Source organism: Rhizobium moroccans (assembly GCF_057559155.1).
In genome coordinates, this window is sequence record NZ_JBHFJG010000003.1 from 57,672 (window position 1) to 104,566 (window position 46,895).

The window sequence follows — 46,895 nt, forward strand, 5'->3', positions numbered from 1 at the left end:
CCGAATGCGGCAGAAAGGAGGGGATGCAACAGCAACTCAGCGCCGGATAGAGGCCTTATCCAAAAGTTTCTCCATTTCGTCTATCACATCCGGCGGCAAAGAGCGAATCTCGCGGGCTATGCGATTGGCAAAAGCGGTGTATTTCGGCCCCAGGCCGGCGGTATCGAGCACTATGCGGGGATGGGAGGCTTCGGCCAGGAGGAAGAGATCTTCGGCCTCGTCCCAGATGATGTTGAAATAGCCCGCGACCCGCTGAAGGAAATCGAAGCTCGGCCTTCCACGCCGGCCATGCTCCAGCGCCGAAAGATAGGCCGGCGAAACGCCGATCGCCCGAGCCATCTCGCTCTGGGTCACGCCCTTGCGGGCTCTCAACTCGCGCAATGCCTGCCCGAAAGGTGTCATGGGCGCTCCCCTCCCCTATGGCGGGCGAGGCGCACATACATTGCCCCCTCACCGCCGTGATGGCGCGCCGCCGGCTCATAGGAGGAGATGAGGAAGCGGAATTCCGGCTTGGAGAACCATAACGGCACCGCACGGCGAAGCGCGCCCTCGCTGCCGAGCGAACTGCCCTTGCCGGTGATGACAAGCACATGCCGCAGCCCCCGTTCATGGGCGCGGAAGAGAAAATCGAGAAGCAGATCGTGCGCTTCGCCTTGGAAAAGGCCGTGCAGGTCGATGCGAGCCTCGATCGGCAGATGGCCCTTGGCAAGCTTCTTCTTCACCGGTCTTTCTAGCGGATGGTGGGTGCCGGCCGAGCGTTTCGGCCGCGGAACCGGCGGCGCAAGAGCCTGCTCTTCGGGAGGATGCGCGAGCTTCGGCCTGACGGCCTCCGCCGCGGCGCGTTCTGCTGCCAGTTCCTCCTCAAATTCGAGGATTTCCTTCATGCGGCCCGGCAGGGCATGCGTGCTCTTCGCAACCTTGCCCCAGAGAATCCGCTCTTCCGGATCCAATTTGCGACCGCTCTTCATGCGCCGAACCTGACTGCCGCCACTCTCGGGACAAGAATATAAAAATCCGCCTCGTTGCGCACCGTGCCGGCAGCCTCGCCGGCGGCGTCGCCCGAGCCGGTGAATATATCGCCGCGAGCGGGCCCGACGATCGCCGAGCCGGTATCGAGCGCAAGCATGAGCCGCGCAAAGGGCTTGCCGGCATCGAGATGGGTCAGTGTTTCCGAGCGGATGAAAAAGGGAAAACCGAAAGTGTGTATCGACCGGTCCACCGCCAGCGACCGGCCCGGTATCAACGGCACCTTGGCCGCGGCGACCGGCCCAAGCGCCGGATCGTCGACTTCCGCTTCCCGGAAGAAGATATAGGACCGGTTATGCCAGAGGACCTCATCGACCTTAGCCGGATTCTCCGCCAGCCAGGCTCGAATGCTCTGCATGGAAACGGTGGCGGCATCGATCTCGCCGCGATCGATCAGCAGGCGTCCGATCGGCGAAAAGGGATGGCCAGCCTTGGCCGCATAGGTGACCCGGCATGAGCGGCCATCAGGATATTTCAGCCGTGCCGCGCCCTGGATGTGCACGAAGAAGACATCGACCTTCGATTTCGCCCAGGCGATTTCCAGTCCCCGCCCCTCTAGAAAACCACGATCGATCGCCTCGCGATCCGGATAGGGCGTGACGATGCCGTTCTCCTGCCGCCCGAAGGCGTAGGAAGGGTCCATGCCATGAGGTCGGTTGGCCTCGTCGAGGTCGACCAGATCGTCAGGGCGACGGTAGAAGGGAAATCTCCAGACCTCGTCGCGCGTCTCGCGGACTTCTATTTCCGGCTCGTAGAAACCGGTGACGAAGCCGCGGCGCGCATCCCCGCGGTTGATCAGGAACGGTGTGCAGTGCTCTTCGAAGAAGGCGCGGGCGGAGGCAGCATCATGAGGCTGGAAAACGGATGCGGCTTCCAGCAGCGGCTCGAGATCGGCGCTCGTCAAACCGAGAGAGCCGATGCGATAGGGTTTGACGGAACGGATATGTTCCAGACAGGCGCGAAGGCCGGGGAAAAGCGGCGTGGGATCGTCGTCTTGCCATCCCGCAAGATCGGAAAAGGAAACCGAATGAAGCGCGAAATCCGGCAAAGCAGCGGTCATTGCTCGGATTCGGTGGCGATCAGCTTCCAGTTAGGATCGCGCGAGCGAATGTCGCGTGCGAAGGTCCAGATATCGGTGACCTCCGCAACCGTCTCCTGGTCACCCTCGATGAGCGTGCCGGCCTTATCATAGGTCGCGGAAATGAGTTGGCTGATGATGCGCAACGTCACCTGCTCCTCGGAATCCTTGATCGTCGCATTGGTGATATCGGCCTTCTCGATGCCGACAAAGGTGGACTTCACCACCTCGCCCCTCGCTTCGCGTTCCGAAATCGCCGCGTCGAAGCCGTCATGAACTTCCTTCGACAGCAGGCCCTTCAAGGTCTTCCGGTCACCATCGGCAAAGGCCATGACGATCATTTCATAGGCCATCTTCGCGCCGTTCAGGAATTCCCTCGGCTTGAAGGAGGGATCGGCCTTGGCAATATCACGCAGCGACGCGTTGAGCGCAGTGCCGGGCTTGGCGAAGGTATCGATATCGGAGAAACGCTCCTCCTCCTCCTGGGCATCGCGACGAGGCAGCGTCACGACCTTGCCGTCATCACCGCCCGGAGCCCTTGCGACATCGCGAGGGCTGAACGGATCGAGCGGCAGATGTGTATAAGAGACAGGCCCAGCACGCTGCGTAGCTGCAGGAAGATAAGAACTGCCGCGACCAGAAAAAAGAGAGTTATAAAGTCGTTCGAGCCCATCTTCACCCGCAATTGCCGTTTAAATCTAAAGCGTGTTTTCTCATATAGTCCGCATCCGCCAATCATTCAAATGGCGATGCTGTTATGAGCCGATTACCTGGAGGAACGACCAACACATGCGTCTATTCATCGTGCCGCTCATCCTGCTTGGACTACCGCTGGCCGAAATCGCCGGGTTCGTCGTCGTCGGCCGGGCACTTGGGCTTTGGGCGACCCTCGGACTGGTGATCCTGACGGCCGTTGCGGGCGCGCTTCTGCTCAGAAGCCAGGGGCTCCACATTCTCCGGCAGCTTTCCGCCGAGAGCCGGGAGGGCCGCCTGCCTGGCGAAACCCTGGTGGATGCGGCGATGATCGTGGTGGCCGGGATCCTGCTGCTGCTTCCAGGCTTCATCACCGACATCATCGGGCTTGCATTGTTCATCCCGTTCGTGCGGCGTCTGGTCTGGTCTGCGATCGGCCGGCATATCGTCATCGTCAGCCCCTCGGGCGGAGGAAGCTACCGCCATACGCGCGAGCCTTCCGGCAAGGTCGGCCCAGGGCCCGTCGTCGATCTCGACGAAGAGGACTACACGCGTGATCCCAATTCATCCTCGCCCTGGTCCCAGCGGAAGCGGGAGGAAGAATAACACCCATGCCGCTGGCTGCGGCTGCAAGGGTTGTAAGGCCGGGGCCGAAATGCTAGAGCGCCTCAAAATTCAAAGTCGCGAGGAATCTCATGGCCAACGAAGACACCAAAGCAGCAAGCCCGTCGCTCAACATCCTTGCGCAATATACCAAGGATCTTTCCTTCGAAAATCCGGGCGCGCCGCGCTCCCTGCAGGCCCGTGACAAGGCCCCGGCGATCAACATCAATGTGAATGTGAACGCCAATCCGCTTTCGGATACGGATTTCGACGTGGTTCTGTCGCTGAATGCCGAGGCCAAGGAAGACGACAAGGTGGTCTTCGCCGTGGAACTCGTCTATGGCGGCGTCTTCCGCATTTCCGGTTTCCCGCAGGAACACATGCTGCCCGTGCTCTTCATCGAGTGCCCGCGGCTTCTCTTCCCCTTCGCGCGGCAGATCATCGCCGACGTGACGCGTAATGGCGGCTTCCCGCCGCTGCTGATCGACCCGATCGACTTCGCGCAGATGTTCGCCCGCCGCGTGGCCGAAGAACAGGCCCGCGCCAAGGTTCAGCCGCTGAACAGCTAAGCGGCGCCTTCTTTTACAGAAAGCTTCAGGAAGCCCGGACTTGAACGTCCGGGTTTTTCGTTTCCACGGTCTCGTATTTCGCCCAGATGGCTTTCTGCCCGAGGGATGCGACGAGCGCCTGATGCGCCTGGAGCTGCTCTTCGGTAAGGCGAGGGGCAAGCGGGCGGGGACGGCCGGTGGCGCCGATCACCATTTCCTCGATTTCGATCACGGTCGCCGACTGCTCGACACCCGTCAGGCCGAGCGCCGCCTGACGGCCGCCGGTCATCTCGATATAGACTTCAGCGAGAAGCTCGGAGTCGAGGAGCGCGCCGTGCTTGGTGCGGTGGGCATTGTCGATGCCGTAGCGCCGGCAGAGCGCATCGAGCGAATTCGGCCCCATCGGGTGCTTGCGGCGCGCGAGCGCCAACGTATCCACCACCCTGTCCATCGTGACCGGAGGCAGGCCGATCCGTTCGAACTCCGCATTCACGAAGCCGATATCGAAGTTGGCGTTATGGGCGATCCACTTTGCGCCATCGAAGAATTCGACGATCTTGTGGGCGACATCGGCGAATGCCGGCTTGTCCCTCAGGAACTCGTCGGTGATCCCATGTACGGCAAGCGCATCCGGATGCACCTTGCGATCGCCGGGATTGATGTAGAGATGCAGCGCATTGCCGGTCGGGAAATTGTTGATGAGCTCGATGCCGCCGATCTCGATGATGCGGTCGAACTTCGATTCCAGTCCCGTCGTTTCCGTATCGAAGATGATCTCACGCATGATCTTTCCCGCTCATTGTGCCTGACCGAAGGGCGGCGATGATTTCCTCCACCCTGGCTCTGGCCGCTTCCATGCCTTGCCCGGTATCGACCAGGAAATCGGCTCGTTTGCGCTTCTCCGCATCCGGCATCTGCCGGGAGAGAATCATGTCCAATTTTTCCTCGGTCATGTTGGGTCGCGCAAGCACTCTTTCACGCTGGATCTGTGGATCGCATGTGACGACCACGATGACGTCCACCCGCGCTTCACCCCCGGCTTCGAAGAGGAGCGGTATATCGAGCAGGACCATGTCGGAATTGAGAGCGCGGTGACGCGCGAGAAATTCCGCCTCCCGCTTTCGGACCAGCGGATGGACGATCGATTCGAGGCGGCGAAGAGCTGCCGGATCGCCGGCAAGCCGGCGGCTCAGTTCCTGCCGATCCACCACGCCTTCCTTCACCGTTCCCGGAAAAGCGTGCTCGACCGGCCCGACCGCTTCGCCGCGGTAAAGATCGTGCACCACCGCATCGGCATCGTTCACCGGAATGCCGGCTTCCGCGAACATTTTCGCAGTCGTCGATTTTCCCATGCCGATGGATCCGGTGAGGCCGATGATGATCATCCGTGTGTTTCCATGTCGGCAATGACTAGATCGCGGAGCGCCTGGTCGACTTTCGGGCGCACGCCGAACCACTTCTCGAAACCGGGAGCTGCCTGGTGCAGCAACATGCCGAGCCCATCGACGATCGCAAAGCCCTGCGCTTCCGCCTGGGTGAGAAGCGGCGTCTTCAGCGGCACATAGACGATATCCGTCACCACCGCCCCTTCCGCCAACCTCGAGAAATCGATATGCGGCACTTCCCCGCCATCCATGCCGAGGGACGTGGTGTTCACGAAAAGCCCGGCACCCGCCATGACCTCGCCGAGGGCTTCGGTGGGATGGGCACGAACCTTCGGGCCGAAGCGATCGGCCAATTCCCGGGCGCGTGCGACCGTGCGGTTCACCACATGGATCTCGCCGACGCCGCAATCGCGGATCGCCTGGATAACCGCCCGGCTCGCGCCGCCGGCGCCAAGTACGACAGCGCGGGTCGCGCGATCCCAGCCGGGATGCCGGTCATCCAGATTGGCGACGAAGCCGTGGCCATCGGTATTGGTCGCATGCAGCAGGCCTTCATCCATCCACAGCGTATTGGAAGCGCCGAGTTCTTCCGCCAGCGCATCCGGCCGATCAGCAAGCCGGTAAGCCGCCTCCTTGTGCGGGATGGTGACATTGCCGCCCCGATAGCCGGAAGCGCCGCTTTTCAGCCTTTCGATGAAGCGCGGGAAATCCTCCTCGCTCACCGCTTCGGCGCGATAATCACCCTCAAGTCCGAGCCGCTTCAGCCAATATCCATGGATAAGCGGAGAGCGCGAATGCCGGATCGGCCAGCCCGTTACGAATGCTTTAACCATGATTGTTTCACGTGAATCATCCATCGATTGCCCCGATTTCGCGGAGCTTTGCCAAAAGCAGCAGCATCGGCAGGCCCAGAATGGTGAAGTAATCGCCTTCTATCGCCGAAAAAAGCTGGATGCCTTTGCCTTCCAACTGATAGGCGCCGACGCTGGAAAACGCCTTGCTCCCGACGCTGGCGAGATAGCGATCGACGAAATCTTCCGACAGCGTCCTCACCGTGAGATCCGCGTGGGCGACATGCCGCCATACGATCTGTCCATCCCGCACCAGGGCGACCGCACTGTTCAGGCGATGCGTCTTTCCCGAGAGCGAGAGCAGGTTTTCGCGCGCCTCGGCAAGGCTCTTCGGCTTGTGATAGACCCGAGCCCCGAGCGACATGGTCTGGTCGGAGCCGATCACCAGTGCGCCGGGGACGTGCCGGCTGACATCTTCGGCCTTCGCGAGCGCGAGCGCGGCGGCAATTTCATCCGGCGATGAATCTCCGAGACCTGCCTCGATCGCGCGTTCATCGATATCGGCGGCACGGGCATCGAAAATCAGCCCGGCGTTCTCCATCAGCATGCGACGGAAGGGGCTGGAGGACGCCAGCACGATGGGCAGATTCACTATATATCCCTCCTCGAATGATCGTCTCGCTTAGCGCAGCTTCAGGCGCAGCGCAACGATGGCCGCCGCCGTCTCTTCGATCGAGCGATGGGTGACGTCGATGACCGGCCAGTTGTGGCGGGCGCATAGAGCGCGCGCATATTTCAGCTCTTCGTTGATGGCGGCGCGATCCGTATAATGCTGCCGGTCAAAGCCTTGCGTGGTTCCGAGTTCACGGTTTTCACGAACCTGGGAGATGCGATTGGTCGTCGCCACCAGACCGACGATCAGCGGGCGCGTGGCGCGGAACAGATTTTCGGGAAGCTCCATGCCCGGAACGATCGGGATATTGGCGGTCTTGATGCCCCGATTGGCGAGATAGATGCTGGTGGGTGTTTTCGACGAACGGCTGACGCCGACCAGCACCACATCCGCCTCGTCATAATCCTCCGGCATCTGGCCGTCATCGTGATCCATGGTGAAGTTGAGCGCCTCAATGCGTGCGAAATAATCTGCATTCAAGGCATGTTGCGCGCCCACCCGGCGGCGGGAAGGCGCACCGAGATAGGCCTGAAAAGTGGCCATGATCGGTTCCAGAACGTTGACGCAGGGAATGCCGAGTTCGCGGCAGCGCCCGTCGAGAAGCTCTGCGAGTTCCTGATCGACCAGGGTGTAGAGCAGGATGCCGGGCTCGCGATCCACCGCATCCAGGACCGCCAGGAGCTGCTGGCGATTTCGAATCAGAGGATAGACGTGCTCGATCGCCATGGACGCTTGAAACTGCACGGAAGCAGCCCGCCCCGCGGAGATGAGAGTCTCTCCCGTGGAGTCAGAAATGAGGTGCAGATGGAAGAAGTTTTTTTTGTTCTCCACGCTAATCCTTGCCCTTTGTTGAAAACCGGGGAGAGGTGGACGATGTTTCAGGCCGGGAGTTCAGCATGCGGGAAAACTGCCTGTTTTTCCACATTCGGCGCTCCGGTTCATGAGGAATTCGGCTTCTTGTGAGTTGCGGGGATTAACCGAGGTGGCTTTCAATTCTTCCACATATTCTCCACAGCCAAGTGCCTACTATCAGCATAGCCATCATTCTGGAATCCCGGGAGGAATCGAATTCCTCCACAGAGTGAAGAACTTGAGGAATTGTTTTTCCTCTTTCCCTGGCGATGGCGGCAGATCGTCGCGTTTTCTGTGAGCTGCGTTTAATCCTTGCTACCCACAGACTCTAAGAAATAGAAACCTATTCAAATTTCTTTTTTTAATTAGGGAGAACACATTGACCGGCGCACCCCGGAAGATCGTCGAAGTGCTGGAAGGTAAAACGGTAAACCCTCCCCCGATCTGGCTCATGAGACAGGCGGGGCGCTATCTCCCCGAATATCGCGAGACACGCGCGAAGGCCGGAGGATTCCTCGATCTCTGTTATTCTCCCGAGCTTGCCGTTGAGGTGACGCTGCAGCCGATCCGGCGGTATGGCTTCGACGCGGCAATTCTCTTTTCCGACATCCTGGTCATTCCCGATGCCTTGAAACGGAATGTCCGTTTCGTCGAAGGTGAAGGCCCGCGCATGGACCCGATCGATGAGGAAGCCATCCGGCTCTTGAGGGGTGACGGTGTCCTGGATCATCTCGCTCCGGTCATCGAGACTGTGCGGCGGCTGAGGAGGGAACTGCCGGAAGAAACCGCCCTGCTGGGCTTCTGCGGCGCACCGTGGACGGTCGCGACCTACATGATCGCCGGCCGGGGGACACCCGACCAGGCGCCTGCCCGTCTCTTCGCCTATCGCTTTCCGCAGGCTTTCGAACAGCTTCTGAGCTTGCTTGCGGAGATTTCGGCCGAATATCTGATCGAGCAGATCGATGCCGGCGCCGATGCGGTGCAGATTTTCGATTCCTGGGCGGGTGTACTGGGCGAACGGGAATTCGAGGCCTATGCGGTCAAGCCCGTGGCCCGGATGATCGAGATCGTGCGGAACCGCAGGCCGCAGGCGAAAGTCATCGCATTCGCCAAGGGCGCCGGTATGAACCTCAAGGATTATCGCCGCAAGACCGGCGCCGATGCGATCGGGCTCGACTGGTCCGTTCCGCTTTCCTTTGCCGCTGAACTTCAAAAAGACGGGCCGGTGCAGGGCAATCTCGATCCGATGCGGGTGGTTGCCGGAGGCGTTTCGCTGACCGAAGGGGTCGATGCCATACTGCAGGCGCTCGGTAACGGGCCGCTGATCTTCAATCTCGGCCACGGGATCACGCCGGAAGCCGATCCCGCTCATGTGGCGGAGCTAGTGGAGCGCGTGCGGGGGATGCGGCCGTGACCGAGATCGAGAAACAGACATCGGAAAAGGCGGGCAGCCGGGCTTCGGCGCGCGCCTTCACAGCACTTGCGGTTTTCGCGGGCATTCTGGCGGCGCTGTATTTCTGGCAGCCGGAAAATTTCTATCTCTGGGTCAAGGCCTTCCATGTGATCGCGGTGATCTCTTGGATGGCGGGCCTCTTCTACCTGCCGCGGCTTTTCATCTATCACAGCGATGCCGAGCCCGGTTCGCAGCAATCCGAGACCTTCAAGGTGATGGAGCGGCGACTGCTCAAGATCATCATGAACCCGGCGATGATGCTGACCTGGATGTTCGGGCTCTATCTCGCCTGGGATGTCTACGGATTTCGCGGCGGCTGGCTGCATGCCAAGATCGGGCTCGTCGTCCTGATGACAGTCGTGCATGTGTTCTTCAGCCGCGCGGTGCGGAATTTTGCCGCCGACGGCCCCCGTAAACCCGCGCGCCATTGGCGGCTGATGAACGAGCTGCCGACCCTGCTGATGATCGCCATCGTGATCCTGGTCGTCGTCAAACCATTCTGACAGCGTTCATCTGTTGCGGTTTGTTGAGGAAGATTTGCACCTCCCCCTCTTGCGGCGCTTTCCATGAGTCGCTATTTTCGCCCCATCTCATCTCGTGGCATGCGTGTTAATCTCATCGCTCCCGGATCATTTTCCGCGGTGGCGAATTTCCCCTACACGCCTGACTTCCCCCTTAAAATCTCAATGTGGTCCCCCTTCATGGCTGAAATGAAGCTTCAAGAACTCAAAAACAAATCGCCGACCGATTTGCTGACCTTTGCCGAATCGCTCGAGGTCGAGAACGCCAGCACGATGCGCAAGCAGGAGCTGATGTTCGCAATCCTCAAAATGCTGGCAAGCCAGGACGTCGAGATCATCGGCGAAGGCGTGGTCGAGGTCTTGCAGGACGGATTCGGTTTCTTACGTTCGGCCAATGCCAATTACCTGCCGGGTCCCGACGATATCTACATCTCTCCTTCGCAGATCCGCCGCTTCTCGCTGAAGACCGGCGATACGGTGGAAGGCCCGATCCGCGGGCCGAAGGAAGGCGAGCGCTACTTTGCCCTTCTGAAGGTCAACACGATCAATTTCGACGACCCGGAAAAGATCCGTCACAAGGTTCACTTCGACAACCTGACGCCGCTTTACCCGAACGAGCGGTTCAAGATGGAACTCGACGTTCCGACCTCCAAGGACCTTTCCGCCCGCGTCATCGACCTCGTGGCACCGCTCGGCAAGGGGCAGCGCGGGCTGATCGTGGCGCCGCCGCGCACCGGTAAGACCGTTCTCCTGCAGAACATCGCCCATTCCATCACCGCCAATCATCCGGAATGCTATCTCATCGTTCTTCTGATCGACGAGCGCCCGGAAGAAGTGACCGATATGCAGCGTTCCGTGCGCGGCGAGGTGGTCTCCTCGACCTTCGATGAGCCGGCGGTTCGGCACGTTCAGGTCGCCGAAATGGTGATCGAAAAGGCTAAGCGCCTCGTCGAGCACGGCCGCGACGTCGTCATCCTGCTCGATTCGATCACGCGCCTGGGGCGTGCCTACAACACCGTGGTGCCCTCCTCCGGCAAGGTTCTGACCGGTGGTGTGGATGCCAATGCCCTGCAGCGCCCGAAGCGCTTCTTCGGTGCCGCCCGCAATATCGAGGAAGGCGGTTCGCTGACCATCATCGCGACCGCGCTCATCGATACCGGCAGCCGCATGGACGAAGTCATCTTCGAAGAGTTCAAGGGCACCGGCAACTCGGAAATCGTGCTGGACCGCAAGGTGGCCGACAAGCGCATCTTCCCGGCCATGGATATCCTCAAATCCGGCACCCGCAAGGAAGACCTTTTGGTGCCGCGCCAGGATCTCCAGAAGATTTTCGTCCTCCGCCGCATTCTCGCACCGATGGGAACGACCGACGCGATCGAGTTCCTCATTGATAAGCTGAAGCAGACGAAGAACAATGGCGACTTCTTCGACTCGATGAATACCTGATCCTTAGCCGGATTCCGCTTTCTACGAAGCGCTCGGCCACTGGTCGGGCGCTTTTTGATTTAACGGTTCGAAAATCATGGTCAGCTCCGCCGATACGATATTCGCTCTTTCCAGCGGTAACCTACCCGCCGGCGTTGCCGTGATCCGTATAAGCGGCCCTACCGCCTTCTCAGCGGCTGAAGCGCTTGCGGGCGTGCTGCCGGCGCCGCGGCTTGCGCAGCTGAAAAAGATTCGCAACCGTAACGGACTGCTGCTCGACCAGGCGCTTGTGGTGATCTTCCCTTCTCCCAATTCGTTTACGGGTGAAGATTGCGTGGAATTCCACCTGCATGGCAGTAAAGCGGTGGTTTCCGCCGTGTTTACCGAACTCGGAGATATGGAAGGGCTTCGGATGGCCGAAGCCGGGGAATTTTCGCGGCGGGCGTTCGAAAACGGCAAGCTCGATCTCGTGGAGGCGGAAGGCCTCGGTGATCTGATCGCTGCCGAAACCGAAATGCAGAGGAGGCTTGCCGTCGAGCAGGGGTTCGGCGGCCAGTCGGCGCTTTATGCCAGTTGGGCGGAGCGCCTCACGAGGGCGCGTGCCCTTATCGAAGCCGAGCTCGATTTCGCTGATGAGGACGATGTACCGGGTTCTGTTTCCGAGCAGGTGTGGAGCGATATGACCCGCCTGCGCGATGAGATCGAGCAGCATATCGGTTCGTCGAAGTCGGGAGAGATTATCCGCGACGGGTATAAGGTGGTGATCGCCGGGCCGCCCAATGCCGGAAAATCGAGTCTTTTGAATACGCTTGCGAAGCGGGATGTGGCGATCGTCACTGAGATCGCCGGCACGACACGCGATATCCTCCATGTGGATCTTGATATGGAAGGCTATCTCGTTCGCTTCTTCGATACGGCGGGACTGCGTGAGACAGGCGATCTGGTGGAGCAGGAAGGCGTTCGCCGCGCAAAGCGCGCGATGGAGGAAGCTGATCTCGTTTTACTGGTAGAGGAGATCGATTCGTATCCGGAACAAAGCATCATACCGAAAGGAAAACAGGTTCTCCGGATCGGCAGCAAGCTCGATCGGCACAAGAGCAGCGATACTTATGATATCTGCCTTTCCGTCCATACGGGAGAAGGACTGGAGAGGCTTCGGGAGAGGATTCTGGGAAATCTCCGGAGCGTATGGGCCGGCTCGACGATGCCGAGCCGCGCCCGTCATCTCGATTTTCTCAAACAGGCTTCCAATTCGATCCAGGAAGCTCTAAATGGCAGCCAACTCGACTTAAGAGCCGAGAACCTCCGGGCTGCGGCAAGCGCATTGGGCCGCATCACCGGGCGGGTGGACGTGGAGCAATTGCTCGACGTCATCTTTTCGCAATTCTGTATCGGCAAGTGATTCACGTGAAACATGGGTGATTGCCGCGGATAGGACCGATCATGGCAACGGCTTATGATGTGATCGTTATCGGAGGTGGGCATGCGGGCTGCGAAGCAGCCAGCGCGGCCGCGCGGCTGGGCGCCAGGACGGCACTCATCACCCATAAAAAAGAGACGATCGGCGTCATGTCCTGCAACCCCGCAATCGGCGGGCTTGGCAAGGGCCATCTCGTCCGCGAGGTCGATGCGCTGGACGGGCTGATGGGGCGCGTCGCGGACGCGGCCGGCATTCAGTTCCGGCTTCTGAACCGCAAGAAGGGGCCGGCCGTGCGCGGACCCCGCACCCAGGCGGACCGGAAGCTTTATCGGATCGCCATGCAGGCCGAAATAGATGCCCAGGAAAACCTGACGGTCATCGAGGGGGATGCCTTCGATATCTCGATCGACAACGGGCGGGTGACGCAGGTTTCGCTGCAGGACGGGCGGAGCTTTGCCTGCGGAGCCGCGGTCTTGACGACGGGGACCTTCCTCCGGGGCCTGATTCACATCGGTGACAGGAAGATTCCGGCAGGCCGGGTGGGTGAAGAGCCTTCGCTCGGCCTTTCCTCAACCTTGGCCCGGTTCGGGCTCAGCCTCGGGCGGCTGAAGACCGGAACGCCCGCACGTCTGGACGGGCGGACGATCGACTGGGCTTCCATCGATCGCCAGGCGGCCGATGAAGAGCCCGTTCCATTCTCATTCATGACGGACCGCATTGCCAATCCGCAGATAGAATGTGGCGTTACGCGCACGACCGATGCGACCCACAGGATCATTTCGGACAATATCCATCGCTCGGCCATGTATTCCGGGCAGATCGAGGGAGTAGGTCCCCGCTATTGCCCGTCGATCGAAGACAAGATCGTTCGCTTCGGCGAGCGCGACGGTCATCAAGTCTTCCTGGAGCCGGAGGGGCTGGACGATCATACCGTCTATCCCAACGGTATCTCCACATCGCTTCCCGAGGACGTTCAGGAAGCTTTCATCCGAACCATACCGGGCCTCGAAAAGGTGGCGATCCAGCAGCCGGGCTACGCGATCGAATACGATCACGTCGATCCGCGCGAATTGACCCCTGCCCTGGAGGTCCGGAAGATACCGGGACTTTTCCTCGCCGGACAGATCAACGGGACGACCGGTTATGAGGAAGCGGCGGCGCAGGGATTGGTCGCGGGCATGAACGCCGCGCGAAGCACGAGCGGTGAAGGGGCATACCACTTCAGCCGAGCCGGATCCTATATCGGCGTTATGATCGATGACCTGACGTCCCGTGGGGTCACGGAACCCTATCGGATGTTCACCTCGCGGGCGGAATACCGGTTGTCCCTTCGCGCCGACAACGCGGATCAGAGGCTGACACCGCTCGGCATCCAATTGGGGATCGTGGGCACCGCCCGTCGGGAAAAATTCGATCTCTTCGAAGCCTCGATGAATGCCGGGCGAGAGACGCTCCACAACTTGAGCCTGACGCCGAACGAAGCATCCCGTCATGGATTAAAGCTCAATCAGGATGGTCAGCGCCGGTCCGGCTATGATCTTCTCGCCTATCCCGATATTAGCTTTGCGCAGCTGAATACAATCTGGCCAGAACTTAGCCGGATTCCTGGGAAAGTTAGTGAGGCACTGGAGATCGAGGCCTCCTATGCAGTTTACATGGAGCGTCAGGCTGCCGATATCGCCACCGTTCGTCGGGACGAGGCGCGTATTATCCCGCAAGCCTTTGATTTCAATGGTCTTCCTGGCTTGTCGAACGAACTCAGGCAGAAATTGACAGCCGCCGCCCCGCAAAATCTGGCGCAAGCGGCGAAGGTGGATGGGATGACCCCTGCTGCTCTCGCGCTCATTCTGGCGCTGGTGCGCAAAGCAGATATGACCTCCGATCGCGCGATACGAGTCTCCTGATGCAACTTAACGGAAAGAGTGTTTCACGTGAAACGCAGGAGCGATTGGAGCATTTTGCACGATTGTTCCAGAAATGGGCCAAGTCCATAAATCTCGTAGCTCCTTCCACCCTGGATGAACTCTGGACGCGCCATATTGCGGATAGCGCCCAGATATTTCAGCTCGCTCCCCGGCCGTTGCGATGGATGGATCTTGGCTCAGGCGGAGGTTTTCCGGGGGTCATAACGGCCATTTTCCTTGCGGAATTGCAGGATGGCTGGGTGCATCTTGTCGAAAGCAACCAGAAAAAGGCGGCGTTCCTGCGTGTTGCCTTGAACGAGACTGGTGCCCGAGGTTCTGTCCACGCGGTCAGAGTCGAAGACACCGATGTCTCCATTCCGGCCTGCGACTGCATCTCCGCGCGCGCCTTGGCGGAGCTGAACCAGCTTCTCGCTTATATTTCTCAGCGAATGATCGGTACGGAAACAAGAGCCTTTTTCCATAAAGGGCGGGATTACGCGGCTGAAGTCGAGAAAGCACGTGGTCGATGGGGGTTTGATCTGATAAAACATCCCAGCGCCGTCGAAGCGGATTCCGTGATTCTGGAGATAAGCAACCTACGGCGCAGGTAACTTCAACGTCGTCAGGTGCGGCATGTTCGAAAAAAACCGGATTATCACCATTGCCAATCAAAAGGGCGGTGTCGGTAAGACGACCACGGCCATCAATCTCGCGACCGCACTTGCGGCGATCGGGGAACGTGTGCTGATCGTTGATCTGGATCCGCAGGGAAATGCGAGTACCGGCCTTGGCATCGATCGCCGGGATCGGAAACTTTCCTCCTACGATCTTCTGATGGGCTATAGCGACGTCACCGAGACAGCATTGGAAACGGCCGTTCCGAATCTCTCCATCGTGCCCTCAACGATGGATCTTCTCGGTTTCGAATCCGAAATCGCCCAGCAACCCGATAGGGCTTTCAAACTGCGCCGCGCTTTGAATTCGGAAGCAGCGAGCAATTATTCCTATATCCTGCTGGATTGCCCGCCCTCTTTCAATCTCCTGACCATGAATGCCATGGCGGCGGCCCATTCGATCCTTGTCCCTCTGCAGTGCGAGTTCTTCGCCCTGGAAGGGTTGAGCCAACTTCTCGAAACGGTCAATCAGGTGCGGCAGACGGTCAATCCGACCCTGGATATCCAGGGAATAGTGCTGACGATGTTCGATTCGCGTAACAACCTTGCCCAGCAGGTCGTCAGCGATGTGCGGACTTATTTGGGAGAGAAGGTCTATCATACACTTATTCCGCGAAATGTTCGCGTTTCCGAAGCCCCTTCCTATGGCAAGCCGGCCATTCTCTATGATTTGAAATGCGCAGGCAGTCAGGCCTATCTTCAATTGGCTTCCGAAGTGATCCAGCGCGAGCGCAGACGCAAGGCTGCCTGATAGATAAGACGAGACGGATGAAGCACGATGAATGACGATCTTTCGAAACGGCGCCTCGGGCGCGGCCTAGCGGCGCTGATTGGGGAGATGGATCAGCCGCTTCCCGCGGACACCGGCCCGCAGCAGACGGTCAATCCCGATCGGGCTGTGCCGATCGAACATGTCTCGCGCAATCCGAAGAACCCGCGCCGGCAGTTCGACGAGAATGAGCTCCAGGATCTGGCAAGCTCGATCAGGCAGCACGGGATCGTTCAGCCCGTCGTGGTGCGCCCCAGAGGCGAGCGCTTCGAGATCATAGCCGGTGAGCGGCGCTGGCGGGCTGCCCAGCTCGCCGGGCTCATCGATATCCCTGTCATCGTGCGCGATGTGGACGACCGGACGGCGCTCGAGCTTGCGATCGTCGAGAACGTTCAGCGCTCGGATCTCAATCCGGTCGAAGAGGCGTTGGGTTACGAGCAGTTGATTGCCGAGCATGGATATACCCAGAACGATCTCGGCGAAATCATCGGCAAGAGCCGCAGCCATGTGGCCAATAGCCTGCGTCTTCTCAAGCTTCCAGCACCGGTGATGGATATGCTTTCCGCCGGCAGCCTCTCCGCCGGCCATGCGCGCGCGCTGATCACCACATCCGATCCGGTTTCGCTGGCCCGCACGATCGTCGCCAAGGGAATGTCGGTTCGCGATGCGGAGCGGCTCGCGCAGAACGATATCAAGGCGCAGAACGAACCTGCGTCCGCGGGAAGGACCGAACAGAAGGATTCCGATACGCTCGCTCTCGAGCGCACGCTTTCCGACTCGCTCGGCCTCGATGTGAAGATCAATCATCGCGGTGGGGGTGGGCAGGTGCGGATCAGCTATCGCACGCTTGAGCAGCTGGAAGAAGTCTGCCGCCTTCTGGAACGGCGTTAAGCCGCCAACATCTGAATCAGATTGGACTTTTCGGACGCTGTGAGCCCCACCGGCGGCGGGTCAGGACATCGAGCGGCTTGACTGCAAGGCCGTCGCCATCAACACCTGAAAGGCGATGTTCGGCTCCAGGCTCTGTCTCCGGCGCGATTGGAGAATGGCTGCCTGCAAGCGGGCCGTCTCGCGGGCGAGCGCTGCGGCGTTCCAATTTCTAAGCGCTTTTTCGACGATGGGCTTTCGCTTGAAATGGATATGGCGGCCGAGCGTCGCCATGACCTGGCCGCTCTGCATCTTCTTCTCATCCATCTCGCTGCGCATCAGGTCCAGCATCTGGAACTGTTTAAGGCAGGCCTGCAGAACAAGGAAAACGGGGGTCTTGGACACCAGAACCTTCTGCAACGCGTGGTGAAAGGCCGGCAGATCACCGCTGAGCACGGCGTCGACGACCTCGTCGGTGGAGATGGCGCTGGCATCACCTATAATTTCATCTACTTGAATTTCTTCAATAATCTGCATTCCGCGGCAGTAAAGCGCGAGTTTGCGGATCTCGTTTCGGGAGGCTGCCCTGTCGCCGCCCAGGAGCTCAAGGAGACGCTGGCGCGCCGGAGAACTTATCTTCAATCCTTCGGCCGCGAGTTCTGTATCGATCAGCGAGTTCAATGCGCGCGCGTCATCGGCATAGCAGGGGATGACGGCGATCGACCTTGCGGGCTCGACGATCTTGCGCAGACCGCTTCCCTTCTTGAGGTCGCCGGCCTCGATGATGAGGTTGTTCGCCGGCGGCGGACCATCGGCCAGGACTTGAACCGCATCGAGCAGCGGTTTTTCGTTCGCTGCTCCGCGAAGCCAGACCAGCTTGGCGCCGCCAAACAAGCCAAGGGAATTGACCTCATCCAGCAGGCGCCCGGGATCGCCCTGAAGATCGGAAACATCGAGCTTCAGCATGGAGAATGGATCGTCCGCCGAAACACCGGTCTTGCCGGCAATCTGAGCCGCGCGTTCCGAAACGAGCCCTCTGTCGGGCCCGTAGATAACGAAAATCTGATAGAGTTCCGCGCCCTTCTGGATGAAACGGTCGAACTCGTGGGACTTTATTTCTGCCATGTGACCGGTTGTGGCTGTGGCTCACGGGCAATAACCGCGGCAAGATCGGCGCGGACGAATTCGGCAACCTCGCGGGCAGCGCGGTCCTCGGCATCGCGAATTGCGCGCAGCTTGGCGAATTCCTGCCTGGAGATATCCATCAGGGCGGTAACCTGACGTCTGCCGGATCTCAGCACCTGGCCATCGCTGACGCGAGAAAGCGAATAGGTGGCGAACACCGTGACGCGGCCCGGCATGCCCAGCCTGTCCTCGTCGTCGAGAACGTCGATATACTGGGAGGTCACGTCAAGCTTGACGTCATAATCCGCCTTCGCCGGCTCCCCGGCGCCGCCGGAGGTCAGGAAGATCAGATGATTGCGGACAGCCTGTTCGACCCGGTTATCCGCGTGTGAGAAGGAGATCGCGGCGAGGCGCTGGGCCGTCCCGGAGGCTTCCGAATAGAGCGGGCGGACCTGGCATCCGGCAATGACGGCAAGCGCCGAGAGACCGGCCGCCACGGCAAGGGCTTTGGGAAACCTGTGAAAGAAGTCACACGACAATGTTCACGATCCTCTGTGGGACGACGATGATCTTTTTGGGCGCCCGGCCGTCAAGAGCCGCCTTCACCGCATCCAGCGCCAGAACCGCAGCTTCGACGGCACTTTGATCCGCGTCGCGGGCAATTGTCAATTCGCCGCGTTTCTTGCCGTTGATCTGGATCGGCAGCGTGACGTCGTTCTCGACCACGAGGGTTTCGTCATAGGCGGGCCATGGGGTGCGGCTGACCATTTCGGCATTGCCGAGCACGGCCCAGCATTCCTCGGCCAGATGCGGCGTCATGGGTGCAACGACCTGGACGAGGATTTCCGCGGCTTCGCGCACGGCGGCGCGATAGGTCGGATCTCCCTCACCCGAGGCCACCTTCGCCAAGGGAGCGGCAAGGGTGTTCACCAGCTCGTAGATGCGCGCCACGGCCCTGTTGAAGGAGAGCCTATCGTAATCTTCCTGAACCGCCTTCAGCGTCTTGTGCGCCGCCTGCGAAATAGGCAAGGCTTCGCCATTCTTAGCCGGATTCGGCTTAACGCCGACGAGATTCCCGGAGGCTTCCGAAATCAGACGCCAGAGGCGCTGAGTGAAACGGTGAGCGCCTTCGACGCCCGCCTCGGACCAGATGACGTCGCGATCCGGCGGCGAATCCGACAGAACGAAGAAGCGGGCTGTGTCGGCGCCGTAGGAGGCGATGATATCGTCCGGATCGACGACATTCTTCTTCGATTTCGACATCTTCTCGATCGAGCCGATCGAAATTTCCTCGCCATCGGACAGCAGGAAGGCGCGGCGCTTGCCGTCTATCTCTTCGATGCGGATCTCCGCCGGCGATACCCACTCGCCGTTCTGGCCAGTGCCGCGGCGATAGGTTTCGTGCACGACCATTCCCTGGGTGAACAGTCCCTTGAAGGGCTCCTTCACGTCCAAGTGACCTGTTTCACGCATGGCGCGGGTGAAGAAGCGCGAATAGAGCAGGTGCAGGATCGCATGCTCGATGCCGCCAATATACTGATCGACCGGCAGCCAGCGGTCAGCGACAGCCGGATCGGTGGGAGCGTCCTCACGCGGTGCCGTGAAGCGGGTGTAATACCAGCTCGAATCGACGAACGTATCCATGGTGTCGGTTTCGCGCCGCGCATCCTTGCCGCAGTTCGGGCAGGCGACGTGTCGCCAAGTGGCATGGCGGTCGAGCGGGTTGCCCGGCTGATCGAAGGTGACGTCCTCGGGCAGCTCGACCGGCAGATCCTTCTTCGGAACGGGCACGACCCCGCAATCGTCGCAGTGGATGACCGGGATCGGGCAGCCCCAATAGCGCTGGCGGGAAATGCCCCAGTCACGCAGGCGGAAGTTCACCTTGCGCTCGCCTTGCGGCTGGTTGCCGAGCAACGTGCTCTCCAGCTTTTCCGCGACGAGTTCGAAGGCGTCCGTGGTCGATTTGCCGTCGAGGAAACGCGAGTTGATCATCACGCCGTCATCGACATAAGCCGTATCGCCGATCTCGAAGGTGGCGGCGTCGCCATCCTTCGGCATGACCACGGGAACGACGGGCAGGCCGTATTTGCGCGCGAAATCCAGGTCGCGCTGGTCGCCGGAGGGGCAGCCGAAGATCGCGCCGGTGCCGTATTCCATCAGCACGAAGTTCGCCACATAGACGGGCAGTTCCCAGGAGGGATCGAGCGGATGCTTCACGCGAATACCGGTATCGATGCCCTTCTTCTCGGCCGTTTCGAGGGCGGCGAGAGAGGTGCCGTGCCGCCGGCACTCCTCGGCAAAGGCCTCGATAGCCGGATTCTTCTCCGCTGCCGCTCGGGCGAGCGGATGATCGGCGGCAATGGCGAGGAAGGAGGCACCGAACAAGGTGTCCGGCCGGGTGGTGTATACGGTGACCTCGGTTTCGCCGGCAGGCGCGGTCGAGGGCACGATTTCCCAGCGGACCGCCATGCCTTCGGAGCGGCCGATCCAGTTCTTCTGCATCAGCCGGACCTTTTCAGGCCACTGATCGAGCGTATCGAGCTCGTCCAGCAGATCCTGGCTGAAATCGGTGATCTTGAAGAACCACTGCACCAGCTCGCGCTGCTCCACCAGCGCGCCTGAGCGCCATCCGCGACCGTCGATGACCTGTTCGTTCGCCAGAACGGTGTGGTCGACCGGGTCCCAGTTGACCTTGGACTTCTTGCGGTAGACGAGGCCCTTTTCCATCATGTCCAGGAAGAGTGCCTGCTGGCGGTGATAATATTCCACGTCGCAGGTGGCGAATTCGCGGGACCAATCGAGCGACAAGCCCATGGCCTTGAGCTGCGTCTTCATCGAAGCGATATTCTGGTAGGTCCAGGATTTCGGGTGCACCTTGTTGTCGCGTGCGGCATTCTCCGCCGGCATGCCGAAAGCGTCCCAGCCCATCGGGTGCAGCACGTTGAAACCGCGGGCGCGCTTGTAGCGCGCCACCACGTCGCCCAGCGCGTAGTTGCGCACATGGCCCATGTGGATGCGGCCCGAAGGATAGGGGAACATCTCGAGGACGTAATACTTCTCGCGCGGATCGCCGTTGTCGGTTTCGAAAACCTTCGCCTCGTTCCACTTCTGCTGCCAACGAGGCTCGGCATCGCGCGGATTGTAACGTTCAGTCGCCATTTCGATGATATTCCGGGAAAATCTGGATAAAAGAGTCGGGCGAGACCTTCACCATGAAACCCCGCAAGCGTCAAGTTTTACGGGCTCGGAAGGGTTCAAAGTTTAGAGCGGAACGCCCTTGGCAGCCGCTTATATGAGCGCTAATCGCTCACTCGGCAAGAAATGCGGAAAGGTCGGATCATGAGCGTGGAAGAGCGGTTGCAGGATGTGAAGGCGCGGATCGGCAAGATGGAGCGCCAGGCTGGCAGATCGCAAGGGTCCGTCACCCTTGTTGCCGTTTCCAAGACTTTCGATGCGGAGCAGATCCGGCCGGTGATCGCCGCCGGGCAGCGCGTGTTCGGCGAGAACCGCGTGCAGGAAAGCCAAGGCAAATGGCCGGAGCTGAAGGCGGAAACGCCGGATATCGACCTGCACCTGATCGGGCCGCTGCAATCCAACAAGGCAGCGGACGCGGTGAAGCTCTTCGACGTGATCGAGACCGTGGACCGGGAAAAGATCGCGCGCGCGCTGGCTGACGAGATGAAGAAGCAAGGAAAGGCGCCGCGGCTCTATGTGCAGGTGAACACCGGTCTGGAGCCGCAGAAGGCAGGCATCGAACCGAAGCAGACGGCCTCCTTCGTTGATTTCTGCCGCGATGAACTCGGGCTTTCGATCGAGGGACTGATGTGCATTCCTCCGGCGGAGGAAAATCCCGGTCCGCACTTCGCGCTGCTTGCGAAGCTCGCCAAGCAATGCGGTCTCGAGAGGCTGTCGATGGGCATGTCCGGGGATTTCGAAACCGCCGTCGAATTCGGCGCCACCAGCGTGCGTGTCGGCTCGGCGATCTTCGGGGCCCGCTGAGCCTAAAGCTTTCGTCGGGGTTTCCCGCACCTCCACCGCACCCTAGATTGCTCTCCTCAGGCAGCGCAATGTAACGGGAGGTGCAGATGCAAAGCCGCTATTTCGATGCTTACGAAGGCTGGAAGGCCGATCCGGAGCGGTTCTGGGAGAAAGCCGCCGAAGCGATCGACTGGTTCAGGCCGCCGGCGAAGATCTTCGACAGGGATCAGGGCGTCTATGGCCGCTGGTTCACCGGCGGAGAGACGAACACCTGCTACAACTGCCTCGATCGCCATGTTGCCGCCGGGCGCGGAGAGCGGCGCGCTTTCATCTACGACAGTGCGATGACGGGCAAGCAGAAGAGCTTCACCTATCGCGAGGTCCTTACCGAAGTGAAAGCCATCGCGGCGGTATTGCGCGATCTCGGCATTGGCAAGGGCGACCGGGTGGTCATCTACATGCCGATGGTGCCGGAAGCGGTGTTTTCCATGCTCGCCTGCGCGCGGCTTGGCGCCATCCACTCCGTCGTTTTCGGCGGGTTCGCGGCGCAGGAGCTCGCAGCGCGTCTCAATGATTCGGAGGCGAAACTGGTGATCAGCGCCAGTTGCGGACTGGAGCCCGGTCGAGTGATTGCTTACAAGCCGCTATTGGATCAGGCGATCGAACTTGCGCGTGTGAAGCCCGCGCACTGCCTCGTTCTGCAGAGAGAGGAGCTTCACGCGGAACTGCTGCCCGGACGGGACCTCGATTTTGCCGATGCCGTAGCGGCCGAGAAGGCCAAGGGCACCGATGTGGAATGCACGCCCGTGCTGGCCACCGACCCGCTTTACGTGCTCTACACATCCGGCACGACCGGCCAGCCGAAGGGCGTCGTGCGCGACAATGGCGGGCACATGGTGGCGCTTCACTGGAGCATGGAGAACGTCTTCGGCGTGAAGCCCGGCGAGGTCTTCTGGGCCGCTTCAGACATCGGCTGGGTGGTAGGCCATTCCTATATCGTCTACGGGCCGCTGCTTGCCGGCAATACCAGCGTGATCTTCGAAGGCAAGCCGGTCGGCACGCCGGATGCCGGTACCTATTGGCGGATCATCAGCGATCACGACGTGAAGGTGATGTTCACCGCGCCGACCGCCTTCCGGGCGATCCGGCGCGACGATCCAGCCGGGGAACTGGTCTCCAAATACGATCTTTCGGGTTTCAGAGCCCTGTTTCTGGCGGGAGAGCGGGCGGACACGGAAACGCTGAAATGGGCCGAGGAGAGGCTGAAGGTTCCGGTGATCGACCATTGGTGGCAGACCGAAACCGGATGGCCGGTCGTCGCCAATCCGGTGGGGCTCGGGCTGATGCCGCTCAAATACGGTTCGCCGACGCGTCCCCTGCCCGGCTATGCGCTCGAGGTGTTGGACGATGACGGCAAGCCGCTGCCGGCAGGCACGCTCGGCAATATCGTCATCCGGCTGCCGCTGCCGCCCGGCTGTCTCGTCAGCTTCTGGAATGCCGACCAGCGGTTCCGTGAGACATGCCTCACGGAATTCCCGGGCTATTACAAGACCGCCGATGCCGGGCTGATCGACGAGGATGGCTATCTCTTCGTGATGGCGCGCACCGACGACATCATCAACTGTGCGGGCCACCGGCTTTCCACGGGTGCCATGGAAGAGGTCTGCGCCAAGCATCCGGACGTGGCCGAATGCGCGGTCATCGGCGTCAGGGACGAGGTGAAGGGGCAGATCCCCTGCGGTTTCCTCGTTCTCAAAAACAGGGTTTCACGGGAAACATCGATGATCGCCAAGGAGGTGGCCGACCTGGTGCGCAATGAGATCGGCCCGGTGGCCGCTTTCAAGACCGTTATGGTGGTACCGAAGCTTCCGAAGACACGATCGGGAAAGATCCTGCGGGGCACGATGCAGAAGATCGCCGATGAGATGCCCTGGACGATGCCGGCGACCATCGAGGATGCGGCGGTTCTCGACGAGATCACAGCCGTTCTCAAGGCGAACGGCTACGCCCAAGGCGGCGGTTTCAGGCAAAGTGCCTAGAGCGCTTCATTCCAGTAAAACAAAGGCCCCGGAAGCGATCCGGGGCCTCGAACAGGCAAGAGGAGGCGGGCCTTCTCAGAAGTTTTCGTCCTCGTCCTCTTCGCGACGGTTGGACTTCAGCGAGCTGAGCTTTGCGAAAACCGCATCCGCATCGATTTCCTTTTCTTCCTCGCGCTCGCCGCGATAGCCGAAATCGAGGTTCTCGGTTTCGGCCGCCGGCTGCAGCGAAGCGCCGAGCTCGGCCGCGCTCGGCAGCGGACGGCCCTTGGAGGCCTTTTCCACCTCGAGATCGAGATCGATCTGGCTGCAGAGGCCAAGGGTTACAGGGTCCATCGGCGTCAGGTTGGCGGAGTTCCAGTGGGTCCGTTCGCGAATCTGCTCGATCGTCGACTTGGTGGTGCCGACGAGGCGGGAAATCTGCGCATCCTTGAGTTCAGGATGATTGCGCACCAGCCAGAGAATGGCGTTGGGACGATCCTGGCGCTTGGAAACCGGGGTATAGCGCGGGCCGCGGCGCTTCGATTCCGGCACACGAACCTTCGGCTCGGAGATCTTCAGCTTGTAGTTCACATCCGCCTCGCCGCGGGCGATCTCGTCACGGGAAAGCTGGCCGGTGGCTATGGGGTCGAGGCCCTTGATGCCCTGCGCCGCTTCGCCATCGGCAATCGCCTTCACCTCGAGCGGGTGCAGCTTGCAGAACTGGGCGATCTGGTCGAAGGAAAGGGCCGTGTTATCGACCAGCCATACGGCCGTTGCCTTCGGCATGAGCAGTTGTTGAGCCATGGATATAGTTCCTCTGTCCGTCCGCGCCGGTGTCGCGGGCCGTGGGTATCAACCACAATTTCCGGGAATTAATGGCGCCTCTATAACCGGATTGAGACAGAATTGCAAATGTTTGAAACAGGCTTCGGCCCTGGGGCGCATCGTCTCCAGAGAAAAATGAGGCGATGCCCCAAGCCGTTGTTTTGACGCATGCCGCGGCGCGAAAAATCGGCTCTCACGTTTCCGCGACCTTACTTCATGGACCATTTGTCTAATTGCCGCTCTTGCTTCACCTGTTATGAATGCCTCACATATCGCTGACGGTTCGGTGCATCGTCGTCGATGACAAGCAGGGAGGAGTTCATGTCCGAAAAAGTCTATCCGGTTCTCAAGTCCGCAAAGGCAAAGGCTCTCATCGACAAGGCCAAATATGAGAAGTGGTACGAGGACAGCATTGAGAATCCGGACAAGTTCTGGGGCAAGCACGGCAAGCGCATCGACTGGTTCAAGCCCTATACCAAGGTCAAGAACACCTCGTTCAAGGGCAAGGTCTCGATCAAGTGGTTCGAGGACGGACAGACCAATGTTTCCTACAACTGCATCGACCGGCATTTGAAGAAGCACGGGGAACGCACTGCCATCATCTGGGAGGGCGACAATCCCTATATCGACAAGAAGATCACCTATAACGAGCTCTACGAAGCGGTCTGCCGGCTGGCCAACGTGCTGAAGAAGCACGGCGTCAAGAAGGGCGATCGCGTTACCATATACATGCCAATGGTCCCGGAAGCGACCTATGCGATGCTCGCCTGCGCACGCATCGGCGCGGTGCATTCGGTGGTCTTCGGCGGCTTTTCGCCGGATGCATTGGCCGGCCGCATCGTCGACTGCCAGTCCACCTTCGTGATCACCTGCGACGAGGGTGTTCGCGGCGGCAAGCCGATACCGCTCAAGGAGAATACGGACAAGGCCATCGAGATTGCGGCGCGCCAGAACGTAACGGTCGACAAGGTGCTCGTCGTGCGGCGCACCGGCGGCAAGACCGGTTGGACGTCCGGCCGCGATATCTGGTACCATCAGGAAACCGCAGACGTGAAGGCGCATTGCGAGCCGGTGAAGATGAAGGCGGAAGACCCGCTGTTCATCCTCTATACCTCGGGCTCCACCGGCAAGCCGAAAGGCGTGCTGCACACGACGGGCGGCTATCTCGTCTATGCCGCGATGACCCACGAATATGTCTTCGACTACCAGGATGGCGATATCTATTGGTGCACGGCGGATGTCGGCTGGGTAACCGGCCATTCCTATATCGTCTATGGGCCGCTTGCGAACTGCGCCACCACGCTGATGTTCGAAGGCGTGCCGAACTTCCCCGACCAGGGGCGCTTCTGGGAGGTCGTGGACAAGCACAAGGTCAACATCTTTTATACCGCGCCGACCGCGATCCGCGCGCTGATGGGCGCCGGCGACGAGTTCGTCAAGCGCTCCTCCCGCAAAAGCCTGCGTCTGCTCGGCACGGTCGGCGAACCGATCAATCCGGAAGCCTGGGAATGGTATTATCACGTGGTGGGCGACGGCCGTTCTCCGATCGTGGACACCTGGTGGCAGACGGAAACGGGCGGCCATATGATCACCCCGCTGCCGGGTGTCACCGATCTGAAGCCCGGTTCGGCGACGAAGCCCTTCTTCGGGGTGAAGCCGGAACTCGTCGACAATGAAGGCAAGGTGCTGGAGGGGCCGGCGGACGGCAATCTCTGCATCGCCGATAGCTGGCCTGGCCAGATGCGCACCGTCTACGGCGACCACGAGCGTTTCGTGGAGACCTATTTCTCCACCTATAAGGGGAAATATTTTACCGGCGACGGCTGCCGGCGCGACGAGGACGGCTATTACTGGATCACCGGCCGCGTCGACGACGTGCTGAACGTCTCCGGCCACCGCCTCGGAACGGCGGAAGTGGAATCGGCGCTCGTCTCCCACGAGCTCGTCTCGGAAGCGGCAGTGGTGGGCTATCCGCACAATATCAAGGGCCAGGGCATCTACTGCTATGTGACGCTGATGGCGGGACAGGAAGGCAATGACGAGCTTCGCCAGGAACTGGTGAAGCATGTGCGCCAGGAAATCGGCCCGATCGCCACGCCCGACAAGATCCAGTTTTCGCCGGGCCTGCCGAAGACCCGCTCGGGCAAGATCATGCGCCGCATCCTGCGCAAGATCGCCGAGGACGACTTCGGTTCGCTCGGCGATACTTCCACACTCGCCGATCCCGGCGTGGTGGAGGATCTCATCGCCAACCGGCAGAACAAGGCGGGCTGAATTCGCGCGTCTTGCCGTTTCTCACGGAGCGGTAAATCAGGCGATCGGCGTCTGCTGGTGCTGGATGATCCGCCACTCGCCCGCGTGGCGGACATAGGTGGAGCTGCAGAAGGCCCGATAGGCGGGAGAACCCTGCCTGCGGCCTTCCGCCCTGTAGGCAAGAATCACGGTCTCGCCGTTGGCTTCCAGGCTGGATTGCTCGTCCAGCTTTACGCTCAGCCATCGAGGTGCCCCATCGATACCGTTCAGTACGGCTTCCGCGCGCATGATCCCCGCGGGAGCCGGAAACACCATGATGCAATTCGGATGAAGCAGCTTCTCGTAGGCCGGGGTGCCCTCCACCCATAGACTTTGCTCATGTTTCCAGAAATCTTCGGTCATCGTTCCTCCAATCGGCGCGCGGATCGAACAAGATCAATGATCGCCAAGGCTGGCGGTTCCGCAAACCTCGCGCGGTTTGCGGCCGCCGTCATAGCCGGTGACGAGACCAGCGAGCAGCAAGCGGTCGGCGGCGTTCACGCCGTCGGGGAGCATCACGTCCGCGACGATGCGGCCGAAATATTTATCGCCGGCGATGCGGGTGAGCTGAATTTTGCGTGAGCCTGAGGTGAGAGCCTCCAGTGCCTGGCGGGCATCCAGCCCGGCATGACGTATCGCCAGGCATTTCGAGCGGAGTTCCGGCGCATCGATGCCGCGAATGCGGACATAGACCTCGATCTTCTGCTGCGGCCATGGCTCTGCTTCGACAAGCAGGGTGTCGCCATCGATGACGCGGAGAATATGTGCCGCAACCGGTCCGGAAATCTCTTCGCGCGCGGCCGCCCCGGTGATCAGGGTCAGGAAAAGGCCGGCAAGAATCGGAAGCGACTTAACCATGAAAGGAATAAATTCCGACATGTGGCGTAAGTCAATAGGAATATTTACTTACGTTTCTGCCGTATCGTCACGAAAAACGGAAAACTTTCCTGCCGCTGCTTCAAAACATGTGCGCGAGCAAACATGCCGGGTTTGCGGCAAGCATGCCTGGAAGCAAAAGGTTTAAAGGCGAAGAGTGAAGCTGAAGGATCGCGGCACGTTCTAGAAATCGATGGCGCGGCCGTTGATTTCCCAATCGCCGAAACGCGCGGGATCGGCTCCACCGCGGCCGCCGAACTCCGGCGGCATCTTCGCGTGCATTTCACGCCGCCGCCGCTCTTCGGCCTCGTTCAGCGCGCGTTGCGCGGCGGGTGAAAGCGACTTTTTCGGCGCTGCGCCTTCCACCGTTGCTTCTATATTGTCGTTATCGGCATTCTGCATAGGTTGTGCTCCGCGGTTCGAATATTGAAAAATACCGCTGAATGACCACATCATAAGGCGTTCGCCGCCAGGAAGAAAGGCGGTGTCGGTTTTCGGGAGATATGACGATGAACGTGATGCGCACCGCCATGCTTCTGGCCTTCATGACCGCCTTGTTCATGGGCGTCGGATTTCTGATCGGCGGCCGGGGCGGGATGATGATCGCGTTGATCATGGCCGCGGCCATGAACCTCTTCTCCTACTGGAATTCCGACAAGATGGTGCTGCGGGCCTATGGCGCCCATGAAGTCGACGAGCGCAATGCGCCGGAACTCTATCAGATGATCCGGGATCTTTCGGCCAATGCCGGCCTGCCGATGCCGAAAGTCTATGTCTACGACAATCCGCAGCCGAACGCTTTCGCAACCGGCCGCAACCCGCAGAACTCCGCCGTTGCAGCCTCCACCGGTCTTCTGGAACGGCTGACGCATGAGGAAGTGGCGGGTGTGATGGCGCATGAGCTTGCGCATATCCAGAACCGCGACACGCTCACCATGACGGTTACAGCCACCCTTGCCGGCGCGATTTCCATGCTCGGCAACTTCGCCTTCTTCTTTGGCGGCAACCGGGAGAACAGCAATCCGCTCGGCTTCATCGGCGTGCTGCTCGCGATGATCGTCGCTCCGCTCGCTGCCATGGTGGTGCAGATGGCGATCAGCCGCACGCGCGAATATTCCGCCGACCGGCGCGGCGCGGAAATCTGCGGCAACCCGCTCTGGCTTGCCTCCGCGCTCGGCAAGATCGCCGGCGCCGCGCATGCGATCCCGAACTACGATGCCGAGCGCAACCCGGCAACCGCGCACGTGTTCATCATCAATCCGCTTTCCGGCGAGCGCATGGACAACCTGTTCTCGACCCACCCGAACACCGAAAACCGTATTGCCGCGCTCCAGCAGATGGCGGGCGAATTCGGGACCGGAACCTCGACGGGCTCACTCGGGGCTGATAGACCGACCCGTACTTCGCGGTCGGTGCCGAATGCCGGCTGGGGCCGCGGTCCTTCCGAACCGCCCAAAGGCCCCTGGTCCTGAACGAGAACAAGTTGAACGACAGCAAGAAGAAGACTTCCAAGCCGCCGGTCCATAGCGGGAAACAGGCTTCCGCAAATCACGGTCCCGAGGCCAAGCCGGGTCTTGAGGTCCGAGCCACGGCCGCCAAGCTTCTGGCGGCCGTCGTGGATCGAAAGATATCGCTCGACGGTATGCTCGATTCCGCTCACGGCAACCCCGCCTACAAGGCGCTTGGCGAGGCGGATAGGGCGCTGACCCGGGCGATCCTTACCTCCGCGCTTCGCCATCTGCCGCGTCTCGAAGCGGCGATCAATTCCCTCATCGATACGCCGCTGCCGGAGGGCGCTCGGGCCCTGCATCACGTGCTGGTCGTCGCGGCGGCGCAGATCCTGCATCTCGACGTTCCTTCGCATGCCGCGGTTGATCTCGCGGTTGAGCAAGCCAATCGCGATCCGCGAAACCGGCGGTTTGCCAAGCTGGTGAACGCCGTACTGCGGCGGCTTGCGCGCGAGAAGGACGATATCCTGGCACGGACCGCTACGGTCTCCCCCCTGCCCGCCTGGTTCTCTGAACGGCTCTCGGCGGCCTATGGAAAGGAGCAGGCACACCGGATCGCCGAGGCGCAGCTCGAACCGCCGGCGATCGACCTGACGGTCAAGGCCGATCCGGAGCGCTGGGCTGCAAGGCTCGGAGGCAAGCTTTTGCCGACCGGCAGCATCCGTCTTCCGTCGTTCGAGGGGTCGGTCACCGCGCTCGAGGGGTTCGAGGAAGGCGCCTGGTGGGTGCAGGATGTGGCGGCCAGTATTCCGGCGAAACTCTTCGGCGAGCTCAAGGGCAAGCTGATCGCCGATCTATGCGCTGCACCGGGCGGCAAGACGGCGCAGCTCGCCGCTGCCGGCGCAAAAGTCATCGCCGTCGAACAATCGGCGAACCGGCTGGCGCGACTTGAAGAAAACCTGAAGCGCCTGAACCTCGATGCGCAGTTCATCGGAGCGGACCTCTTTACTTTCAGGCCGGATGCGCTGCTTGACGGCGTGCTTCTCGACGCGCCCTGCTCTTCCACCGGTACGACGCGGCGCCATCCGGACGTGCTGTGGACCAAGGGGCCCCGGGATATAGAAAAGCTCGCCGCGCTGCAGGAGAAGATGCTGCGCCATGCCATCACGCTGGTGAAATCCGGTGGCCTCGTCGTCTTCTCCAACTGTTCACTCGATCCCTCCGAGGGCGAGGATCTCGTCGCCCGGGTGATATCGGATACGCCTGCCATCGAACGCGTGCCGGTCGATCCCGGCGATTGGGCGGGCCTCGAAACGGCGATCTCGCCGCTCGGGGAGTTCCGCACCACTCCGGCAATGCTCCCGCCGGACGGAAGCTTCGCCGGCGGCATGGATGGCTTCTTCGCCTCCGTGCTGCGCGTACGGTAAGATTTTATTCACCATAGAGCCCCATTTTATTCACAGAGTCTAAAAGGTGCGTCGTCCCATGGGCGGCCGTAAATCCTGCGGAGTGTTTCAGTTTGGCCATGCAGCTCGCGGATCGTCGAAGGCTCCTTTCCTTCGGCTTGCGGGAACTCGGGCGGCGCCTTTGCCGGCGCACCGCCTCCTTACGGCTGGCCTTGACCTCCTTCACGCTGAGAATCCCGGAACGGCTGATTGTCGCCCCGACGGACCTGCATTCGATAGACCTCTTCGTCGCTGAGGAGATACTCGAAGATCGTTTCCCGCTGGCCGGTACGGTGCTGACGACCTATGGGGAATCCCCCTTCGCGGTGCAGCTTCCCTCGAGGATTTTCGCGGAGAGGCTGCATTCCTTCACCTGGCTCAGGCATATCCGCGCCAACAAGACCGAGGAGGCCTGCGCACAGGCCCGCAGTATCGTTGCCGACTGGATTACGCTTCACGGGCGCAACCGCAGCGGCGTTGCCTGGGAGGCCAATGTCATGGCCGAAAGGGTCATCACCTGGCTTTCCCATTCCACCGTGGTTCTGCAGGGCGCCGAAGCGGGCTTCTACCGTCGCTTCATGCGGAGCCTTGCCCAGCAGGTTCGATATCTGAAGAAGATAGCCGGCTGTGTTCCGGAAGGCGAAACGCGACTGAGGATACGCATCGCGCTCGCCATGGCCTCGATTTCGATGCCGACCCGCAATGCCTATATCCGCCGGGAGGGGCAGAAGCTCGACCGCGAGCTGGAGCGGCAGATCCTGGCCGATGGCGGGCATGTCTCGCGCAACCCGCGCGCCCTCCTTGATATCCTGATCGACCTCCTGCCGCTTCGCCAGACCTATATCAATCTCGGTCATGAACTGCCGCAGAAGCTCATTCCGACGATCGACCGCATGTATCCGGCTTTGCGCTTCTTCCGCCATCAGGATGGAGACCTCGCGCTTTTCAACGGCGCAAGCTCGACGCCCGCGAGCGAGCTGATGTCCGTGCTGCGCTACGATGAGACGGCGGGCAAGCCGTTCAAGTCGCTTCCGCACATGAACTATCATCGCCTGACCTCCGAGAACGAGACAGTCATCGTCGATACCGGACGAGCCCTTTCGCCCGAGCTTTCGCGCACGGCCCATGCCGGCTGCCTCTCCTTCGAAATGTCAGCCGGCCGCCATCGCTTCATCATCAATTGCGGCGCGCCGAAATTCGCCGGCCGCAATTACCGCACGATCGCAAGGGCGACGGCGGCCCATTCGACGGTGACGCTCAACGAGACTTCCTCCAGTCGGGTCCTCCGCTCGCGGTTTTCCGGACCTTTCCTCATCTCCGGTGTCTCCAGGATTGAGGTGGAGCGTTCCGACGACCAGCACGGCAACGACTGGCTGCGCGCCCGGCACGACGGCTATGTCAGGCAGTTCGGCTATGTCCATGAGCGGGAGATCGGCCTCAGCCTCAAGGGAGGCAAGATCAAGGGCCACGACAGGCTCGTGCCGGCGGAAGGCGGAGAAACATCCGATGGGCCGCTTCTGGCGACCGCGCGCTTCCACGTCCATCCGGTGATCCATCTCTCTAGGCAGGACGAGGAGAGCGTGACGATGCGCGCTCCCGACGGCGAAACCTGGGTCTTCTCGGCCCCTGGCCTTGCGGTGGCGATCGAGGAGGATATCTTCTTCGCCGATGCGTCCGGTTTCCGTCCCAGCCAGCAGCTGGTGATCGAGTTCTCGCCGCCCGCGGTGACCGAAATCCGCTGGATGATGAGGCGGAGCGAATAGCGGTTTCCTCCCGGGCGAGGCTGTGCTAACGCGGCGGCATCCGTCCTTTGCGCCCGTCCGTGGGCCGTGTTCCAAGGAGAAGCCCATGGCCGTCGTTTCGAAGAAAATTCCCGCTCCCGACCGGATCATGATCCGCACCGCGCTGCTCTCGGTCTCCGACAAGACCGGCATCATCGAGCTGGCGCAGGCATTGGTCGATCACGGCGTGCGGCTGCTTTCGACTGGAGGCACGCACAAGGCCATCGCGGCGGCCGGACTTCCCGTGACCGACGTCTCCGAAGTGACGGGCTTTCCGGAAATCATGGATGGCCGCGTCAAGACCCTGCATCCGACCGTACATGGCGGACTTCTGGCGATCCGGGACGATGAAGAACATGCCGCCGCCATGAAGGAGCACGGGATCGACGGCATCGATCTTGCCGTCATCAATCTCTACCCCTTCGAGGAAGTGCGCGCTGCCGGCGGCGATTATCCCACCACGGTCGAGAACATCGATATCGGCGGCCCGGCGATGATCCGCGCCTCGGCCAAGAACCACGCCTATGTGACGATCGTCACCGATCCTTCCGATTATCCGGCGCTCATCGAGGCTCTGCGCAGTGATGAAGGCCACACGGCCTATGCCTTCCGGCAACGGCTGGCCGCCAAGGCCTATGCCCGCACCGCCGCCTACGACACGGCGATCTCCAACTGGTTCGCGGAAGCGCTCGACATCGAAATTCCGCGCTACCGGACGATCGGCGGGGTGCTGAAGGAGGAGATGCGTTACGGGGAAAATCCCCACCAGAGCGCGGGCTTCTACGTCACCGGCGAGAAGCGGCCGGGTGTTGCGACCGCAACCCTCATTCAGGGCAAGCAGCTCTCCTACAACAATATCAACGATACCGATGGCGCCTATGAGCTGATCGGCGAATTCGCGCCGGAAAACGGCCCGGCCTGCGCCATCATCAAGCATGCCAATCCTTGCGGCGTTGCGGTTGCTCCGACCCTTGCGGAAGCTTATCGGCAGGCGCTCGCCTGCGATTCGACCTCGGCCTTCGGCGGCATCATCGCGCTCAATCAGACGCTGGACGCGGAAACGGCCGAGGAGATCGTCAAGCTCTTCACTGAGGTCATCATCGCACCGGAGGTTTCCGAGGAAGCCAAGGCGATCATCGCCAGGAAACCGAACCTTCGCCTGCTTGCCGCCGGCGGCCTTCCCGATCCGCGCTCGCGCGGCCTGACGGCCAAGACGGTTGCCGGGGGACTTCTGGTGCAGACCCGCGACAACGGCATGGTGGAGGATCTCGATCTACGTGTGGTGACCAGGCGCGCGCCGACCGAACAGGAACTCGCCGACCTGAAATTCGCCTTCAAGGTCGCCAAGCACGTAAAATCGAACGCAGTCGTCTATGCCAAGAACGGCCAGACCGCCGGCATCGGCGCAGGCCAGATGAGCCGGATCGATTCGGCCCGTATCGCCGGCATCAAGGCTGAAGAGGCGGCGAAAGCGATGGGATGGGCGGAGCCGATGACCAAGGGTTCGGCGGTCGCATCGGAAGCCTTCTTCCCCTTCGCCGACGGCCTGCTTTCGGCGATCGCGGCGGGCGCCACCGCCGTTATCCAGCCGGGCGGCTCGATGCGTGACGAAGAGGTGATCGCCGCCGCCGATGAGCATGGCGTGGCGATGGTCTTCACCGGGATGCGGCATTTCAGGCATTAATTCAGCCCGTCATCCCTGTGCTTGTCACAGGATCCAGCAGCGCCGCGTCTGCGGCGCATGGGAGTCTTTTCACGCGAAGGACTTCGCGTGGCTGGATTCCTGTGACAAGCACAGGAATGACGAGAGAAAGCTTGGCAGCATTATCGACGGCGGTCCGCCGGATAAGGCGTGGCCAGCAGCAACAGCAGTCCCGCTGCCAGGAAGATGATCAGCGTCGCCATGCCGAGCCGGGCCGAGCTGCTGGCATAGGTCACCATCGAGAAGAGAAGGGTGGCGAGAAAGCTCGTCGCGCGGCCGGAAAGCGCGTAGATGCCGAAATAGCGGCCGCTTTCCGAAGGTTCGATGCTGCGGGCGAGATAGGAGCGCGACGAAGCCTGGACCGGCCCGAAGGCGATGCCGATCAGAAGCCCGAAGAGAATATAGGCCTTTTCCGCCGCGGTGCCGAAAAGACCGCCGGCGTCTTCCTGCGAAAGCGGCAGCAGCCCGAAGAAGACGAAGCCCGGACCGGTCGAAACGATGCCGATGGTCGCGATGATGAGCAGCACGAGGCTGATGACGACCATGATCTTGGAGCCCAGGTGCCGGTCGAGCCTTCCTGCCAGCAGGCAACTGAAGATCGCCACGACATTCAGGATGATGCCGTAGATGCCTATCTCAATCGTCGCCCAGCCGAACATGCCGGCTGCGAAGGCGCCGCCGAGGATCAGAAGACCGTTGACGCCATCCTGATAGAGCATGCGGGCCACCAGAAATTTGGCGATGCCGATGCGCCGGCGCAGATCTGTGAGCGTACCGGCAAGTTCCGAAAGACCAGCGCGCACGGCCTGCGCCATGGGCAGGCCCTTGGCGGCATCCGGCGTGAAGAAGAACATCGGCAGAATGAAGACGAGATACCAGAGGCCGGCGATCGGGCCGGTAATGCGGGCATCCTCGCCCTGATGCGGATCGAGGCCGAAAAGCGGGGGCAAGCCGATCAGCGTGCGGCCGGTTTGCGGGTTTGCGGCAAGCAGCGTGACGACGGCGATCAGAACCACCATGCCACCGAGATAGCCGAGCCCCCAGGCGATATTCGAGATGCGTCCCACCTCGTCCCTGCCGACGAGCCTCGGCATCATGGAATCGTTGAAGACGGTCGAGAACTCAGCGGCGATCGAGGCCAGGATCATGAAGATCATCGGCCAGATGATCGGCGAGCCGGGCGCGGCGAACCAGAGCGCCGAGACGCAGGTGATCTTGACCAGGGCAAAGAAGGCGATCCACGGCTTGCGCGGGCCGGATTGATCGGCAATCGAGCCGAGAACGGGGGAGAGAATGGCGATGATCAGCGAAGAGATCGTCGCCATATTGCTCCAGGCGGTCTGGGCGGAGACCGGATCTGCGGTGAGCCGCGAGACGAAATAAGGACCGAAGATGAAGGTGGTGACGACGGTGAAGAAGGGCTGGGCGGCCCAGTCGAACAGCATCCAGCCCCAGATGCCGCGCCGGCCGGCTTTCGCCGGCACTTCCTCAAGATGAGACACGGCCACCTTTTCCCCCGGGTTCAAGCTATCGGTCCCGTTGTCTCACCTCACCCTTCCATGCGCAAGGTCGCTGAGCAGGCCTGCCGCCACGGTGATTTTCGGCAGGGTCGGATCGCTGCCTTCGCTTAAAGCAACCAGTTCCGTCCCGATGCGGTTTATCCGCAGGCGATCGGTCGAAACCCAGGCACCCAGCGGTTTCTTCTCTTTCGGATAGGCCGCAAGCGCCGCAATCACGATATCGCGCCGCGCCGTGGTGATCTGCTGAAGGCTGCGGGAAAGCGCAAGGCTCTCGTAGTGGTCCGAGGTGGCGATGCGCCCACCGACTTCCAGCAGGCGATCGACCCGGAAGGTTTTCGTGACGGCGAAGTAGAGATCCGCGGCGCGGGAGAGGCTTTCGCCCGTCCGTTCGGCGATCAGCATGATCTCGGGCGTGAGAACGAGGGTCGCAAGCAGGGCGATTTCGGCCGCGAGCTGTGCGGGAATTCCCTGCGCCTCGAGCTCCGCGGCGTTCGTCCCGATGGCATCGGCAAGGCCGAGGGATCCAATCGAGGCACGCAGGCCCTTGATCGCGTTCCTGAGCCGGCGAATGGCGCTTTCCATATCGCCGACAGCCGCGCCGGTCTCGAGGATGAGCCGGGTCGCTTCGGAGAATATTTCGCTGATCCGCGCGTAGAGACCGTTCTGCGCCTCGCCGGATATCTTCCCGTCCAGGGCATCCGCCTCGGCCCAGAGTTTCGGCAGATCGAATCCGTCGCGGGCGAGATAGGCTGCCTTGACGACGCTTGCCGCGGATGTGCCTGTCAGATCGCTCATCTTCTGGACGAAGCCCGGCCCGCCGCGGTTGATGGCTTCGTTGGCAAGCGAGGTCGCTATGATCTCGCGGTGCAGGCGATGGTTTTCGATATCGCCGGCGAAAGCCTTCTGCATCCTGGCGGGGAAATAGGCTTTCAGAACCGTCAAGAAATAGGGATCGTCGGGCAGCTCGCTCGCCACCAGCGCATCGAACAGGACGATCTTGGCATAGGAGAGCAGCACGGCGATCTCTGGCCGGGTCAAAGGCCTGCCGGAAACATAGCGTTCGGCCAGCTCGGCATCGTTCGGTAGGGTTTCCACCTTGCGGTTGAGCTGGTCCTGCGCTTCCAGAACCGACATCAATCGCGACAGTTCCTCGCGATTGGCGGTTCCCTTGCGCTCGGTGAGCGAGATCGCCAGCGGCTGCAGATAGTTGTTGCGCAGCACGAGGGCTGCGACTTCGTCGGTCATGGATGAGAGAAGCTGGTTGCGTTTGCCCCGCGTCAGCCGGCCATCCTGCATGGCGGGGTTCAGCGCGACCTTGATATTGACCTCGACGTCGGAGGAATTGACGCCGGCGGAATTGTCGATCGCATCGGAATTGCAGCGGCCGCCGGCCAGCGAATAGGCGATACGCCCCTTCTGGGTGACGCCGAGATTGGCGCCCTCGCCGATCACGCTCGCGCGTACTTCGCCGGCGGTGATGCGGATCGGATCGTTGGCGCGGTCGCCGACCTCGGCATCGGTCTCCGAAGCGGCCTTGATATAGGTGCCAATGCCGCCGAACCAGAGGAGATCGACAGGGTTCTTCAGGATCGCGGTCATGATCTCGAAGGGGGTGGCGATGGTCTTTTCCATTCCGATCGCCGCCGCCGCCTCCCTGGTGAGCTTCACCGATTTTTCGGAGCGGGAAATGATCATCGCACCTTGCGAAAGCGTGCTGCGATCATAGTCCTGCCAGCTCGATCGCGGCAGCTTGAACAGCCGCTCGCGCTCAGCGAAGGATTTTTCGATATGCGGATCGGGATCGATGAAGATGTCCCGATGGTCGAAGGCGGCGATCAGGCGGATCTGGCGCGACAGCAGCATGCCGTTGCCGAAGACGTCGCCGGACATATCGCCGACGCCCGCCACGGTGAACGGCGTCGTCTGGATATCGATATCCTTTTCGCGGAAGTGGCGCTTTACCGCTTCCCAGGCGCCGCGTGCGGTGATGCCCATCTTCTTGTGATCATAGCCGGCCGATCCGCCCGACGCGAAGGCATCGTCCAGCCAGAAGCCTGCTTCCTGCGCCAGCCCGTTGGCGGTGTCGGAGAAGGTGGCGGTTCCCTTGTCCGCCGCAACGACGAAGTATGGGTCGTCGCCGTCGATGCGCACGGTATCCGGCGGGCCGACCACTTCGGAGCCCAGGATGTTGTCGGTGACGGAAAGAAGCGTGCGGATGAAGGTCTTGTAGGCCTCGCGTCCGGCATTGAATATCTCATCGCGCGAGCCTCCGGCCGGCAGCGCCTTGGGGAAGAAGCCGCCCTTGGCGCCGACCGGCACGATGACGGCGTTCTTCACCTGCTGCGCCTTGACCAGGCCAAGGATTTCCGTGCGGTAATCCTCGCCGCGATCGGACCAGCGCAGGCCTCCGCGGGCCACCTTGCCGAAGCGCAGATGCACGCCTTCCACTTCCGTTCCGTAGACGAAGATTTCGCGGAAGGGCCGCGGCTGCGGCAGGGCATCCAGCAATTTCGGATCGAATTTGAAGGCGAGAACCTTTCTCGGCGCTCCGTCGGCATCGCGCTGGAAATAATTGGTTCGAAGCGTGGCGTCGACCGCGTTGACATAGCGGCGCAGCGTCCGGTCCTCATCGAGATTGGGCACGCCTGCTAGCGCCGTTTCGATGGCGGCATGATGATCGGCGAGCTTTTTGACGCGCGCCTTATCGCCAAGCTTCGGATCGAAACCATCCCGGAACAGGCGGAAGATAGCGGCGGAAATCTCCGGATATTTCGTAAGGGTATCGGCAATGTAGTTCTGCGAATAGACGATGCCGGCCTGGCGCAGATAGCGCGCATAGGCGCGCAGTACCGTCACCTCGCGCGCCGAAAGGCCGGCGAGCAGGACGAGACGGTTGAAGCCGTCATTGTCGACCGTGCCTTCGAAGGCGGCGAGGAAGGCTTCTTCCAGAAGCGGCCCTTCGCGGGAAAGGTCGATCGTCTCCTGCCCGGTGAGCTGTAGCTCCATGTCGTGCAGCACGACGAGCTTGCGGTCAGTCTCCGGGCCTACGCCGATATCGAAGGTCCGCTCGCTGACCACATGGAAGCCGAGGTTTTCCAGAAGCGGCACGCGGCGCGAAAGTGAGAGATGGCGGTCGTGATGGAATATCTTGAGGGAGACGGTGCCGGGCTTGTCCGTCGGGTCGTGGTAGAAGGCGATGCGGATCGTCTCGCCCGCCGCGCAGGCGGCGATGTCCTCGAGATCGGAAAACGCCTGGTCAGGAGTAAAAGCCTCCTGGAACGCATTGGTGACGGATATGCGCGGTCCCGTCTCGGCAAGTGTGGCAAAGCGCTCTTCCCAAGGCGTGGCGATGAGGCGGATCGTCTCTTCGAGCTTCGCCTGGGGAATGCGCGGCGTCTTTCCGCCGCGACGGCCGATGATGATATGGACGCGGGCCACGCCGCCTGCCGGGAAAGCCGGATAATAGGCCGAGACATGTCCGTCATAGGCCTGGGCAAGATAGTCGCTGACCTTTTCGCGGACGAAGGAATTGTAGTCTTCACGCGGCACATAGACGATCACCGAGACGAAGCGGTCGAAATGATCTATCCGCGGCAGGACCCGTACCCTCGGCCGCTCGCTCAACTCCATGATCTGTTCGCAGAATCGCGCCAGGACGTCGGTATCGATCTGGAAGAGATCGTCGCGAGGATAGGCTTCCAGCGTGTTGGCAAGCATGCGGCCGGAATGGCTGTCCGGATCGAAGCCGAAATGATCCTCGACGCGGGCGGCCTTGGCCCGCAGCAGCGGAATTTCGCGGACGGAATGGGTATAGGCGGTGGCGGTGAAGAGGCCGACGATCCTCAGTTCGCCGATCACCTGGCCATCGGCATCGAAGCGCTTGATGCCGATATAGTCCATATAGGCGCGCCGGTGCACGACGGATTTCACATTCGCCTTCGTGACGATCAGGAAATCCGGCCCTTCCAGGAACTCGAGGATTTCCGGCGTCGTCATCACCGCATCCTTGCCCTGGCGCAGCACGAGCACGTCAGGGTCGGAGAGGATGCCGAGCCCCCTTCCCTTGCCCCGCTCCACCTTGGCTTCTGCGCCCTTGCCGGAATAGACGTATTCGCGCATGCCGAGGAAGGCGAAATTATCGTCGCGCAGCCAATCGAGAAATGCGAGAGCCTCGTCCCGGTCGGCCTTCCTGCGGCTTGCCGGATGCGCGCGAAGCTGGGTGGCGGCCCCTTCCAGCACCTCCAGCATCGGTTTCCAATCGGTGATCGCCAGATGCACCTGCTCCAGCACGTGACGGATGCGCTCGGCAAGCGAGGCGGCCTGTTCCTGCGAGAGCGGCGCTATGTGGATCTGGATGAGGCTGACGTGGTGAGAGGGATCGCCGGGCGCTTCATTCGAGCGGAGCACCGGCTCCTTTCCCGGCGCCATCAGCAGAATGGGGTGGACCGCCATATAGAGATCGCGATGGGTGCCGGTGACCTCGCCCATCACCGAATCGAAAAGAAAGGGCATGTTCCGGTCGATAACGGTGAGCACTGAGACCGGCACGCCGACGGGTTCCACGCCCGTTATCTGCTCGATCGTGATATCCGGCCGCATCCGCGTCCAGGCCTTGAGCCGCCGAGCGGCATGGGCCGTGGAAAGCTCCAGCATCTCAGGCGTATAGGCCTCGAGGTCGTCATTGCTGGCGCGTCCGAACAGAATGAGAGGGTCCAGGTGTTCCGCCTTGTCTCCGGTCGCGATCTTGCGTGCTTTCTCGATCAGCTTTTCCCGTTTCGGATTCTGCCTGGCGGCCATCGGGTTTCCCTTCCCTTGTTTCCACGTCGCCGATTTTGCGGCGACGAACCTCATGAAGCTTGTATTTTTGCTTCATGCCGTCGTGAAGCTATTTCTTTTCAGCCCGGCTAAAAGATGGCCGATTCGTCTAGAGTTTATCCTTTCACGTGAAGCCTTGTTGACATGCCGCAAGGAAGAAACGATCAACAAGCCTTCGAAGCCGGAAGCCAAGCTCATGCAGGAATCCCAAAGCGCCGTCATCGTCATCTCCAGTCATGTGGTTCGCGGTTCCGTCGGCAATCGCGCCGTTGTTTTCGCGCTGGAAACATTGGGCTTTCCCGTCTGGGCGCTGCCGACGATCGTGTTGCCCTGGCATCCCGGCCATGGGCGGGCGACCCGCCTCACATTCACCGAGGCCGATTTCGACAAGGCGATCGACGACCTGATCCGGGCACCCTGGCTCGGAGAGGTGAAGGCGGTGCTGACCGGCTATTTCGGCAATGCCGCCCAGCCGCGCGCCGTCGCGCGGCTCGTCAGAGCGCTTCGGGAGAAAAACCCGGAGCTTCTCTACGTTTGCGATCCGGTGATGGGCGATCTCGGAGGCCTCTATATCCCGCAGGAAACGGCGGAAGCGATCCGTGACGAACTCATTCCGCTCGCCTCGCTTGCCACGCCGAACCGCTACGAGCTCGCCTGGCTTTCCGGGGCGGCGCTGGAGAACAATACGCAGATCATGGATGCGGCCGTGGCGCTCGGTCCGGCGCGCATGCTGGTGACTTCCGCCGTGCCGATGATGGCGGGTGGGACCGGCAATCTCTATCTCACCGGCAAGCACGCCCTGATGGCGGAGCACCGGCTGATCGAAAACCCGCCGAACGGTCTCGGCGATCTTCTCTCGGCGGTTTTCCTTGCGCGCCTGCTCGGCGGCATGGACGAGGAACGGGCACTGCAGCTTGCGACCGCGAGCGTCTACGAGGTGCTGGCCCGCACCGTCAAACGCGGCAGCGACGAACTGACGCTCGAAATGGACGCATCCAGCCTGGCAAATCCGATGGCCATGGTGCAATTGCGCCGCCTCGTGCATCCGCTGCAGCGGACGCGCCGGTAGGCCGGTTTCATCCATCCGGCGTTCGGCTGGAAAGTTCCCCTGCGGGGACATTGATCTTCGCCGCGCGCCGGGATAAGCCTTGCGCCATGACGGACTTTCCAGAAACCCTTCTGAACGGCTACCGCAACTTCATGAGCGGTCGCTATGCGCATGAGAGCGACCGTTACCGCGTGTTGGCGGAACACGGCCAGCAACCCCACACCCTTCTTGTCGCCTGTTGCGATTCGCGCTCGGCGCCGGAGACGATCTTCGACTGTGGCCCCGGCGAGCTGTTCGTCGTCCGCAACGTCGCCAACATGGTGCCGCCCTATGAGCCGGACGGACAGTATCATGCCACCTCGGCTGCGCTTGAATTCGCGGTTCAGGCGCTCAAGATCCAAAATATCGTGGTGATGGGCCATGGCCGCTGCGGCGGCATCAAGGCCGCGCTCGATCCGGCCGCAGAGCCGCTTTCGCCGGGCGATTTCATCGGCCGTTGGATGTCGCTCCTTCGCCCGGCCGCTGAACAGATCCAAAGCAACGACCTGATGACGCAGTCGGAGCGGCAGACGGCACTCGAGCGGGTGTCGATCCGCAATTCGATCAACAACCTGCGCACCTTCCCCTATGTGCGCGCCCTAGAAGAGCAGGGAAAGCTGCATATCTATGGCGCCTGGTTCGACATATCGACCGGCGAATTGTGGGTGATGAACGGCAAGACGGGCGATTTCTTCCGCCCGGAGCTCGAGGTCTCCGCTGAAGCGGACAGCGTCGAAGAAGCGGAAACCTGATCGACGGGCTTATTCCCCGTCGATCCGTGCGCCGATATAGGCGATCGCCTGCTGGTAGACGCTTGCAGCATTCCAGCCCTGGATAGCATTGTAGTTCGCCTCACCCGGCTGATAGCCGGCTCCGCGCCTCCAGCCGTGACCGACCAGGAAGTTGGCGGTCGAAGCCAGCGCGTCGGCGCGCGACCTCACGAGATCGATATGGCCGTCACCGTCACCATCGGCGCCGTAGCGGATCACGTTTGCCGGCAGGAACTGCGTCTGACCGATTTCGCCGTGCGCTGCGCCCTTGGCGGAGGGGCTGAGATCGCCGCGGCCCACGAGCCGGAGGGCGGCATAGAGTTGATCGGTAAAATAGGCGGAGCGACGGCAGTCATAGGCAAGCGTTGCGACAGCCGAGAGCGTGTGCTGGTTGCCCATGAAGCTGCCGAAGCCGGTTTCCATGCCCCAGATGGCGAGCAGCGGACCGGCCGGCACGCCATAACGGCGTTCGATGGCGGCGAAGAGCGCGGCGTTGTTCTTCTTCATGCTCTTGCCGCGGGAGATGATGGCCTGGCCGCCGCGCTTCTGCATGAACTGGTCGAAGGAGAGCTTGAAGCTCCGCTGGCCGCGGTCGGCCTTGATCGTTTCGCGATTGTAGGAGACGTTGGCGAATGCCTTTTCGACAACGGAAGGACTGATGCCGTTGGCGGAGGCCTGCCGTTTGAAATCCTGAACCCATTGCGCAAAACCGGAACCATCATTGCCGCATTGCGCCGCCATGGCCGGCACGGCGCCGGCAAAAATTCCAGTGGCGACTAATCCTGCCCGCAAAATCTTCAACATGAGCGTCAGACTCGTTTCAAAGCCGGATACGCTTGTTCAAACGCCCGGACTGAGGTGGCTATATCTGGCCTTATGGCTGTGGTTGAGAACAATCGCAACCCAAGCGAATATGAACAGTTCGTGAAATTGGCGGTTCCCAAGCAAAAGCTCCACCATTTCTGGCGGAGCTTTATCATGCCATGGTTAACGATCGATTATGCTGCGGCCTTGCGCGGCTTCACGAGGCCGCGGTTGACGAGCAGCTCGGCGATCTGGATCGCGTTGAGGGCTGCACCCTTGCGCAGATTGTCGGAGACGACCCAGATGTTAAGGCCGTTTTCGACGGTCGCATCCTCGCGGATACGGGAAATGTAGGTGGCGTCCTCGCCGGCGCATTCATAGGGCGTCACGTAGCCGCCGTTCTCGTGCTTGTCGACAACCAGGCAACCCGGCGCCTCGCGCAGGATTTCGCGGGCCTGTTCGGCGGTGATCTCGTTCTCGAATTCGATGTTGACCGATTCGGAGTGGCCGATGAACACGGGGACGCGCACGGCGGTGCAGGTCACCTTGATCTTCGGATCGAGCATCTTCTTGGTCTCGGCGAGAACCTTCCACTCCTCCTTCGTATAGCCGTCCTCCATGAAGACATCGATATGAGGGATGACGTTGAAGGCGATCCGCTTGGTGAACTTCTTGGATTCGATCGGATCGGCGACGAAGACGGCGCGCGTCTGGGCGAAGAGCTCGTCCATGCCTTCCTTGCCGGCTCCCGAGACCGACTGGTAGGTCGAGACGACGACGCGCTTGATCTTGGCGGCATCATGCAGAGGCTTCAGCGCGACGACGAGCTGTGCCGTGGAGCAATTCGGGTTGGCGATGATGTTCTTCTTGGAGAAGCCTTCGATGGCATCCGGGTTCACTTCCGGCACGATCAGCGGCACCTCGGCGTCGTAGCGCCAGGCGGAGGAGTTGTCGATGACGATGCAGCCCTGGGCGCCGATCTTCGGCGACCACTTCTGGGAGATCGAACCGCCCGCCGACATCAGGCAAATGTCGGTATCGGAGAAGTCGTAATTCTCCAGATTGGAAACCTTCAGCGTCTTGTCGCCGAAGGAAACCTCGGTGCCCTGCGAGCGGGCGGAGGCCAGCGCCACTACTTCGTCGGCCGGAAAGCCCCGCTCCGCGAGAATGGACAGCATTTCCCTACCGACATTGCCGGTTGCCCCGACGATTGCGATCTTGAAACCCATGATATGCTCTCTTTCTGTCTCTCCTCGATCCGGTGAGGGGGAAACCGCAGCATGTTGCGCGGATTTCCTTGTCCCCGGCCATGCCGGGGAGAGAGCGGCGGGCCAGAGACGTCAGACGGTTTTCGTCGTCGTTTTGGCCGTGGTTTTGGAAGAATCGGAAAGACGGAAGTCCCGTCCGGCATAAAGTGCCGGCGGTCCGAAGGCGGCGATGTAAAGTTCGCTGCAATTCATGGAGGCGTCTTCCCGTTCGCCGAAGCTGTTTAGAAGATTTTGGCTCCGAGTCAAGCCTGAGCCCGCCGTTTCGGGCGCGTCCCGGCGATCGCGACAAGACACTGCCGATTGCCTGAGTGTCCTTCGGAAAGAAGAAGAACTGTCACACGGAGACCATATGCCGGCATGGCAACGAAGAGGCGGCATTAGACGAAAGTCATAATCCCAAAGCATCTCTCTTCCTCGAATCAGATTTCTGCCAATCTGCTGGAATGCGCGCCATCCTGACATCCGGGAGGAGAGTCGGAGCAGGCTGGTGCGTCGGTTGATCTTGTGGAGGACGGATCATGGCAAATGTCACGACCACTGCCGACGTAAAGTCAGGCAGTATGACGCGGGAGGAGAAGAAGGTCATCTTCGCCTCTTCGCTCGGCACCGTATTCGAATGGTACGATTTCTATCTTTACGGCTCGCTCGCCACTTTCATCGGCGCGGCCTTCTTCAGTCAGTATCCGGAAACAACCCGGAATATCTTCGCGCTTCTGGCCTTTGCGGCGGGCTTCCTGGTTCGCCCGTTCGGCGCGCTGGTCTTCGGCCGGCTGGGTGATCTCGTCGGCCGCAAATACACCTTCCTCGTCACCATCCTGATCATGGGTCTCTCGACCTTCCTCGTCGGTCTTCTGCCCGGCGCGGCTTCGATCGGCATCGCCGCTCCGATCATCCTGCTCCTCCTGCGCATGCTGCAGGGCCTGGCGCTCGGTGGCGAATACGGCGGTGCCGCGACCTATGTGGCCGAGCATGCGCCGCATGGAAGACGCGGTTTCTTCACGTCCTGGATCCAGACCACGGCCACGCTCGGTCTCTTCCTATCGCTGGTGGTCATTCTTTTGGTTCAGGCGATCCTCGGCCGCGAAGCCTTCGCCGCCTGGGGCTGGCGCATTCCCTTCCTGGTCTCGGTGGTCCTGCTCGGCGTTTCCGTCTGGATCCGTCTGAAAATGAACGAATCGCCGGCCTTCCTGCGAATGAAGGAAGAGGGCAAGGGCTCCAAGGCTCCGCTTTCGGAAGCCTTCGGCCAGTGGAAAAACGCCAAGATCGCCCTTCTGGCTCTGTTCGGCGCCGTCGTCGGCCAGGCCGTCGTCTGGTATTCGGGGCAGTTCTACGCTTTGTTCTTCCTTCAGAACATCCTGAAGGTGGAGGCCCAGTCGGCAAACATCATGGTCGCAGCCTCGCTGCTCCTCGGCACGGGCTTCTTCGTCTTCTTCGGCTGGCTGTCGGACAAGATCGGCCGCAAGCCGATCATCATGGCAGGCCTGCTGCTTGCCATCATCACCTACTTCCCACTGTTCAAGGCCATGACCTGGGCAGGCAATCCGGCACTGGCACAGGCACAGGAAACGGTTCGCGCGACCGTGACCGCCGCTCCGGGCGACTGCAAATTCCAGTTCAACCCGACCGGTACGGCGAAGTTTACCACCTCGTGCGATATCGCGACCTCGTTCCTGACCCGCAACTCCGTTCCCTACGACGTGGTTGCAGGCCCCGCCGGCTCGCCGGCGACCGTTAAGATCGGTGATTCCACCGTCACCAGCTATGACGCGACCCAGGCCGGTGCGGGCGCCAAGGCGGCGGATACGGCCTTCCAGAAGCAGGTCAACGTTGCCCTGCAGGCCGCAGGCTATCCGCTGGCACGCGGTGCATCGAACGTTCCGGAAGCCAAGCTCGATGCCTTCGTCGCCGCCAATCCGGAACTGCAGCTCGATGCCGCAGCCATCCGTGCGGGGAATGCAACGACGGTGTCCGGCGCCGATCTCGTCACGCAGAAGCTGCTGACGGCGGAAGAAGCCGCCGGCGTTACGGAGATGGCGGTCTATTCCATTCCGAACTCCGGCAATTTCACCATGGTGGCCGATCCGGAAGCCGTGAACTGGGCGATGCTCATCGCCATCCTCACGGTACTGGTCATCTACGTAACCATGGTCTACGGCCCGATCGCCGCGCTGCTGGTCGAACTCTTCCCGACCCGCATCCGCTACACCGGCATGTCGCTGCCCTACCATATCGGCAACGGCTGGTTCGGCGGCCTGCTGCCGGCAACGGCCTTCGCGATGAGTGCCGCCAAGGGCGATATCTACTATGGTCTCTGGTACCCGATCGTCTTCGCGGCCATTACGCTGGTGATCGGCCTGCTCTTCCTGCCGGAAACCAAGGACCGGGATATCCACGCGGAATAATCCAGAACTTCGCCGGCCGGCATTCCTTTCCGGCCCACAACGAGAAAACCCGGCGCC

General features: G+C 61.2%; 39 protein-coding genes and 1 pseudogene. 20 read left to right on the plus strand and 20 right to left on the minus strand.

Annotated elements, in window-relative coordinates; genetic code table 11:
- Nucleotides 1-36: 36 nt before the first annotated feature.
- From ACE04I_RS03065 to ACE04I_RS03080, 4 genes and pseudogenes are all read right to left on the minus strand, one after another.
- The gene (locus tag ACE04I_RS03065; protein WP_046796700.1) at nt 37-402 is read right to left on the minus strand and encodes a helix-turn-helix domain-containing protein; all 366 of its coding nucleotides are present in this window, start codon (nt 400-402) and stop codon (nt 37-39) included.
- Nucleotides 399-968, minus strand: coding sequence for a Smr/MutS family protein (locus ACE04I_RS03070; RefSeq protein WP_487206590.1), 570 nt, complete (start codon nt 966-968; stop codon nt 399-401). Before ACE04I_RS03070 ends, ACE04I_RS03065 begins: the two co-directional genes overlap by 4 nt.
- Nucleotides 965-2,086 carry a murein transglycosylase A gene (gene mltA / locus ACE04I_RS03075; RefSeq protein WP_487206591.1) on the minus strand — a complete coding sequence of 374 codons (1,122 nt, stop codon included), beginning with the start codon at nt 2,084-2,086 and terminating at the stop codon, nt 965-967. The genes ACE04I_RS03070 and mltA overlap by 4 nt, the downstream gene beginning before the upstream one ends.
- A pseudogene (locus ACE04I_RS03080) lies at nt 2,083-2,777 on the minus strand (Tim44/TimA family putative adaptor protein). Before ACE04I_RS03080 ends, mltA begins: the two are co-directional and overlap by 4 nt.
- A 116-nt stretch (nt 2,778-2,893) precedes the next feature.
- On the opposite strand from ACE04I_RS03080, the gene ACE04I_RS03085 reads away from it, so the two are divergent.
- The gene (locus ACE04I_RS03085) at nt 2,894-3,403 is read left to right on the plus strand and encodes an FxsA family protein (protein WP_487206592.1); all 510 of its coding nucleotides are present in this window, start codon (nt 2,894-2,896) and stop codon (nt 3,401-3,403) included.
- A gap of 89 nt (nt 3,404-3,492) precedes the next feature.
- On the plus strand, nt 3,493-3,969 hold the full coding sequence (secB, locus tag ACE04I_RS03090) for a protein-export chaperone SecB (protein ID WP_046796705.1): 477 nt from the start codon (nt 3,493-3,495) through the stop codon (nt 3,967-3,969).
- Between the two features lie 25 nt (nt 3,970-3,994).
- Here the strand turns inward: secB and dnaQ are convergent, their stop codons facing one another.
- The 5 genes from dnaQ to ACE04I_RS03115 are packed head-to-tail and all read right to left on the minus strand — an operon-like array spanning nt 3,995 to nt 7,628.
- The gene (dnaQ, locus tag ACE04I_RS03095; RefSeq protein WP_487206593.1) at nt 3,995-4,732 is read right to left on the minus strand and encodes a DNA polymerase III subunit epsilon; all 738 of its coding nucleotides are present in this window, start codon (nt 4,730-4,732) and stop codon (nt 3,995-3,997) included.
- The gene (coaE, locus tag ACE04I_RS03100; protein WP_487206594.1) at nt 4,725-5,333 is read right to left on the minus strand and encodes a dephospho-CoA kinase; all 609 of its coding nucleotides are present in this window, start codon (nt 5,331-5,333) and stop codon (nt 4,725-4,727) included. The genes dnaQ and coaE overlap by 8 nt, the downstream gene beginning before the upstream one ends.
- Entirely contained in the window at nt 5,330-6,190 is an 861-nt protein-coding gene (locus ACE04I_RS03105; protein WP_487206595.1) for a shikimate dehydrogenase, read from the minus strand. The genes coaE and ACE04I_RS03105 overlap by 4 nt, the downstream gene beginning before the upstream one ends.
- Entirely contained in the window at nt 6,183-6,776 is a 594-nt protein-coding gene (locus ACE04I_RS03110; protein WP_487206596.1) for a Maf-like protein, read from the minus strand. Before ACE04I_RS03110 ends, ACE04I_RS03105 begins: the two co-directional genes overlap by 8 nt.
- A gap of 30 nt (nt 6,777-6,806) precedes the next feature.
- Nucleotides 6,807-7,628 carry a pyruvate, water dikinase regulatory protein gene (locus ACE04I_RS03115; protein WP_137326769.1) on the minus strand — a complete coding sequence of 274 codons (822 nt, stop codon included), beginning with the start codon at nt 7,626-7,628 and terminating at the stop codon, nt 6,807-6,809.
- A gap of 400 nt (nt 7,629-8,028) precedes the next feature.
- On the opposite strand from ACE04I_RS03115, the gene hemE reads away from it, so the two are divergent.
- The 8 genes from hemE (at nt 8,029) to ACE04I_RS03155 (ending at nt 16,706) form a co-directional block, all read left to right on the plus strand.
- Nucleotides 8,029-9,063, plus strand: a complete 1,035-nt coding sequence (gene hemE, locus ACE04I_RS03120) for a uroporphyrinogen decarboxylase (RefSeq protein WP_487206597.1) — start codon at nt 8,029-8,031, stop codon at nt 9,061-9,063.
- A gap of 5 nt (nt 9,064-9,068) precedes the next feature.
- Nucleotides 9,069-9,605, plus strand: a complete 537-nt coding sequence (gene hemJ / locus ACE04I_RS03125; protein ID WP_487206622.1) for a protoporphyrinogen oxidase HemJ — start codon at nt 9,069-9,071, stop codon at nt 9,603-9,605.
- A gap of 198 nt (nt 9,606-9,803) precedes the next feature.
- Nucleotides 9,804-11,069 carry a transcription termination factor Rho gene (gene rho / locus ACE04I_RS03130; protein ID WP_137326768.1) on the plus strand — a complete coding sequence of 422 codons (1,266 nt, stop codon included), beginning with the start codon at nt 9,804-9,806 and terminating at the stop codon, nt 11,067-11,069.
- A gap of 76 nt (nt 11,070-11,145) precedes the next feature.
- Nucleotides 11,146-12,450, plus strand: a complete 1,305-nt coding sequence (mnmE, locus tag ACE04I_RS03135; RefSeq protein ID WP_487206598.1) for a tRNA uridine-5-carboxymethylaminomethyl(34) synthesis GTPase MnmE — start codon at nt 11,146-11,148, stop codon at nt 12,448-12,450.
- 41 nt (nt 12,451-12,491) lie between these two features.
- Entirely contained in the window at nt 12,492-14,372 is a 1,881-nt protein-coding gene (gene mnmG / locus ACE04I_RS03140; RefSeq protein WP_487206599.1) for a tRNA uridine-5-carboxymethylaminomethyl(34) synthesis enzyme MnmG, read from the plus strand.
- Entirely contained in the window at nt 14,372-14,983 is a 612-nt protein-coding gene (gene rsmG, locus ACE04I_RS03145; protein WP_487206600.1) for a 16S rRNA (guanine(527)-N(7))-methyltransferase RsmG, read from the plus strand. Before mnmG ends, rsmG begins: the two co-directional genes overlap by 1 nt.
- 22 nt (nt 14,984-15,005) lie before the next feature.
- Entirely contained in the window at nt 15,006-15,797 is a 792-nt protein-coding gene (locus ACE04I_RS03150) for a ParA family protein (protein WP_487206601.1), read from the plus strand.
- A gap of 27 nt (nt 15,798-15,824) precedes the next feature.
- On the plus strand, nt 15,825-16,706 hold the full coding sequence (locus tag ACE04I_RS03155; RefSeq protein WP_487206602.1) for a ParB/RepB/Spo0J family partition protein: 882 nt from the start codon (nt 15,825-15,827) through the stop codon (nt 16,704-16,706).
- Nucleotides 16,707-16,766: 60 nt separating this feature from the next.
- Here ACE04I_RS03155 and holA read toward each other — a convergent pair whose 3' ends face one another.
- From holA to leuS, 3 genes are read right to left on the minus strand one after another with little or no spacing between them, the layout of a single operon-like run.
- The gene (holA, locus tag ACE04I_RS03160; protein WP_487206603.1) at nt 16,767-17,807 is read right to left on the minus strand and encodes a DNA polymerase III subunit delta; all 1,041 of its coding nucleotides are present in this window, start codon (nt 17,805-17,807) and stop codon (nt 16,767-16,769) included.
- Entirely contained in the window at nt 17,795-18,346 is a 552-nt protein-coding gene (locus tag ACE04I_RS03165) for a hypothetical protein (RefSeq protein WP_245282165.1), read from the minus strand. The genes holA and ACE04I_RS03165 overlap by 13 nt, the downstream gene beginning before the upstream one ends.
- Nucleotides 18,336-20,966, minus strand: coding sequence for a leucine--tRNA ligase (leuS, locus tag ACE04I_RS03170; RefSeq protein ID WP_046796720.1), 2,631 nt, complete (start codon nt 20,964-20,966; stop codon nt 18,336-18,338). The genes ACE04I_RS03165 and leuS overlap by 11 nt, the downstream gene beginning before the upstream one ends.
- 180 nt (nt 20,967-21,146) lie before the next feature.
- Between leuS and ACE04I_RS03175 the strand changes: the two genes are divergently transcribed.
- Nucleotides 21,147-21,806 (plus strand): YggS family pyridoxal phosphate-dependent enzyme, encoded by a 660-nt coding sequence (locus ACE04I_RS03175; protein WP_487206604.1) that lies wholly within the window; start codon nt 21,147-21,149, stop codon nt 21,804-21,806.
- Between the two features lie 86 nt (nt 21,807-21,892).
- Nucleotides 21,893-23,824, plus strand: coding sequence for a propionyl-CoA synthetase (locus tag ACE04I_RS03180; protein ID WP_487206605.1), 1,932 nt, complete (start codon nt 21,893-21,895; stop codon nt 23,822-23,824).
- A gap of 75 nt (nt 23,825-23,899) precedes the next feature.
- Here the strand turns inward: ACE04I_RS03180 and ACE04I_RS03185 are convergent, their stop codons facing one another.
- Entirely contained in the window at nt 23,900-24,607 is a 708-nt protein-coding gene (locus tag ACE04I_RS03185) for a DUF1013 domain-containing protein (RefSeq protein ID WP_487206606.1), read from the minus strand.
- A 342-nt stretch (nt 24,608-24,949) separates the two neighbouring features.
- On the opposite strand from ACE04I_RS03185, the gene acs reads away from it, so the two are divergent.
- Nucleotides 24,950-26,902: an acetate--CoA ligase gene (gene acs, locus ACE04I_RS03190; RefSeq protein ID WP_487206607.1), complete on the plus strand. Its 1,953-nt coding sequence runs from the start codon at nt 24,950-24,952 to the stop codon at nt 26,900-26,902.
- Nucleotides 26,903-26,938: 36 nt separating this feature from the next.
- Here the strand turns inward: acs and ACE04I_RS03195 are convergent, their stop codons facing one another.
- The 3 genes from ACE04I_RS03195 to ACE04I_RS03205 form a co-directional block, all read right to left on the minus strand.
- Nucleotides 26,939-27,283 (minus strand): nuclear transport factor 2 family protein, encoded by a 345-nt coding sequence (locus ACE04I_RS03195; RefSeq protein WP_487206608.1) that lies wholly within the window; start codon nt 27,281-27,283, stop codon nt 26,939-26,941.
- A gap of 33 nt (nt 27,284-27,316) precedes the next feature.
- Nucleotides 27,317-27,778 (minus strand): thermonuclease family protein, encoded by a 462-nt coding sequence (locus ACE04I_RS03200; protein WP_487206609.1) that lies wholly within the window; start codon nt 27,776-27,778, stop codon nt 27,317-27,319.
- A 201-nt stretch (nt 27,779-27,979) separates the two neighbouring features.
- Complete coding sequence (locus tag ACE04I_RS03205) at nt 27,980-28,198, minus strand: DUF1674 domain-containing protein (protein ID WP_046796726.1); 219 nt, start codon at nt 28,196-28,198, stop codon at nt 27,980-27,982.
- Between the two features lie 107 nt (nt 28,199-28,305).
- On the opposite strand from ACE04I_RS03205, the gene htpX reads away from it, so the two are divergent.
- The 4 genes from htpX to purH all read left to right on the plus strand — a co-directional run bounded on the left by htpX (nt 28,306) and on the right by purH (nt 34,154).
- Nucleotides 28,306-29,268, plus strand: a complete 963-nt coding sequence (gene htpX, locus ACE04I_RS03210) for a zinc metalloprotease HtpX (protein WP_487206610.1) — start codon at nt 28,306-28,308, stop codon at nt 29,266-29,268.
- A gap of 11 nt (nt 29,269-29,279) precedes the next feature.
- A complete protein-coding gene (locus ACE04I_RS03215) occupies nt 29,280-30,671 on the plus strand; it encodes an RsmB/NOP family class I SAM-dependent RNA methyltransferase (RefSeq protein ID WP_487206611.1) in 1,392 nt (463 codons plus the stop codon).
- A gap of 98 nt (nt 30,672-30,769) precedes the next feature.
- A complete protein-coding gene (locus ACE04I_RS03220) occupies nt 30,770-32,452 on the plus strand; it encodes a heparinase II/III family protein (protein ID WP_487206623.1) in 1,683 nt (560 codons plus the stop codon).
- 85 nt (nt 32,453-32,537) lie between these two features.
- Nucleotides 32,538-34,154, plus strand: a complete 1,617-nt coding sequence (purH, locus tag ACE04I_RS03225) for a bifunctional phosphoribosylaminoimidazolecarboxamide formyltransferase/IMP cyclohydrolase (RefSeq protein WP_487206612.1) — start codon at nt 32,538-32,540, stop codon at nt 34,152-34,154.
- 140 nt (nt 34,155-34,294) lie between these two features.
- Here purH and ACE04I_RS03230 read toward each other — a convergent pair whose 3' ends face one another.
- Together ACE04I_RS03230 and ACE04I_RS03235 are read right to left on the minus strand one after the other, a co-directional pair.
- Nucleotides 34,295-35,674 carry an MFS transporter gene (locus tag ACE04I_RS03230; protein ID WP_487206613.1) on the minus strand — a complete coding sequence of 460 codons (1,380 nt, stop codon included), beginning with the start codon at nt 35,672-35,674 and terminating at the stop codon, nt 34,295-34,297.
- 42 nt (nt 35,675-35,716) lie between these two features.
- Entirely contained in the window at nt 35,717-40,489 is a 4,773-nt protein-coding gene (locus tag ACE04I_RS03235) for an NAD-glutamate dehydrogenase (protein ID WP_487206614.1), read from the minus strand.
- 214 nt (nt 40,490-40,703) lie between these two features.
- On the opposite strand from ACE04I_RS03235, the gene pdxY reads away from it, so the two are divergent.
- Together pdxY and ACE04I_RS03245 are read left to right on the plus strand one after the other, a co-directional pair.
- On the plus strand, nt 40,704-41,576 hold the full coding sequence (pdxY, locus tag ACE04I_RS03240; RefSeq protein ID WP_046796826.1) for a pyridoxal kinase PdxY: 873 nt from the start codon (nt 40,704-40,706) through the stop codon (nt 41,574-41,576).
- A gap of 86 nt (nt 41,577-41,662) precedes the next feature.
- On the plus strand, nt 41,663-42,346 hold the full coding sequence (locus ACE04I_RS03245) for a carbonic anhydrase (RefSeq protein WP_046796827.1): 684 nt from the start codon (nt 41,663-41,665) through the stop codon (nt 42,344-42,346).
- A 9-nt stretch (nt 42,347-42,355) separates the two neighbouring features.
- On the opposite strand, the gene ACE04I_RS03250 is transcribed toward ACE04I_RS03245, so the two are convergent.
- Together ACE04I_RS03250 and ACE04I_RS03255 are read right to left on the minus strand one after the other, a co-directional pair.
- The gene (locus ACE04I_RS03250) at nt 42,356-43,168 is read right to left on the minus strand and encodes a lytic murein transglycosylase (RefSeq protein WP_487206615.1); all 813 of its coding nucleotides are present in this window, start codon (nt 43,166-43,168) and stop codon (nt 42,356-42,358) included.
- 194 nt (nt 43,169-43,362) lie between these two features.
- Complete coding sequence (locus ACE04I_RS03255) at nt 43,363-44,397, minus strand: aspartate-semialdehyde dehydrogenase (protein ID WP_487206616.1); 1,035 nt, start codon at nt 44,395-44,397, stop codon at nt 43,363-43,365.
- Between the two features lie 557 nt (nt 44,398-44,954).
- Between ACE04I_RS03255 and ACE04I_RS03260 the strand changes: the two genes are divergently transcribed.
- Entirely contained in the window at nt 44,955-46,838 is a 1,884-nt protein-coding gene (locus ACE04I_RS03260; protein WP_487206617.1) for an MFS transporter, read from the plus strand.
- Nucleotides 46,839-46,895: the final 57 nt, after the last annotated feature.

Coding starts and splice junctions, on each gene's coding strand:
- ACE04I_RS03065 (WP_046796700.1), bottom strand. CDS start 402: ATGACACCTTTCGGGCAGGCATTGCGCGAGTTGAGAGCCCGCAAGGGC.
- ACE04I_RS03070 (WP_487206590.1), bottom strand. CDS start 968: ATGAAGAGCGGTCGCAAATTGGATCCGGAAGAGCGGATTCTCTGGGGC.
- mltA (WP_487206591.1), bottom strand. CDS start 2,086: ATGACCGCTGCTTTGCCGGATTTCGCGCTTCATTCGGTTTCCTTTTCC.
- ACE04I_RS03085 (WP_487206592.1), top strand. CDS start 2,894: ATGCGTCTATTCATCGTGCCGCTCATCCTGCTTGGACTACCGCTGGCC.
- secB (WP_046796705.1), top strand. CDS start 3,493: ATGGCCAACGAAGACACCAAAGCAGCAAGCCCGTCGCTCAACATCCTT.
- dnaQ (WP_487206593.1), bottom strand. CDS start 4,732: ATGCGTGAGATCATCTTCGATACGGAAACGACGGGACTGGAATCGAAG.
- coaE (WP_487206594.1), bottom strand. CDS start 5,333: ATGATCATCATCGGCCTCACCGGATCCATCGGCATGGGAAAATCGACG.
- ACE04I_RS03105 (WP_487206595.1), bottom strand. CDS start 6,190: ATGGATGATTCACGTGAAACAATCATGGTTAAAGCATTCGTAACGGGC.
- rho (WP_137326768.1), top strand. CDS start 9,804: ATGGCTGAAATGAAGCTTCAAGAACTCAAAAACAAATCGCCGACCGAT.
- mnmE (WP_487206598.1), top strand. CDS start 11,146: ATGGTCAGCTCCGCCGATACGATATTCGCTCTTTCCAGCGGTAACCTA.
- mnmG (WP_487206599.1), top strand. CDS start 12,492: ATGGCAACGGCTTATGATGTGATCGTTATCGGAGGTGGGCATGCGGGC.
- rsmG (WP_487206600.1), top strand. CDS start 14,372: ATGCAACTTAACGGAAAGAGTGTTTCACGTGAAACGCAGGAGCGATTG.
- ACE04I_RS03150 (WP_487206601.1), top strand. CDS start 15,006: ATGTTCGAAAAAAACCGGATTATCACCATTGCCAATCAAAAGGGCGGT.
- ACE04I_RS03155 (WP_487206602.1), top strand. CDS start 15,825: ATGAATGACGATCTTTCGAAACGGCGCCTCGGGCGCGGCCTAGCGGCG.
- holA (WP_487206603.1), bottom strand. CDS start 17,807: ATGGCAGAAATAAAGTCCCACGAGTTCGACCGTTTCATCCAGAAGGGC.
- leuS (WP_046796720.1), bottom strand. CDS start 20,966: ATGGCGACTGAACGTTACAATCCGCGCGATGCCGAGCCTCGTTGGCAG.
- ACE04I_RS03175 (WP_487206604.1), top strand. CDS start 21,147: ATGAGCGTGGAAGAGCGGTTGCAGGATGTGAAGGCGCGGATCGGCAAG.
- ACE04I_RS03180 (WP_487206605.1), top strand. CDS start 21,893: ATGCAAAGCCGCTATTTCGATGCTTACGAAGGCTGGAAGGCCGATCCG.
- ACE04I_RS03185 (WP_487206606.1), bottom strand. CDS start 24,607: ATGGCTCAACAACTGCTCATGCCGAAGGCAACGGCCGTATGGCTGGTC.
- acs (WP_487206607.1), top strand. CDS start 24,950: ATGTCCGAAAAAGTCTATCCGGTTCTCAAGTCCGCAAAGGCAAAGGCT.
- ACE04I_RS03195 (WP_487206608.1), bottom strand. CDS start 27,283: ATGACCGAAGATTTCTGGAAACATGAGCAAAGTCTATGGGTGGAGGGC.
- ACE04I_RS03200 (WP_487206609.1), bottom strand. CDS start 27,778: ATGGTTAAGTCGCTTCCGATTCTTGCCGGCCTTTTCCTGACCCTGATC.
- ACE04I_RS03205 (WP_046796726.1), bottom strand. CDS start 28,198: ATGCAGAATGCCGATAACGACAATATAGAAGCAACGGTGGAAGGCGCA.
- htpX (WP_487206610.1), top strand. CDS start 28,306: ATGAACGTGATGCGCACCGCCATGCTTCTGGCCTTCATGACCGCCTTG.
- ACE04I_RS03220 (WP_487206623.1), top strand. CDS start 30,770: ATGCAGCTCGCGGATCGTCGAAGGCTCCTTTCCTTCGGCTTGCGGGAA.
- purH (WP_487206612.1), top strand. CDS start 32,538: ATGGCCGTCGTTTCGAAGAAAATTCCCGCTCCCGACCGGATCATGATC.
- ACE04I_RS03235 (WP_487206614.1), bottom strand. CDS start 40,489: ATGGCCGCCAGGCAGAATCCGAAACGGGAAAAGCTGATCGAGAAAGCA.
- pdxY (WP_046796826.1), top strand. CDS start 40,704: ATGCAGGAATCCCAAAGCGCCGTCATCGTCATCTCCAGTCATGTGGTT.
- ACE04I_RS03245 (WP_046796827.1), top strand. CDS start 41,663: ATGACGGACTTTCCAGAAACCCTTCTGAACGGCTACCGCAACTTCATG.
- ACE04I_RS03250 (WP_487206615.1), bottom strand. CDS start 43,168: ATGTTGAAGATTTTGCGGGCAGGATTAGTCGCCACTGGAATTTTTGCC.
- ACE04I_RS03255 (WP_487206616.1), bottom strand. CDS start 44,397: ATGGGTTTCAAGATCGCAATCGTCGGGGCAACCGGCAATGTCGGTAGG.
- ACE04I_RS03260 (WP_487206617.1), top strand. CDS start 44,955: ATGGCAAATGTCACGACCACTGCCGACGTAAAGTCAGGCAGTATGACG.